42 protein-coding genes (2 of these 42 cut by a window edge) are annotated in these 57,671 nt (G+C 71.7%); 19 read left to right on the top strand and 23 right to left on the bottom strand.

The features are described from left to right. The 4 genes from ACFHW1_RS18600 to ACFHW1_RS18585 all read right to left on the bottom strand — a co-directional run. Positions 1 to 779, bottom strand: partial view of an aminotransferase class III-fold pyridoxal phosphate-dependent enzyme gene (locus ACFHW1_RS18600; RefSeq protein WP_416556668.1) — the 5' portion only. 526 nt of this gene lie to the left of the window's left edge; the window shows 779 of its 1,305 coding nt (coding positions 1-779); the start codon lies at positions 777 to 779; its stop codon lies beyond the left edge, outside the window. Beyond that, positions 776 to 1,729, bottom strand: coding sequence for a transketolase C-terminal domain-containing protein (locus tag ACFHW1_RS18595; RefSeq protein ID WP_416591549.1), 954 nt, complete (start codon positions 1,727 to 1,729; stop codon positions 776 to 778). The genes ACFHW1_RS18600 and ACFHW1_RS18595 overlap by 4 nt, the downstream gene beginning before the upstream one ends. Beyond that, a complete protein-coding gene (locus ACFHW1_RS18590) occupies positions 1,726 to 2,736 on the bottom strand; it encodes a thiamine pyrophosphate-dependent enzyme (protein ID WP_416615837.1) in 1,011 nt (336 codons plus the stop codon). Before ACFHW1_RS18590 ends, ACFHW1_RS18595 begins: the two co-directional genes overlap by 4 nt. 149 nt (positions 2,737 to 2,885) lie before the next feature. Then, positions 2,886 to 4,121, bottom strand: a complete 1,236-nt coding sequence (locus ACFHW1_RS18585; RefSeq protein ID WP_416615835.1) for an MFS transporter — start codon at positions 4,119 to 4,121, stop codon at positions 2,886 to 2,888. A 292-nt stretch (positions 4,122 to 4,413) separates the two neighbouring features. Between ACFHW1_RS18585 and ACFHW1_RS18580 the strand changes: the two genes are divergently transcribed. The 4 genes from ACFHW1_RS18580 to ACFHW1_RS18565 all read left to right on the top strand — a co-directional run bounded on the left by ACFHW1_RS18580 (position 4,414) and on the right by ACFHW1_RS18565 (position 9,070). Next, on the top strand, positions 4,414 to 5,172 hold the full coding sequence (locus tag ACFHW1_RS18580) for a ferritin-like domain-containing protein (protein WP_416556664.1): 759 nt from the start codon (positions 4,414 to 4,416) through the stop codon (positions 5,170 to 5,172). A 213-nt stretch (positions 5,173 to 5,385) separates the two neighbouring features. Beyond that, entirely contained in the window at positions 5,386 to 7,239 is a 1,854-nt protein-coding gene (locus ACFHW1_RS18575; protein WP_416615833.1) for a RiPP maturation radical SAM C-methyltransferase, read from the top strand. A gap of 1 nt (position 7,240) precedes the next feature. Continuing rightward, positions 7,241 to 7,789 (top strand): DUF5825 family protein, encoded by a 549-nt coding sequence (locus ACFHW1_RS18570; protein ID WP_416556662.1) that lies wholly within the window; start codon positions 7,241 to 7,243, stop codon positions 7,787 to 7,789. A gap of 12 nt (positions 7,790 to 7,801) precedes the next feature. Next, the gene (locus tag ACFHW1_RS18565) at positions 7,802 to 9,070 is read left to right on the top strand and encodes a cytochrome P450 (protein ID WP_416556661.1); all 1,269 of its coding nucleotides are present in this window, start codon (positions 7,802 to 7,804) and stop codon (positions 9,068 to 9,070) included. 6 nt (positions 9,071 to 9,076) lie between these two features. Here ACFHW1_RS18565 and ACFHW1_RS18560 read toward each other — a convergent pair whose 3' ends face one another. Continuing rightward, entirely contained in the window at positions 9,077 to 10,576 is a 1,500-nt protein-coding gene (locus ACFHW1_RS18560) for a SulP family inorganic anion transporter (protein WP_416568874.1), read from the bottom strand. Between the two features lie 592 nt (positions 10,577 to 11,168). Here ACFHW1_RS18560 and ACFHW1_RS18555 point away from each other — a divergent pair. The 3 genes from ACFHW1_RS18555 (at position 11,169) to ACFHW1_RS18545 (ending at position 13,458) form a co-directional block, all read left to right on the top strand. Further along, positions 11,169 to 11,867, top strand: a complete 699-nt coding sequence (locus tag ACFHW1_RS18555) for a LysE family translocator (RefSeq protein WP_416556659.1) — start codon at positions 11,169 to 11,171, stop codon at positions 11,865 to 11,867. A gap of 54 nt (positions 11,868 to 11,921) precedes the next feature. Continuing rightward, positions 11,922 to 12,425 carry a carbohydrate-binding domain-containing protein gene (locus tag ACFHW1_RS18550; protein WP_416568873.1) on the top strand — a complete coding sequence of 168 codons (504 nt, stop codon included), beginning with the start codon at positions 11,922 to 11,924 and terminating at the stop codon, positions 12,423 to 12,425. Between the two features lie 94 nt (positions 12,426 to 12,519). Beyond that, positions 12,520 to 13,458, top strand: coding sequence for a beta-ketoacyl-ACP synthase III (locus ACFHW1_RS18545; RefSeq protein ID WP_416556657.1), 939 nt, complete (start codon positions 12,520 to 12,522; stop codon positions 13,456 to 13,458). A gap of 45 nt (positions 13,459 to 13,503) precedes the next feature. On the opposite strand, the gene ACFHW1_RS18540 is transcribed toward ACFHW1_RS18545, so the two are convergent. Genes ACFHW1_RS18540 through ACFHW1_RS18505 form a run of 8 tightly spaced genes read right to left on the bottom strand, consistent with a single transcriptional unit; the run spans position 13,504 to position 34,368 of the window. Beyond that, the gene (locus tag ACFHW1_RS18540) at positions 13,504 to 20,856 is read right to left on the bottom strand and encodes an SDR family NAD(P)-dependent oxidoreductase (protein WP_416615831.1); all 7,353 of its coding nucleotides are present in this window, start codon (positions 20,854 to 20,856) and stop codon (positions 13,504 to 13,506) included. Next, a complete protein-coding gene (locus ACFHW1_RS18535) occupies positions 20,840 to 21,694 on the bottom strand; it encodes an alpha/beta fold hydrolase (protein WP_416568871.1) in 855 nt (284 codons plus the stop codon). The genes ACFHW1_RS18540 and ACFHW1_RS18535 overlap by 17 nt, the downstream gene beginning before the upstream one ends. A 27-nt stretch (positions 21,695 to 21,721) precedes the next feature. Further along, a complete protein-coding gene (locus ACFHW1_RS18530; RefSeq protein WP_416568870.1) occupies positions 21,722 to 23,332 on the bottom strand; it encodes a long-chain-fatty-acid--CoA ligase in 1,611 nt (536 codons plus the stop codon). A 23-nt stretch (positions 23,333 to 23,355) separates the two neighbouring features. Next, positions 23,356 to 24,813: a polyketide synthase gene (locus ACFHW1_RS18525; protein WP_416568869.1), complete on the bottom strand. Its 1,458-nt coding sequence runs from the start codon at positions 24,811 to 24,813 to the stop codon at positions 23,356 to 23,358. A 5-nt stretch (positions 24,814 to 24,818) separates the two neighbouring features. Beyond that, positions 24,819 to 31,625, bottom strand: a complete 6,807-nt coding sequence (locus ACFHW1_RS18520) for an SDR family NAD(P)-dependent oxidoreductase (protein ID WP_416615829.1) — start codon at positions 31,623 to 31,625, stop codon at positions 24,819 to 24,821. Between the two features lie 14 nt (positions 31,626 to 31,639). Continuing rightward, the gene (locus ACFHW1_RS18515) at positions 31,640 to 32,209 is read right to left on the bottom strand and encodes an FcoT family thioesterase (protein WP_416568867.1); all 570 of its coding nucleotides are present in this window, start codon (positions 32,207 to 32,209) and stop codon (positions 31,640 to 31,642) included. A 27-nt stretch (positions 32,210 to 32,236) separates the two neighbouring features. Beyond that, positions 32,237 to 33,436: a cytochrome P450 family protein gene (locus tag ACFHW1_RS18510; protein ID WP_416568866.1), complete on the bottom strand. Its 1,200-nt coding sequence runs from the start codon at positions 33,434 to 33,436 to the stop codon at positions 32,237 to 32,239. Positions 33,437 to 33,495: 59 nt separating this feature from the next. Continuing rightward, positions 33,496 to 34,368, bottom strand: coding sequence for a TauD/TfdA dioxygenase family protein (locus ACFHW1_RS18505; protein ID WP_416568865.1), 873 nt, complete (start codon positions 34,366 to 34,368; stop codon positions 33,496 to 33,498). A gap of 595 nt (positions 34,369 to 34,963) precedes the next feature. Between ACFHW1_RS18505 and ACFHW1_RS18500 the strand changes: the two genes are divergently transcribed. Next, on the top strand, positions 34,964 to 35,746 hold the full coding sequence (locus ACFHW1_RS18500; protein ID WP_416568864.1) for an AfsR/SARP family transcriptional regulator: 783 nt from the start codon (positions 34,964 to 34,966) through the stop codon (positions 35,744 to 35,746). Between the two features lie 35 nt (positions 35,747 to 35,781). Here the strand turns inward: ACFHW1_RS18500 and ACFHW1_RS18495 are convergent, their stop codons facing one another. Further along, entirely contained in the window at positions 35,782 to 36,642 is an 861-nt protein-coding gene (locus ACFHW1_RS18495; RefSeq protein ID WP_416556655.1) for a cytochrome c biogenesis protein CcdA, read from the bottom strand. 22 nt (positions 36,643 to 36,664) lie between these two features. Continuing rightward, positions 36,665 to 37,246: a redoxin domain-containing protein gene (locus tag ACFHW1_RS18490; protein ID WP_416615827.1), complete on the bottom strand. Its 582-nt coding sequence runs from the start codon at positions 37,244 to 37,246 to the stop codon at positions 36,665 to 36,667. A gap of 123 nt (positions 37,247 to 37,369) precedes the next feature. Between ACFHW1_RS18490 and ACFHW1_RS18485 the strand changes: the two genes are divergently transcribed. Beyond that, positions 37,370 to 37,663 (top strand): metal-sensitive transcriptional regulator, encoded by a 294-nt coding sequence (locus ACFHW1_RS18485; RefSeq protein ID WP_278172303.1) that lies wholly within the window; start codon positions 37,370 to 37,372, stop codon positions 37,661 to 37,663. An 87-nt stretch (positions 37,664 to 37,750) separates the two neighbouring features. Further along, a complete protein-coding gene (locus ACFHW1_RS18480) occupies positions 37,751 to 40,042 on the top strand; it encodes a heavy metal translocating P-type ATPase (protein ID WP_416556653.1) in 2,292 nt (763 codons plus the stop codon). Here ACFHW1_RS18480 and ACFHW1_RS18475 read toward each other — a convergent pair. Continuing rightward, positions 40,032 to 40,241 carry a heavy-metal-associated domain-containing protein gene (locus ACFHW1_RS18475; protein ID WP_416556652.1) on the bottom strand — a complete coding sequence of 70 codons (210 nt, stop codon included), beginning with the start codon at positions 40,239 to 40,241 and terminating at the stop codon, positions 40,032 to 40,034. The two genes, ACFHW1_RS18480 and ACFHW1_RS18475, sit on opposite strands and share 11 nt — an antisense overlap. A gap of 194 nt (positions 40,242 to 40,435) precedes the next feature. Between ACFHW1_RS18475 and ACFHW1_RS18470 the strand changes: the two genes are divergently transcribed. The 4 genes from ACFHW1_RS18470 (at position 40,436) to ACFHW1_RS18455 (ending at position 44,900) form a co-directional block, all read left to right on the top strand. After that, positions 40,436 to 40,603 carry a hypothetical protein gene (locus ACFHW1_RS18470; protein WP_416556686.1) on the top strand — a complete coding sequence of 56 codons (168 nt, stop codon included), beginning with the start codon at positions 40,436 to 40,438 and terminating at the stop codon, positions 40,601 to 40,603. A 98-nt stretch (positions 40,604 to 40,701) separates the two neighbouring features. Then, positions 40,702 to 40,902: a phosphatidylethanolamine-binding protein gene (locus ACFHW1_RS18465; protein ID WP_282232710.1), complete on the top strand. Its 201-nt coding sequence runs from the start codon at positions 40,702 to 40,704 to the stop codon at positions 40,900 to 40,902. 50 nt (positions 40,903 to 40,952) lie between these two features. Then, complete coding sequence (locus ACFHW1_RS18460; protein WP_416568863.1) at positions 40,953 to 42,263, top strand: low temperature requirement protein A; 1,311 nt, start codon at positions 40,953 to 40,955, stop codon at positions 42,261 to 42,263. 84 nt (positions 42,264 to 42,347) lie between these two features. Then, on the top strand, positions 42,348 to 44,900 hold the full coding sequence (locus tag ACFHW1_RS18455) for a SpoIIE family protein phosphatase (RefSeq protein ID WP_416556650.1): 2,553 nt from the start codon (positions 42,348 to 42,350) through the stop codon (positions 44,898 to 44,900). Between the two features lie 59 nt (positions 44,901 to 44,959). On the opposite strand, the gene ACFHW1_RS18450 is transcribed toward ACFHW1_RS18455, so the two are convergent. Both ACFHW1_RS18450 and ACFHW1_RS18445 read right to left on the bottom strand, forming a co-directional pair. After that, positions 44,960 to 45,739, bottom strand: a complete 780-nt coding sequence (locus ACFHW1_RS18450; RefSeq protein WP_416556649.1) for a S1 family peptidase — start codon at positions 45,737 to 45,739, stop codon at positions 44,960 to 44,962. A 205-nt stretch (positions 45,740 to 45,944) separates the two neighbouring features. After that, positions 45,945 to 46,490, bottom strand: coding sequence for a peptidase inhibitor family I36 protein (locus ACFHW1_RS18445; RefSeq protein WP_416568861.1), 546 nt, complete (start codon positions 46,488 to 46,490; stop codon positions 45,945 to 45,947). A 387-nt stretch (positions 46,491 to 46,877) separates the two neighbouring features. On the opposite strand from ACFHW1_RS18445, the gene ACFHW1_RS18440 reads away from it, so the two are divergent. Further along, positions 46,878 to 48,539 (top strand): sigma-70 family RNA polymerase sigma factor, encoded by a 1,662-nt coding sequence (locus ACFHW1_RS18440; protein ID WP_416615826.1) that lies wholly within the window; start codon positions 46,878 to 46,880, stop codon positions 48,537 to 48,539. A gap of 65 nt (positions 48,540 to 48,604) precedes the next feature. Further along, positions 48,605 to 50,416 (top strand): glycoside hydrolase family 15 protein, encoded by a 1,812-nt coding sequence (locus ACFHW1_RS18435; protein ID WP_416615824.1) that lies wholly within the window; start codon positions 48,605 to 48,607, stop codon positions 50,414 to 50,416. Here ACFHW1_RS18435 and ACFHW1_RS18430 read toward each other — a convergent pair. Continuing rightward, positions 50,349 to 50,879, bottom strand: a complete 531-nt coding sequence (locus ACFHW1_RS18430) for a glycosyltransferase (protein WP_416615822.1) — start codon at positions 50,877 to 50,879, stop codon at positions 50,349 to 50,351. The two genes, ACFHW1_RS18435 and ACFHW1_RS18430, sit on opposite strands and share 68 nt — an antisense overlap. A 733-nt stretch (positions 50,880 to 51,612) precedes the next feature. On the opposite strand from ACFHW1_RS18430, the gene ACFHW1_RS18425 reads away from it, so the two are divergent. Further along, a complete protein-coding gene (locus ACFHW1_RS18425; RefSeq protein WP_416615820.1) occupies positions 51,613 to 53,217 on the top strand; it encodes a glycoside hydrolase family 3 N-terminal domain-containing protein in 1,605 nt (534 codons plus the stop codon). A gap of 48 nt (positions 53,218 to 53,265) precedes the next feature. On the opposite strand, the gene ACFHW1_RS18420 is transcribed toward ACFHW1_RS18425, so the two are convergent. Then, positions 53,266 to 53,721, bottom strand: coding sequence for a hypothetical protein (locus ACFHW1_RS18420; RefSeq protein WP_281552660.1), 456 nt, complete (start codon positions 53,719 to 53,721; stop codon positions 53,266 to 53,268). Positions 53,722 to 53,899: 178 nt separating this feature from the next. Here ACFHW1_RS18420 and ACFHW1_RS18415 point away from each other — a divergent pair, with 178 nt between their 5' ends. Continuing rightward, a complete protein-coding gene (locus ACFHW1_RS18415; protein ID WP_416556643.1) occupies positions 53,900 to 54,640 on the top strand; it encodes a VIT1/CCC1 transporter family protein in 741 nt (246 codons plus the stop codon). A gap of 40 nt (positions 54,641 to 54,680) precedes the next feature. Here the strand turns inward: ACFHW1_RS18415 and ACFHW1_RS18410 are convergent, their stop codons facing one another. The 3 genes from ACFHW1_RS18410 to ACFHW1_RS18400 form a co-directional block, all read right to left on the bottom strand. Beyond that, positions 54,681 to 56,462 carry a hypothetical protein gene (locus ACFHW1_RS18410; protein ID WP_416615818.1) on the bottom strand — a complete coding sequence of 594 codons (1,782 nt, stop codon included), beginning with the start codon at positions 56,460 to 56,462 and terminating at the stop codon, positions 54,681 to 54,683. After that, on the bottom strand, positions 56,459 to 56,872 hold the full coding sequence (locus tag ACFHW1_RS18405) for a DivIVA domain-containing protein (protein WP_416615816.1): 414 nt from the start codon (positions 56,870 to 56,872) through the stop codon (positions 56,459 to 56,461). Before ACFHW1_RS18405 ends, ACFHW1_RS18410 begins: the two co-directional genes overlap by 4 nt. An 85-nt stretch (positions 56,873 to 56,957) precedes the next feature. After that, entirely contained in the window at positions 56,958 to 57,215 is a 258-nt protein-coding gene (locus ACFHW1_RS18400; RefSeq protein ID WP_282232507.1) for a hypothetical protein, read from the bottom strand. Positions 57,216 to 57,562: 347 nt separating this feature from the next. Here ACFHW1_RS18400 and ACFHW1_RS18395 point away from each other — a divergent pair, with 347 nt between their 5' ends. Then, positions 57,563 to 57,671: the beginning of an XRE family transcriptional regulator gene (locus ACFHW1_RS18395; RefSeq protein ID WP_416556640.1), read on the top strand. 1,148 nt of this gene lie beyond the right edge of the window; 109 of the gene's 1,257 nt are visible here — the first part of the coding sequence; it begins with the start codon at positions 57,563 to 57,565; its stop codon lies off the right edge, out of view.

Raw genomic sequence — 57,671 nt, 5'->3', positions numbered from 1 at the left:
TCGGGCGGGCTGGGCAGCCGCTCGCTGACCGTCATCGCCGCGACCCGGCCGGCGCCGGTGGTCACCTCGTCGGCGACGACATGGATGTCCCGGGCCCGGCAGTAGTCGATCAGCGCCGCCAACTGGTCGACGCTGGCGGCATGCAGATAGTTGCCCATCACCGGTTCGACGATGACGGCGGTCACCTGCGACGCGCCGAGCCGGTCGACGACACCGGCGACGGCGTCGAGCAGTCCGTCGCCCCCGGCGACGTGCACCACACGGTCGTCCAGCGGCGCCGACCACTCGTGCAGGATCTGCTCACCGGTGAGCGCGGTGGCCAACGGCCCGGTGCCGTGATAGCTGCCGTGCACCGCGATGATCCGGTCACGGCCGGTCTCGCCGGTCATTCTGCGGTGGAAACGGGACAGCATGCCGGCCGCCTCGGTCATCTGGCTGCCGGTATTGCCGAACCGGATGTGCCGCAGGGTCGGCGGCAGCGTCGCGGCGAGGGCGGCGGCGTACCGCACGGTGACCCGGGGCGGATGCTCGTAGCGCATGACCGTGCCGGACGGCAGCTCGTCGAGCTGGCGGCGCATCGCCGCCTTGACCGGCTCGCACGAGTAACCGAGGGTGACGTTCCACATCGACGAGCGGGCGTCGAGGTAACGTCGGCCGGCCTGGTCGACGGCGTAGCTGCCGTCGCCGCCGACGAGGAACATGTCCGGGTCGGAGTCGGCGAGGAACTCGCCCATCGGGGTGATGCCGTGCCAGGCGTGGTAGGTGGACCGGTCGATCATCGGGTGACTCCTCGGCGGGCGACGGATACGACGCGTTCCTCGTCCGGCAGCAGGGCGGCGCTCAGTGGCGGGCTCACCGGCGCCGGGACCGGCGCACCGGCGAGCAGGTCGAGCCGGTGCGGCGCGACCGCGCCGGCCCGTACCAGATGCAGGCCGAGCGCGGACATGACGCTGACGCCGGCCGGGGCCTCGTCGACCAGGATCACCTGACCACCGACGGCCCGGACCATGGCGGTGACGCCGTCGAGGTCCAGCGGTGCGGCGGTACGCAGGTCGACCACCTGGGCGTGTAGCCCGTCCCGGTCAAGGACGGCGGCGGCCCGCAGGCAGGTGGCGACGGTGTTGCCGATGCCGACGAGGGTGAGGTCGCGGCCGGGGCGGGCGCGGCCGGCGACGCCGAACGGCAGCGCGGCGTCGGTCGGCTCCGGCTCGGGCAGCGACGCCCAGTCGGCGGCGTACAGCCGGGGCGATTCCAGCACCACCACCGGATCCGGGTGCACCAGCGCGGTGCGCAGCAGCCCGGCGGCGGCGTTCGGTGACCCGGGAACCGCGACGACCAGCCCGGGAATCTGGCTGAGCAGGCCGTGCGCGGCGTGTTCGTGCTGGGCACCGAGCTGCTCGCCGCCCTGGGTCAACCCGCGCACCACCACCGGCACGGTGAACTGCCCGTCGGACATGTACCGCCACTTGGTGGCCTCGTTGACCAGCTGGTCGAAGGCGGTGAACAGGAAGGCCGCGCGGGCGATGCTGACCAGCACCCGGCGGCCGAGCAGCGCCATCCCGACCGCCATGCCGAGCATGGTGTTCTCAGCGATCGGCAGCCGGACCATCCGCTCGGCACCGAACAGCTCGATGAGGTCGGGCTGCTGGTACGTACAGAACATGCTCATCGTGGGCTGGTCGGCCAGGGCGCCGCGGACCGCCCCGACGGACGGGTGCCGGCGGGTCATGCCACCGGCTCCCGCACCGTGACGGCCTCCGGCCAGGTGGCACCGGGCGGCCAGGCCGCGGCGGTGACCGCGGTGACCGCGCTCGCCGGATCCGGTCGGTCGGCGGCCAGCGCGTCGGTGAAGACCTCGGCCAGCTCCGCGGTGACCTGCTCGCGAATCTCGACGGTCCGCTCGTGGATCTCGGCGGAGAGTCCGGCGAGGGCCGCCTCGACGCGGGACAGCGGATCCTGGGCCAGCCAGCGCTCCCGTTCGGCGGCCGGACGGTACTCACCCGGCGGCTGGGGGCCGATCTGGGCATGGAAGTGCCGCAGGTAGGTGTGGGCGACAAGGACCTGCGGGCGGCCGGCCCGGCAGTGGGCCAGGGCCGCCGCCGCAGCCCGGTGCACCGCGGCCACGTCGTTGCCGTCGACCTCGTCGCAGTCCAGCCCCAGGCCGCGGGCGACCTCACCGGGGGTACGGTGCCGCACCAGGTCGCTCGGGGTGTGGTCCTGCCAGCCGTTCTCCTCGCAGACCAGCAGCAGCGGCAACCCGAGCACGGCGGCGACGGTGAGCGTCTCGTAGGCGGCACCGGCGCCGAACGCGCCGTCACCGCAGAACGCGACGACCGCCCGGCCGCTGCCGGCGGTCTTCTCTGCCAGCGCTGCTCCGGCCGCGATCGGCAGCTGTGCGGCCACAATGGAGCTGGCACCGAGCAGGTAGCGGGACCGGTCGGCGATGTGCATCGACCCGGCCTTGCCGCCGCAGACCCCGCCGACCCGGCCGAGGATCTCCCGGGCCAGCCCAGCGGCCGCCACCCCGGCGGCCAGCGCGTGCCCGTGGCACCGGTAGAAGCTCACCACCCACTCGTCGGGCTGCCGGGCGGCCAGCACCCCGACCGCGACAGCTTCCTGCCCGGTGTACGGGTGGACCGATCCGGGCACCTGGCCGGCGGCGGCGCACCGCAGAACCTGCTCCTCGAAAACCCTGATCCGAACCATCTCGCGGTACGCGTCCGACAGGTCCATCATCTGGGCGTTCCCCGTCCCTGCGCCGGCGGAGAACCATGCACCGGCCGCATCGGAAGCAATCATGATCACCTGCTGAATGTCGCTAATTATAGGTGACTGATCGACGCTGGTCGCAATACTGAAATTGGTCGGGTCCGGTCAGGATGTGGTCAGGATGTGGTCAGGTTGTGGGTGGCCACCCGCCGGGAAACGACGGTGACGGTGCCCAGAAAAGCAACGGCAGCGAAGCAGATCAGGGTGGGCAGCACCCCCCAGAGTTGCGCTGCGACACCAGCGAGCAGCGATCCGACCGGCACCGCCAGCACCGCGAGCGCCCGACTCAACGCGAGCACCCGGCCCAGCAGCGGGCCGGGTACCACGGACTGCTGCAGCGACACTGAGGCGATCAGCCAGACCGTGGCGCAGTACCCGAAGATCATCTCGTAGACGATCAGGGTCAGCACCGACGGCGTGACGGCGGCCAGCGGGATCAGCATCAGAGCGGCCCCGGCGAGCGGGGCGAACGCCGGGACCACCCGGGGATGGCCGAGCCGGGCGATCACCCGTCGCGCGGTGGCCACGCCGACGACGGCGGCGACGCTGTTCACCGCGAAGGTCAACCCGAGCACCCACGGCGACAGGTCGAGGACCCGGTAGGCGTACAGCACGTAGAGGCCGCCGATCGCGGACCCGCCGAGGTTCAGCGCGGCGGCGGTGACCGCGATCCGGACCAGCTCCGGACGGCCGCGTAGCGCCGCCACTCCGTAGCGCAACGCCCGTAGTGGATGTTCCGGCACCGGCGGCGTCCCGCCCGGCCGGGGCCGCAGCGCGGCGAAACCGGCGGCGGCCAGCGCCTGCGCCGCAGCGTTCGCCGACATCGCCAGCGCCCCGCCGAGGGTCTGCACCAGCCAGCCGGCCAGCGCCGGCCCGGCGATCTGGCCGGCCGACTGGGCACCGGCCAGCGCGGCGTTCGCCGGCACCAGCCGGTCCGGTTCGACCAGTTGCGGCACGGTGGCCTGCAGGCCGATGGTGACCAGCCCACCGAGGATGCCGGACAGGCCGGCCACGGCGTACAGCAGCGGCAGCGAGAGCACTCCGGCCAGCGCGGCGACCGGTACGGCCAGCACCACGGCGGCGGTTCCGGCGCTGGCGGCCATGAGCAGCCGGCGCCGGTCGACGACCCGGTCGACGACCACCCCGAGCAGCGGTGCGGCGAGCGCCTGGGCGCCGTACTCGAGGGCGAACAGGGTGGCCGCCGCCACCGGCGAGGCGTGCAGCGCCACCACCGCGACGGTCGGCAGGGCCAGCGCGGCGACGTGGGTACCGACGACGCTGGCGGCCTGAGCGGCGACGGCCGGGCGCAGCGGTCGATCCACCGCGATCGACGTGGCGAGACGGCCGGGCATGGGCACCACTCCTCGGCTCGGTCGGTCGGGTCACCTTCCCACAGCCGCGGTCGCCATCGGAAGTCACGGTGATCAAGGTAAATACCCTTCGCCCGTTTCCTGGCCGCGAACCGACCACTGGCCGGCCCGGTAATGCTTGCCGTTCCGGCGCGAGGTCATTTATGCTCATCACATCGTGCGCCGCAGACGGCGCGCATCCTCGCCGAGGCACACGAATCAGCGCACCGAGAATCTCCTGCTTGTCGTAATCCCGTGACCGACGATGGGCGGCAAGCCTGTTGGGGAGTTGCCAATGGCACTCATCGATGCCAATGATCTTGATTGCAACGAGTTGGCGTACCGCGTCTTCGGCATGACCCGCGACAAGACGCCGTGGCGCGCCGCGGACATCATCGCCGACGGGCCGGCTGACCCCAGCTGGGAGCGGGCCGAGCTGGCCTGGCGGATGTCCTCGCGCGGCTACTACGCCGAGCAGGCCGGGCTGGTCGCCGCCGCGACACTGGCCGCGCAGACCGAGGACGCGCCGCTGCGGTTCAGCCTCGCCCTGGCCACCGCCGACGAGGCCCGACACGCGGACGCCTTCTACCAGTACGCGAAGCTGGTCGGCGGCGGTGAGCCGGAGCCGGAAGCGCCCGAGCTGATGGAGCCGCTGGACACGGCGCTGACCCGGCTGCCGTACCTGGGCCGGGCGCTGGTGCACACCATGCTGGAGGGGTTCGCCGCCGACGAGTTCATCCTGCTGCACGAGGTGTTCGCCGGTGACCCGCTCGGCCTGCTCTACCACCACGTACGCCGCGACGAGATCCAGCACGTCGCGATCGGCCTGAACTACCTGGCCCGCGAGTCCGCCACGGGCGAGGGGCGCGAGCTGTGGCGCGAGTACGGGTCGCAGTGGCATGAGATCGGCATGCGACTGACCTACCTGGACAAGATCTCGGTGTCCCTCGCCGATTTGACCGGCCGCGAGCCCGACCGGCTGCGGCACTGGTTTCTCCGCCGGCACCGGGCCCGCCTGAGCGCCGGCGGAGTCGACATGGACGGAGGGAGGTGAAGATCTTGACCATCAAGAAGGTCACCATCAAGACGCCGGCTCACGGCACCTGCAAGTACCTGGTCCCGACTCGGAAGGCCGAGAAGTGACCGCGGCCGGCGAAGCGTGGCTAGGACCGCGTGGAGGGCCGAAGACGTGATCGGCCGGATGGGGCGGTCCCGCCCCATCCGGCGCACCTCGGTACGACGCGCTCACCAACTGGAGGCCCGGCCCATGTCCGTATGTCTGGTCGCCATGCCCTGGCAGGCCATCGAATCACCATCACTGCCGATCGGGTTGCTCAAGGCGGTGACCGTCGCCGCCGGGCGGCCCGCCCCGACGGCGTACCACGGCAGCCTGCGCTGGGCCGAGTTCCTGATGGGAAGCAGCGGCGGCGAGCTGAGCCCGGCCGACTACACCGAGGTCGCCGAGGTGGGCCTGTTCGACGGCCTCGGCGACTGGGTCTTCGCCGGGGTGCTGCACGACGACCCCGAGTTCGGCGTCGAGACGCTGCGCCGCTACGCGGCCGAGTACGGTACCGGCATAGCCGGCCCTACCGCGATGCGCCAGTACGCCGCCGACTTCGTCGAGCTGGCCGCCGCCGAGATCCTCGCCAACAATCCCCGGCTGGTCGGCTTCACCACCACGTTCATGCAGAACGTGCCGAGTCTCGCGGTCGCCCGGCGGATCCGCCAGCTCGACCCGGGCGTACGGATCGCGTTCGGGGGCGGCAACTGCGACGGCGCGATGGGGATCGCCCTGCACCGCAACTTCCCGTTCGTCGACTTCGTGGTACGCGGCGAAGGCGAGGTCGCGTTCCCGATGCTGCTCGACGCGCTCGACGCTGGTGACGACCTTGACGCCCGGCTCTCGCGGATACCCGGGCTGTCCTGGTGCCGGGCCGACGGCACCGCACGGCACAACCCGCAGGGCGCGCTGCTGCCCCCGGCACGCATCCCCACCCCGGACTTCGACGACTGGTTCGACCAGCTCGCCGCATCGCCGGTCGGCGAGTACATCGAACCCAAGCTGGTCCTCGAGGGCGCCCGGGGCTGCTGGTGGGGCGAGAAGCACCACTGCACCTTCTGCGGGCTCAACGGCACCGCGATGACGTTCCGGGCCAAGCCCGCCGAACGCATGATCGCCGAGATGACCGAGCTGGTCGGCCGGCACCAGACCCTCGACGTGATCATGGTCGACAACATCATCGACAACCACTACTACGCCGAGTTCCTGCCCCGCGTCGCCGCGCTCGGCTGGGACCTGCGGCTGCACTACGAGGTCAAGTCCAACCTACGGCCGACCGAGATCGACGCGCTGCGCGCGGCCGGGGTGGCCCACGTACAGCCCGGTATCGAATCGCTGGTCAGCCCGGTGCTCAAGCTGATGGACAAGGGCGTCTCCGGCGTCCACAACGTACGGACTCTGCGCGACTGCGAGTCCGCCGGGCTCACCGTGTCGTGGAACTGGCTGTACGGGTTCCCCGGTGAACGCCGCGTCGACTACGATTCGGTGCTGCGTCAGCTCCCTCGGCTGATGCACCTGCAGCCGCCGGCCGGTTCGTCGCGAATCCTGCTCGAACGCTTCAGCCCGTACTTCGAGAACCCGGTGCTCGGCTTCCCGACCCGCCGGGCCGCCCGGCTCTACCAGCACGTCTACGGCCTGCCCGAGAACGAGCTGGCCGACCTGGTCTACCTGTTCGACACCGAACCCGCCGGCCTGTCCGAGCAGGACGCCGAGCCGTTGAACGAGCTCCTCAAACGCTGGACCGACGGCTATCCGGCCAGCGCGCTGCAGCTGCTCACCGGCCTGGACGCCGACGAAATCGTGATCGTCGACCGGCGGGTCGGCTGGCCGGACCACGAACACCGCATCGCCGACCCCCGGCTGCGCCGCGCCTACGCCGAACTGGAGCACGGCCGTACCGTCCCGGCCCTGGCCGGGCGGCTCGCCGCCGCCGGGCTGCCGGTGGAGACCGACCGGCTGGCGCGGTGGCTGGCCGAACTCGACGACGCCGGGCTGGTCTTCGAGGAGAACGGCCGCTGGATAACCCTGGCGACCACCGCCGAACCGGTCAAGGTGGCTTGAGATGGGTACGGCGACGCTACTCACCGACCGTACCGATCTGGCCGCCTGGTCGCTGCGGACGGTGACCCTGCCGGAGCCGCTGGACTTCGGCCACTCCCCCGAGCAGGACCTGGCCCAGTTGCGTTTCCTGCGCGCGGTGACCAGCCACGCGGTACGGCTGCGCTGGACCCTGCGCGGGCGGCCGTCGTTCCCGCTGGACACCCACGTACACCTGGTCGCGCCGTCGGCCGGCACCGACCAGGCCAGCCGGGCCTACGCCGGCGAATGGGGCCTGGCCTACCGGTACGGCAGCTGCTACTACCGTCGCGGGCCGGGGATGGTGGTGGTCAAGGACGTCCGGCCCGGGGTCCAGGCCAGCCGGATGGTGATCACCGACGGCGCGGACGCGTTCCTGCGGCTGGCCGAGGACCCGTCCGGGGTGCCGGCGCCGGGCGACGTCGACGCGGCCGCCGTCGCCGTCGAAGCCGGGCTGGCCTGCGCCGCCGGCGACGCAGTGCTGATCCTGCCCTACCGGATGCGGCACTGGCCGGTGCCGCACGTGGCAGTGTGAGGCGGTTCGACCGTGACCGCCTCCGCGCCGCACGTCCCGCAGCCGCACGACCCGCCGCTGTACCCGTTCCGTGACTACGACGAGCTGGAGCTGGACCCACGGTTGGCCCGGCTGCGCGCCGAGTGCCCGGTGTCCCGGATCCGGCTGCCGTACGGCGGCGACGCCTGGCTCGCCACCCGGTACGCCGACGTGACGACGGTGCTCGCCGACCCCAGGTTCAGCCGGGCCGCCGCCTGCGGTCCGGACGTGCCCCGGCAGACCGAGGCCCCGCCGGTGGCCACCACCATCCTGGATCTGGACCGACCCGAACATGGCCGGCTGAGACGCATCGCGGCCAGCGCGTTCGCCCAGTGGCGCATCGAGCAACTGCGCCCGAACGTCCGGCAGGTCGCCGCCGAACGGATCGACGCGCTGCTGGCCGGCCCGGCACCGGGCGACCTGTACGCGGCTGTCGCGTTGCCGGTGCCGCTGACCGTGCTGTGCCACGTGCTCGGCGTACCGCTGGCCGACCGCGACCGGTTCCGCGCCTGGACGCACGCGCTGCTGATGCCCGGGCCGATGCCGGCCGATGAGTTCCGGTCGGTCGCCGCCGCACTGGAGGACTACCTGCGGGAGCTGATCGCGCACCGCCGTGAGTCGGCCACCGGCGACCTGCTGAGCATGCTGGTCCGGGCGACCGACGACGGCGACCGGATGACCGAGCAGGAGCTGGTGTCGTTCGGTGTGACCCTGCTCGCCGCCGGGTTCGAGACCACGGCCAGCCAGCTGGCCAGTTCGGCGTACCTGCTGCTGCGCCACCGGCGCCTCTGGGAGTTGCTGGGCCGGGAGCCGGACCGGGTGCCGGCGGTGGTCGACGAGCTGCTCCGGTTCGTGCCGCTCAACGGCGGCAGCGGGCTGCCCCGGGTGGCGACCGAGGACGTCGAGCTGGGTGGGGTGACGGTCCGGGCCGGGGAGGCGGTGTTCGCCTCGACCATCTCCGCCAACCGTGACGACGAGGTGTTCCCGGACGCGGATACCTTCGACCCGGACCGTCACCCGACGGCCCGGCATGTCACCTTCGGCTACGGTCCGCACCGCTGCCTCGGGGCCTGGCTGGCGACGATGGAGATCCAGGAAGTGGTCGGCGCGCTGGTCGCGGCGGCGCCGGGTCTGCGGCTGGCCGACCCGGACGGGGTACGGTGGCGCGCCGGGACCATCGTGCGCGGCCCGCTCGCGCTGCCGGTCGACTGGCCGACGGGCCGGACGTCCACCGGTGCGGCCGGCGGCGTACCGCCAGCCTGACCGATGTCAGTGGCCGACCCTGAGCTGCCCGGCGAGGGTGCCGTGGATTCGGGCGCTGGGCTGGTTCAGCTCGATGATCTCAGCGGTCTTGCCGCGACTGGCGTACTTGGTGGTGATGGCGTCGAGCGCGGCCACCGACGAGGCGTCCCAGATGTGCGCGTGCGTCATGTCGATGATCACCCGGTCCGGGTCGCCGGCGTAGTCGAACTGGTAGACGAGGTCGTTGCTGGAGGCGAAGAAGAGTTCGCCGTGCACCGAGTAGATCCGGGTGGTGCCGTCGGGGTCGAGCACGCTCGTGACCTCCACCATGTGTGCGACCCGGCGGGCGAAGATCACCATGGCGGTCAGGACACCGATGATCACGCCGATCGCGAGGTTGTGGGTGATCAGCACTGCGGCGACGGTGGAAACCATCACCGCGAGTTCCCCCCACGGCATCCGCTTCAGGGTGGCGGGGGCGACGCTGTGCCAGTCGAACGTCGACACCGCGACAATGATCATTACGGCGACCAGGGCGGCCATCGGGATCCGGGCGACGACGTCGCCCAGGGAGACGACCAGGACCAGCAGGAACACCCCGGCCAGGAAGGTCGACAGCCGGGTCCGGGCACCGGCCACCTTGACGTTGATCATCGTCTGGCCGATCATCGCGCAGCCACCCATGCCGCCGAAGAAGCCGGTGACGATGTTCGCCACGCCCTGCCCCCACGACTCGCGGGTCTTGTTCGAGTGGGTGTCGGTGATGTCGTCGACCAGCTTGGCGGTCATCAACGACTCCATCAACCCGACCAGCGCGACCCCGACCGCGTACGGGGCGATCACCTGCAGGGTCGCCCAGGTGTACGGGATCTGCGGCAGGACGAACATCGGCAGGCTGTCCGGCAGAGCGCCCTGGTCACCGACGGTCGGCACAGCGAAGCCGGCGACGACCGTGACGACGGTCAGCACGACGATCGCGACCAGCGGCGCCGGCACCGCCTTCGTCAGCCGGGGCAGCCCGACAATGATCACCAGCGCGACGGCGACCATCGGATAGACCAGCCACGGCACCCCGATCAGGTAGGGCACCTGCGCTGCGAAGATCAGGATCGCCAGGGCGTTGACGAAGCCGACCATTACGCTGCGCGGGACGAACCGCATCAGTCGGGCGACGCCGAGCACGGCGAGCAGCACCTGCAGCACCCCGCCGAGGATCACCGCCGCCAGCAGATAGCCGAGCCCGTGGTCGCGGGCTAACGGGGCGACGATCAACGCGATCGCGCCGGTCGCCGCGGAGATCATCGCCGGCCGGCCACCGCAGACCGCGATGGTCACCGCCATGGTGAACGACGCGAACAACCCGACCCGTGGGTCGACCCCGGCGAGGATGGAGAACGAGATCGCCTCCGGGATCAACGCGAGCGCGACCACCAGGCCAGCGAGGACCTCGGTACGGAACACCTTCGGGGACAACCACGACGGGCGGGACAGACGCGGCCGGAACGCCGCAGGGGAGAACGCAGACATACAGCCTTTTCCGATCAGGGCGCGCGGCCGCGCGCAGGGTCTCGTGTCGGGATTCGCGGACCAGCACCGATCCCGGTGGTCATGGCGACACGATCCGTCACGATCACGATGCCCCGAGAAGATGACCTGGTTGTTTCCTGGCGTCGTCGCCTCGGAAATCATCCCTCGCCGCGCCGGTCGACCAGCACGGGCAGCAGGGTGAATCTACCGTCGCGGACGGGTAGGGATGGACGCGGAGTGGCAATCGTCACCATTGCCGGATGGTGGCGCGGCGGCGGGGCCAGGACGCCGACCCCCACCAGTGGCGTGATTCGTATCGCGACTGTACACGGCCAGTCGGCACGTTGAAGTTCCATTTAGGTCGAATGGGATGGCGCCGCACTCCGGATCCGCTTACCTGACTTTTCCCTCTTTTGGGCATGCACCGGCCGGTGTATGGTCATGTCGGTCTCTCCCCCGGGGCCTGGTGCGACGGGCGGCGCACACCCGGATGTGACTCGTCCCCACGCGCAGATCGACGCATGCCTGACCGCGCCATCAGGAGGCACCCCACGATGCAACTGTCAAAGATGCCTGAGGGGTGCCGCCTTTGTTGAGCGGCAACCTCGTCACGTTCATCGGCGTGGCGGCCGCGATGGTCGTCCTGCCGGGAGCGGACTTCACCATGGTGGTACGCAACGCACTCGACAGCCGCAAACTGGGGCTGGCCACCGCCGGCGGCATCATCAGTGGACTGCTCCTGCACTCGTCACTGGCTGCACTCGGAATCGCGGCGCTGATGATTGCCTCAGCGACCGCCTACCGGGCGATCCAGTTCGTCGGCATGGGCTATCTCTGCTATCTGGGCATCCGGCTGCTCTGCAGTCGACCGAGAACGGACCCGCCGTCCGGCCGGGCGGTCCACGGCGAAAATGACGTACGCCGTCATCGTCGGATCCAAGGTAGCGGCGTCTGGCGGGCGTACCGGCAAGGCCTGGTGACCGATGTGACGAATCCCAAGGTGTTCGTGTTCTTCGCCAGCCTGATTCCGCAGTTCGTTCCTACCGGGGTGCCGGTCGGGCCGCCTACCGCCATGTTGGCTCTGCTGATCGTGCTACTGGCGATGATCTGGTATCCGATACTGGCGGTAACGGTCGACCGGGCCGGCGGCTTCCTCCGGCGACCGGTGGCCGCCCGCACGCTCAACGTACTGACCGGACTCACGCTGCTCGGGCTGAGCCTGCACCTCGCCACCGAACTGACGTTGCTGCTCGACGGCCCGGAGCCTCCCGCGCGCCTGGGATCGAGGTAGTCGGGCTGGAACGCGGTTCGCCGAAACCACCGAAGTTCATCTAGTGATATCGATGTGTTCACGCGCGTGTCCCGGCGCTGCCATCACCAACTCCAGCAACGCACCACTGCAGGTCACCGACGCCGACTAGGTCGTGATCACGCTCGCCACCGACACCACCAGCCGGCTCACCGACGCGACCGACTACGGCTATCCCGACCCGGACACCGACGAGCCGAACGCCGCCCTGTTCAGCCGCGCCATCGAGTCGGGCACGATCACGGTCGACGCTGTCAACGACGGCATCCGGGCAAGGACTTCCTCGACATCACCAGGGGAAGCCTCAATGTCACCGCCGGCGGTGACGGCATCAAGTCCGACGACACCGAGGCGGACCGAGGCCGGCTCACCATCACCAACGGCACCGTACGGGTTGTCGCCGGAGACGACGCCCGAGGTGAGTCGTCGGCAAACCTCGATCCCGGCCATGCTCACGATCGCCACCCAGACGCCGAGTCAACTATTCAATGCAGTCAGGCCATGGCGGATGTCTCGGCTGCGCGGCGGGAGGCACTATAGTCGACTGGCGGCGGATCGGCCTTGCCAGCCCTGCTCCGTAGGGGTTCCGTTGCCGCTCCGGCCGGAAGGCCGGAGTATCCACGGAAGGACTCCGATGACTGGCTCACGCATCCTCTCCGTTGGGCACTACCAGCCCAGCCGGATCCTCACCAACGACGATCTGTCCAACATGGTCGACACCAGCGACGAATGGATCCAGTCCCGGGTCGGGATCCAGACCCGGCACATCGCCGAGCCGGGCGAGACCGTCGACGAGATGGCGGCGCACGCCGCCCGCAAGGCACTCGCCCAGAGCGGCCTGTCCCCTGCCGACATCGACTACGTCTCGGTCGCCACCTGCACCGCCATCGACCGGTCGCCGAACATGGCCGCCCGGGTCGCCGCCCGCCTCGGGCTCGGCCACCCGGCGGTCATCGACGTCAACGTCGCCTGCACCGGGTTCACCTACGCGCTGGCCGCAACCGATCACGCGGTACGTGCCGGCGCGGCTCGCAACGCGATCGTCGTCGGAGTGGAGAAACTGTCCGACTTCGCCGACTGGACCGACCGTACGACGTGTGTGCTGGTCGGCGACGGCGCTGGAGCGGTGGTAGTGACCGCCGCCGACCAGCCCGGGATCGGTCCGGTCGTCTGGGGCTCGGTCCCGGAGATGTCCGACGCGGTACGGATCGAGGGGCGGTCCGGCACCTTCCAGCAGGCCGGCCAAGCGGTCTACCGGTGGGCGACGACGATGCTGCCGACCATCGCCCGGCAGGTCTGCGAACGGGCGGGGGTGGCCCCGGCAGACCTCGCCGCGATCGTGCCGCACCAGGCGAACCTGCGCATCATCAGATCGCTCGCGGAACGGATCGGCGCACCGGACGCGATCGTGGCCGAGGACGTCGTCGAGTCCGGCAACACCTCCGCCGGCAGCATTCCGATCGCAATGTCGAAGCTGGTGATGCGCGGCGACATACCGTCCGGCGCACCGATCCTGCTGTTCGGCTTCGGCGGCGGCCTGTCCTACGGAGGTCAGGTCGTCCGCTGCCCGTGACCGTCGGCTGTCACCGCCGGCACCGGCCACCGTCGACCGCCGCCATCACGGCGCCTCGAGCAACCGGGCCAGCTGCCGGGCCAACGCCCGGACCGTGGTGTTCTCGAAGGTCACGGAGAGCGGCAGCCGCAGCCCGGTGGCCAGGGTCAGCCGGTTGCCGAGCTCGACCGTGGTGAGCGAGTCGAACCCGACATCCCACAGTTCGCGGTCGACGCCGACCGCCTCCGGTGTGCCGTGTCCCAGTACCTCGGCGACATGCTGCTGGACCAGCCCGACGAGATGTTCCTCCCGTTGCCGGGGAGCCAGCCCGGCGAGCGTCGCCCGTACGTCGTCCGGTTGGCCGGCCGCCACCTCCGCCGGGTCCCCGGCCAGCCGCCCGGACCGCTGCCGAGCGGACTGACCGACGGCCGACGGCCCGGTCTCCGGCAGCAGGCGGGCCAGCCCGGTCCGCCGGTGCCCCGGTGGCTGCGGATACCGCCGTACCGGCACCAGCACCGGTTCGGGTCGACGGACTGCCTCATCGAACAGCGCCAGCCCCTGCTCCGCCGACAGGGCCGCCAGCCCGGCGCGTTCCATCCGGCGCAGATCCGTCGGGGACAGCGCGGCACCCATGCCCGAGCCGAGCCCCCACAGCCCCCAGGCAAGTGACAGCGTCCGCCGACCGGCCCGGTGCCAGCGGTACGCGAGCGCGTCCAGGGCCGCGTTCGCGGCGGCGTAGTTGGCCTGACCGGCACCGCCGGTCAGGCCGATCACCGAGGAGAACAGCACGAGATCCGCGTCCGGCGCCCCGTCGGGCAGCAGCTCGGCCAAGCGTACCGCAGCGTCTACCTTGGACCGCAGGACCCGGTCCAGCCGACGCGGGGTGAGCAGGTTGACCGTGCCGTCGTCGACAACGCCGGCGGCGTGCACCACCGCCCGTACCGGCCGGTCCGGCGGCACCTCGGCCAGCAGCCGACGGACCGCCATCGGATCAATCACGTCGCAGGCGACGGCGCGCACCTCGGCACCGGTGGCGGCCAACCGGGCCACCAGCTCGGCGACACCCGGAGCGTCCGGGCCGCGCCGGCTCACCAGCACCAGATGCCGTACGGCGTGCCGGTCCACGAGATGCCCGGCGAGCAGCGAACCGACCGCACCGGTCCCGCCGGTCAACAGCACGGTGCCGGTGGACCAGCGGACCGGGTCGACCGCCCGGTCGACGGCGCCGGCCGGCTGTTCCTCCGTCAGGCGTGGCACCGGTTCCAGCCCGGGCAGCAGCCGGCGACCCGACCGTACCGCCTGCTCCGGCTCGCCGGACGCGACCGCGTCGGCGAGCGCCTCGGCGAGGGCCCCCGGGCTGTCGTCACCGTCGTCCACATCCACCAGGAGGAACCGGTCCGGGTACTCGGCCCGCACGCCGCGCAGTACGCCCCATACGGCGGCCCCGGCCGGGTCCGCGTCGTCGCCCGGCTCGGTGGCGACAGCCCCACGGGTGACCACCACCAGCCGGCTGTCGTCCAGCGACTCGTCCGCGATCCAGCTCTGCACCAGGGCGACGATCCGCTGCGCGCTCGCCCGGACCGAGGCGGCCAGCCGCTCGCCGTCGCCGTCGTCGACGCCGCAGACCAGGACCACCTCGGGTGGGTTCGCGCCGGCCCGCAACTCGTCGTCGAGTTCGTGCAGCGACGCGTGCGCGTGCAACTGCAGCCGGCTCTTCACCGCCCCGGTAAGCCCGAGATAGTCGGCACCGAGCAGGCTCCACCGGCCGCTGACCGCCGGGGCGACGGACGGCGACGCCGACCGCCAGACCGGCCGCAGCAGCACCGGCCGGGCCGGCTCCCCGGGCGCGGCGAGCGTCCCGGCGGCGACCGGGCGGAAGATCACCGACGCCACAGTAAGCACCGGCCGACCGGCTCCGTCGGCGAGCAGCAGCGACCAGGTCAGCGGGGCCAGCCGCCGACCGTACAGGCGCAGCCGACCGGTCGTGGCGGCAAGCTGGCGTACGCCGTGCCAGGCGAACGGCAGCGGCGTGCCGCTGGACGCCTCGGCCGTCAGTACGGCCTGCAGCGCACCGTCCAAGACAGCCGGGTGGACGCCGTATCCGCTGTCTGCTGGATCGTCGTCGAGTTCGCCGGACAGTTCGTCGCCGTCGATCCGGAGCCTCCGGACGACCCGGAAGCGTGGGCCGTAGTCGAAGCCGCGGCCAGCTAGGTCGACGTACATTTGTCCGATGTCGACCGGTTGGCTGCCGGTCGGGGCGGTCGGGGCGGTCGGGGCGGCGTCCGCCGCCGGGTCGCCCAGCAGCGCGCTGGCGTGCCGGGTCCACCGCCCGCCCGGGTCCGCCGCTGGCCGGGAATGCACCGTCAACCGTCGCCGGCCGTCCGCCCCGGCAGCCCGCAGCACCAGACGGACCTCGGCCGCGCCGGGCGCCACCAGCAGCGGCGACTCCAGCACGAGCTCCGCCACCGCCCCGGCGCCGAACCGACCGGCCAGCCGAAGAGCCCACTCGACGAACACCGCGCCGGGCACCAGCACCGCCCCGTCCACCACGTGGTCGGCCAACCACGGCTGCTCGGTCGGACCGAGCCGCGCGGTCGCCACCACGTCACCGGTGTCGGGCAGTTCGACGACGGCACCGAGCAGTGGATGCCCGGTCGGTTCCAGATCGGTGCTGCGGCCCCCGGCTGGCCCGGTCGACGGCTCCAGCCAGTACCGCCGCCCCTGGAACGGGTAGGTCGGCAGGGCCACCGGCCGGCGTACCGGACCATCCGGCGGCACCACCGGCCGCAGGGTGGCGCCGGCACAGTACATCCGGGCCACGGCGATGGCGGGGCCACCCGCCCCGCTGACGTCACCGATCGCCACCGGCAACACCAGCGGCGGCGGGTCCCCGGCGCCGGCCGGGAATCGCCCGGCGGGTGCCGATCCCGCGACGAGCTCCAGGTAGCGGCGGATCCCGTCGTCGGTTAGCCGCTGCAGACCGGCGGCCACGTCGACTGGCCGGTGGCCGTACCGCAGCCAGTGCCCGGCAGTCGTGATCACCTCGGCCGGGACCGGCGCCCCGGTGAGCGGAGAGACCACCGGCAATCGCGGGGCGGCGAAGGTGAGTGAGCCGACGACCTCGGCGTAGTCGGCCGGGACGGCGGCACCCCCCGTCGGGTCCGTCGTCGGTGTCGCGTCGGCCGGCCGGGTCAGGTCGCTCAGTGCCATGGCCAACCGGCAGGCGTCGGACAGCGCCAGCATGCCTGCGGCGTGGGCGGCGGCCACCTCGCCGACCCCTTCGCCGAACAGCACGTCCGGCTGCAGGCCGAGATCGGTCACCAGCTGGTGGGCGGCCAGCGACCCGGCGAACAGGACGGCGTCGGCGACCCGGTGCCGGCCGCCGACCGGACACGGATCCGGGTCCCCGGTCAGGATCGTCAGCAGCGGGCCGGGCAGGTACGGGTCGAGGTGTCCGGCCACCTGGCGCAACGCTTCGGCGAACACCCGGTGCCGGCGAGCGAGCCCGGCCACCGTGGCGCGGATGGACGCGAGCCGGGCTGTCTCATCCGCGGGAAGCGGGCCGGGGAACAGGAACGCGGTGCCACCAGGGACGGCGGTGCCCTGGACCAGCCCAGGCGCCGGCTCGCCGTACCGCAGTGCGGCCAGCGACCGCAGCAACTCCTCCCGGTCGTCCCCGACCACCACCGCCCGACAGGACAGCGATGCCCGGCCGGTGGCCAGCGCGTGTCCGACGTCCGCCGGGTCGTCCCCGGCTCCGGTGCCGGCTCCGGCGACCGATGCGGCGAGCCGGTCGTGCAGGCGACCGGCCAGCTCCGCCAGCGCCTGCGGGGTCCGGGCGGAGAGCGGCCAGAGGACCATACCGGCCAGCGGCGCGGCCGGCGCCGTTGCCGCCCGTGCCGGCCCGGGTTCATCGGTCGGCGCCTCCTGGAGGATCACGTGGGCGTTGGTGCCGCTGATGCCGAACGAGGACACCCCCGCCCTTCGCGGCTGCGCCCCCGGCGGCCACGGCACGGGCTCAGTGAGCAGCCGGACGGTGCCGGCCGACCAGTCCACCAGCGGCGTGGGTTCGTCGAGGTGCGGCGTGACCGGCAGCATCCCGTACCGCATCGCCAGGATCATCTTCAATACGCCGCCGATGCCCGCCGCCGCCTGGCTGTGCCCGACGTTCGCCTTCAGCGAGCCGAGCCGCACCGGCCGGTCCGGATCCCGTCCGGCGTGTACGGCGAGCAGAGCGGTCGCTTCGACGGGGTCACCGAGCCGGGTGCCGGTGCCGTGGGCCTCGACCGCGTCGATGTCGTCCGGCCGTAGCCCGGCGGCGGCCAGCGCGCCGCGGACCACCCGTTCCTGAGCCGGACCGTGCGGGGCGGTCAGACCGTTGCTGGCTCCGTCCTGGTTGACCGCCGACCCGACCAGCAGGGCGAGCACCGGGTGACCGAGCCGCCGGGCCCGGGACAGCGGTTCGAGCAGGACCAGCCCGACGCCTTCGCTCCAGGCGGTGCCGTCGGCACCGGCGGCGAACGCCCGGCACCTCCCGTCCGGCGACAGTCCCCGCTGCTGGCTGAACTCCAGAAACATGCCGGGGGTAGACATCACCGCCACGCCGCCGGCAAGAGCCAGCGGGCATTCGCCGGCCCGCACCGCCCGCGCCGCCTGGTGCAGTGCGACCAGCGACGACGAGCACGCGGTGTCCACCGTGACCGCCGGCCCGTCGAAGCCGAGCACGTAGGACAGTCGACCGGACAGCAGGCTGGCCGAGGTGCCGGTCAGCAGATGGCCGCGCACCTGGTCCGGCGCCTCGTGCAGCCGGGGTCCGTAGTCCCCGGCGGTCGCACCGACGAACACACCGACCCGCTCGCCGCGCAGCATCGTCGGATCGATGCCGGCGCTTTCCAGCGTCTCCCAGCCGACCTCCAGCAGCAGCCGCTGCTGCGGATCCATAGCCAGCGCCTCACGCGGGCTGATGCCGAAGAAGTCGGCGTCGAACCGGTCCGCCCGGGTGAGGAACCCGCCGCGCCGGGTGTAGGTCCGGCCGGGCCGGCCGGGCGTCGGATCGTACAGTCGGTCCACGTCCCAGCCCCGGTCGGTGGGAAAGTCGCCGGTCACGTCGGCCCCGTCGACGAGGATCCGCCACAGCTCGTCCGGCGACTCGGCGTCACCCGGGTAGCGGCAGGCCATCCCGACGATGGCCAACGGCTCGTCGACCGCGGCGGCCGGCACCGGCCGGTCGGGGTTCGGACCGGCGGCGTCCGTGCCGCCGAGCCGGTCGGCGAGGTGTCGGGCCAGCCGCTGCGGCGTCGGATGGTCGTAGATCAGGCTCGATACCAGGGGCAGGCCGGTCTCGGCGGCCAGTCGGTCGCGTAGCTGCTCACCCCCGAGCGAGTCCAGGCCGAGTTCCCGGAACGGCAGTTCGGGGTCGACGCCGGCCGGATCCGGGTGGCCGAGCACGGTGGCGGCGTGCCGCCGTACGGCGGCCAGCGTGGCCGACAGGCCACCCAGGCCGACCGGCAACGGTCGCGGGGCGCACGGCGGATTCGCCGCCGGCCGGGAGGCGGCCGGCGACGTGACCACCGGCCGTTGGGCGGTCGGCGGGTTCACCGCCGGCGGGTTGTTGGCCGGCAGCCAGTGGCGTTCCCGCTGGTACGGGTAGCTCGGCAGGCGGATCCGCCGACCCCGACCAACGGCCGGGGCCTCGGGCCAGTCGACCGGGTCGCCAGCGACGTGGCGGTGGGCGAGCCGCACCGGTTCGGCGTACCCGCCGCTCGGTGCGGTGCCGGGAGCCACCGTGCCGGCTGCCGGGCTGGCGGCCGCGACCGCAGCCAACCCGGCGAGCAGCTCACCACGGTCGGCGGCGACCACCGCGGCCCGTACCGGCAGCACCGTACGGGTGGTCGCCAGCGAGCACGCGACGTCGCGTGGGTCAACCTCCGGATGGCCGACCAGGTAGCGGTGCAGCCGGTCGGCCTGCGCCCGCAGCGCCGCGTCGGACCGGGCGCTGAGCGGGCAGACCACGGCCGGGCCGACGGCCGCTCGTGGCGGCGGCGCAGCTGGCAGCGGCACCCCGGCCAGGACGAGATGGCAGTTGGTGCCACCGATACCGAAGGAGCTGACGCCGGCCAGCGGCAGTCGCTCCGGCACCGGCCACGGCCCGTACTCCGGCTGCACCCGCAGACCGAGGTCGGCCAGCGGCAGCCGGCCGGCGCCCGGGTCGTCCCCGTCATCGGCCCGGCCCGCGCTCGCGCCCGTCGCCGGGCCGGTGCCGGTGCGGCCTGGATGGGCGGGCAGACCACGGTAGCGGATGCTGAGCGCGGTCTTGACCAGCCCGGCGATGCCGGCCGCACCTTCGAGGTGCCCGATGTTGGCCTTCACCGAGCCGACCCGCGCCGGCTGGTCGGCGGGCCTGTCTAGGCCGACCACCGCGCCGAGGGCGGTCGCCTCCACCCGGTCGCCCCGCCGGGTGCCGGTGCCGTGCAGCTCGACGTACTGCACGTCGGCCGGCGACACGCCGGCCCGTCGGTACGCCCGCCGCAGCACCGCCTCCTGGCCGGAGACGGCGGGAACCGCCGGATCCGCGTCGTCGCCGTCGTTGTTGGTCGCTCCGCCGAGCACGACGCAGTAGATGTCGTCGCCGTCCGCCTCGGCCAGCCGCAGCGGCTTGAGCACGACCAGCCCGCCGCCCTCGCCGCGGCGGAACCCGTCGGCGGCGGTGTCGAACGGGACGCTGGCGCCGCTGCGGGACAGCACGCCGAACCGGGCGGCAGCCAGCCAGCCGTCGGGGGCCAGGTTGAGATGCACCCCGCCGGCGAGAGCGAGATCGACATCTCCGGCCCACAGCTGTTCGCAGGCGAGGTGCACGGCGAGCAGTGACGAACACTGGCCGGCGTCGACGGTCAGGCTCGGGCCGGTCAGGCCGAGCAGGCGGGACACCCGGTTGGCGATCAGCCCTCGTTGCAGGCCGGTGAAGGTGTGCCGGTCGACCGCCGCCGGCCCGGCCCGGTGCACCAGGGCCGCGTAGTCGTCGGCGATCGCCCCGACGAACACCCCGGCCCGCCGACCGGCCCACCGCTGCCGTGGCTGGCCGCTGTCCTCCAGCGCCTCCCAGGCCAGCTCCAGCATCAGCCGGTGCTGCGGGTCCAGGGCGGCGGCCTCCCGCGGCGAGATGCCGAAGAACGCCGCGTCGAACCGGTCGACCCCGGTCAGGAAGCCGCCCTGCGGGTCGGTGCCGACGTCGGCCGGCGGCAGCGCGTCCGGCGGCCAGTCGCGGCGGCGTTCCTCGGGTACCCCGCTGAACGCGGTGCCGCCGCGCCGCAGCAGGGCCCAGAATTCGGCGATGCCGTCGGCGCCGGGCAGCCGGCAGGACATTCCGACGACGGCGATCGGCGCAGGCGGCCCGGCGGACGGGTCATTGTGGGGTATCACGGTTTCCTCGACTGGTGAGAAAGTCCAGCACGGTGGAGATCACCGTCTGGTCACGCAGGATGCGCCGGTGGCCGAGCCCTTCGGTGATCACCAGCCGGGCCGTGGGGTAGGCGGCGGCCAGCCGGTGCGCGTGCCGCACGGCGATCTCCCGGTCGACGGAGTCGTGCATCACGAGCAGCGGCACGTCGATCTCCTCCGGCCGGTGCACCGGCGAGAACAGTTGCCAGATGTCGGTCAGCGGCGCGAAGAGCCGCTCGGTCCGCAACTGGAGCTGCCGCGAAATCCCCGGTCGCAGCGACAGCCGTTCGCAGAACGCCAGTCGCAGCGCGTCGAAGTCGCTCATCGCACCGATGGTGACCAGCCGGCCGGTCTTCACCCCGCACCGGACCGCGTAGTAGGCGCACAGGCCGCCGAACGAGTGCGCCACGATCGAGTGGAACGGCCCGTGCTGTCCGTGCAGCCGCTCGATGATCCGCCGGTGGTCCAGGATGGTGACGCCGGTGCCGGCCGAGTCACCGTGCCCCGGCGCGTCGTACGCCAGCACGCTGAGCCCGGCGTCGAGCAGCGGCGGCACGAACGCGGCGAACGACGCGGCCCGCGCCTCGAAGCCGTGCACGAACAGGACGGTCCGCTGCCCGTCACCCCAGTGGTAGGTCCGCACCCGCTGCCTGTCGAGGTCGATCGCGCCGACCGTCGCGGCAGCCAGCACCGGCTGTTCACCCGGCCGCACCGACGCGCGGCGGACCGGCCGGGTGAACAACCGGAACGCGACCCGGCCGGCCAGCGCGGGTGACAGGTACGACAGGCTGTTGAGACCTTTGCTGACCAGTACGGACATCGGCGCTCCCAATAGTGGACCGGGCGGTTAGTTGACCTGCCGGGCCATGTCGCTCCAGAACCGGTCGCGCAGGGCCCGCCGTAGTATCTTCCCGCTGGGATTGCGCGGAAGCACGTCTATCTCCTCGTAGCTTGTCGGGATCTTGAACGAACCGATTTCGCCGCGCAGAAAAAGCATCAGTTCCCGTGGCTTGGCATGCAGTTCCGGCCGGAACACCACGAAGGCGTGCACCGCCTCACCCCACTGCTCGTGCGGCACTCCCACCACCGCCGCTTCCAGCACGGCCGGGTGCCGGGCCAGGGCGCTCTCCACCTCGGCCGGGTAGACGTTCTCCCCGGCGACGATGATGGTGTCCTTGATCCGGTCGCAGATGTAGATGAAGCCGTCCGGGTCGACGTATCCGGCGTCGCCGGTGTGGATCCATCCGTCCACCAGGGTCCGCGCGGTCGCCTCCGGCAACTGCCAGTACTCCACCATCCGAGCCGGGGTACGCAGGCAGATCTCGCCGATTTCACCGGTCGGCAGCGGCCGGCCCGCACCGTCGATCACTTTGACCTCGATGCCCGGGTATGGCCGGCCGGCGGCACGCGGCCGGGGATCGGCGCCGACGTGCGCCTCCGGTGGCAGACACACCGCCGTGTTGCCGGTCTCGGTGAGTCCGTAGATCTGCGCGAAGTCGCAGCCGATCTCGTCGACGCACTGCTTGAGCAGCGTTTCGGAGATCGGCGAGCCGCCGTAGACCACTTTGCGTAGCGAGGCCAGTCGGGACACGTCCAGACCCGGTTCGGACAGCATCATCTGCAGCATCGCGGGCACCACACAGGCGGTGGTGACCCGGTGGCGTTCGATCGCCGTTATCGCGTCCGAGCTGACGAACATCCGCAACGCGACCAGGGTGGCCCCGGCGGCGAACCCCTGAGTCGCCCACCACAGGCCGCCGATGTGGAAACCGGGGATCCCGATCAGGGCCACGTCGTCGTCACGCCAGTCGATCCAGTTCAGGCCGGCACCGGCCAGCGCGTCCCGGACCGCGAAGAAGCTGCGTTGGGCCAGCACGACGCCCTTGGGCAGCCCGGTGGTGCCGCTGGTGTAGAGCTGCGCCACCGGGATCTCCGGACCGCCACCGCCGAGATCCTCGCCAACACCGGCCGTGCTGACGTCGACGGCGGCGGAACCGGTACCGCCGACGGCGAAGGCGCGCAGACCGGCACCGCGCCCGCCCGGCCCGTCGAGCCGTACGGTCAGCGGCGCCGGCTCCAGCTCGGCGGTCACCCGGGCGGCCTGCTCGGCGAACTCGTCCTCGACGAACAGGATCCCGGTCCGGGAGTCGGTGAGGATGTGGCTCACCTCCCCGGGAGCCAGCCGCCAGTTGATCGGAACCAGCACCGTGCCGGACTTCGCCGCAGCGAACAGGATCTCGTAGTAGTGTTCCGACTCCTTGCCCAGGTACGCCAGCCGGGCACCGGGTGGCAGGCCGGCGGCCCGCACCGCGCGGGCAATCCGGCTGCTCGCCTCATCCAGCTCCCGGTAGGTGATCCGGCGGTCCTCGCACCGTACCGCCGGATGGTCCGGCCGGGCGGCGGCGTGGAACGACACGACGTCCTGCAGGGTCTGCAACTGCGGATGGTACGCGGACATGGCTGGCGTTCCTTCCTGTTCGGTCAGGCCCACGTGTACGACTCCGGCCAGTAGGACCGGCCGGTGACCGGTCCGGCGGGCAGCCCAGCCCGGGCCGGTGCCTGCGGCACCGCCTCCATGACCACGTGGGCGTTGGTGCCGGTGAAGCCGAACGAACTCACCCCGGCGAGCCGGCGCTCCCCCGCCGGCCACGGCGTCCGCTTGCGTGGTACGTCGAGATGGAGCCGTTCCCAGGCGATGTCCGGATCCGGGGCGTCGAAGTCCGGCTGGCCGGGCAGTTCGCCGTGGCTGAGCGCGAGCGCCGTCTTGAGCAGGCTCGCCGCGCCGGAAGCCGTCTCCAGGTAGCCGAGGTTGGCCTTGCTGGAGCCGATCAGCAGCGGCGGCGCCCCGGCCCCGTCCCGGCGGTACGCCTGCGCCGTCGCTTCCGCCTCAATCACCCCGCCCACCTTGGCGCCACTGGCCTGCGCCTCGACGTACCCCACCTGGTGCGGGTCCACGTCAGCGTCGCGCAGCGCCAGTTCGATGACGGTGCGCTGGCCGGCCGCAGCCATCGCGGTCATCGTCGGCCGCCGACCGTGCTGGTGGACCGCGCTGCCACGGATCACCGCGTACGGCTGATCGCCGTCGGCGCGGGCGTCCGGTGCCCGTTTGAGCACCAGTACCGCGCAGCCCTCGCCTCGGACGTGCCCGTCGGCGTCGGCGGCGAACGGCCGGCACCGGCCGGTCGGCGAGAGCATCCCGGCCTGATCGAAGACCACCGTGGTGAACGGCGCCAGCTGAAGGTGGCAGACGGCGACCAACGCGACGTCGCACTCATCGCGCCGCAGCGCCGAACTGGCCAGGTGCACGGCGGTCAGCGCCGAGGAGCAGGCGGTGTCGGTGGTCAGCATCGGCCCGGTGAGGCCGAGGCCGACCGCGACGCGGGCGGCGGTGGCGCTCAGCGCCGCGCCGGTGCCCATGTACGGGGACAGCCCGTCCGCTCCGACCCCGTTGCGCAGCAACGAATAGTGGTACTCGACGGTGCTGACCGCGGCGAACACCCCGGTCCGGGTCTGCGCCGACGGTGTCACCCCGGCGTCGCGCAGGGCCTGGTCGGCACAGGTCACCAACAGCCGCTGCTGCGGATCGAGATAGCGTGCCTCGTCGTCGGTGACGCCGAACCGTTCCGGCTCGAACAGGTCGACGTCGGCCACGTACACCCCTCGGGCCAGCAGCTCGGCGTGCGGGGCGAGGTCGGGCGCGGCCAGGTTCCACCTCGGCCGGCCGGTGCTCAACCGGGGCGCACCGGCGCGTTCCGCCGGAACCTGCCGGCCGGCCAGCAGCGCCTGCCACAGCCCCGACGGGTCGTTGATCGCGCCGGGGAACCGGCAGGCGGTGCCGACCACCGCGATGCCCTGCGTCTCGCGGGCCCGCTGCCGGGCGGCCAGCAGCACGAGCTGCTGTCTGGACAGTTGCTGAAGGGAGGCTATGTAGTCACGCACCGCGGTCAGCCCTCCTGCAGGACGGCGAGTTGCGCGGCGACGTCGTCGTCGCTGAGCGCGGCCACGCCGTCGTCTGGGCGCTGCGGGTCGACCGCCGAACCATCACCGGCCTGCGGTCCGCCGGCAAGCAGACCGTCCAGGTACGCGACGAGCTGGTCCACCGATGGATGGTCGAAGACCATGCCGGTGGGCAGCGCGACGCCGAGCAGTGACTCCAGCACGTTCTTCAGCTCGACAGCGGCCAGTGAGTCCAGTCCGAGCTCGGCGAACCGGGTGTCCGGGCCGATGTCGTCCGCGTCGTCGAAATGCAGTGCGGTGGCAAGCCGGCTACGGACCAGCAGGCTGAGCGCGGCGATCCGTTCCGAGCGGGGCAGCCCGACAACCTGGTCGACCTGGAAGCCGGTGTCGGCCTCGGTGGCGCCCCGGGCGACCCGCTCGTACAGCGGGTTCGGCAGCGGCCGGCTGCCGGCCAGCCGGTCGAAGTCGAACTCGCCGACCATCACCGGCGTGGTCGGCGCGGTCAGCAGGCGGGCCAGCGCCCCGGTGCCCTGCGCCGGGCGGAGGAATCGCATGCCCTGCGCCTCGATGCCGCGGGCCAGTCGCGCGTCCAGCCCGGCCGCCATGCCGACCTCGCCCCACGGCCCCCAGTTGATGCTCGTCCCCGGTCGGCCCTGACGGCCGCGCAGGTCCATCAGGGCGTCGATGAACGCGTTGCCGGCGGCGTAGTTGGCCTGGGCTGCGCTGCCGAGCACCGAGGCGACGGACGAGTAGCCGATGAAAAAGTCCAGCTCCGGTTCGGCCTCGAAGGTGTGGTGCAGCAGCCAGCTGCCGTACACCTTGGGGCCGAACACGGTGGCCACGTCGGACCAGGTCATCCGGGCCACCGGCCGGTCGACGAGGACACCGGCGGCGTGCAGGATCCCGCCGACCGGGTGCCGCGCTGCGCGCAGTGCGGCGGCCAGCCGGGTCACGTCGGCCGGGTCGGCCAGGTCGCACCGGTGCGCGGTCAGCCTCGCCCGCCCGCCGAGCCGTTCGGCGAGCTCGGCCAGTTCGGCGTCGGGCACCTCGCGGCGGCCGACCAGCGCCAGGTGCCGGGCACCGAGCGCGATCAGCTTGCGGGCGGTGAGCAGGCCGAGCGCGCCGAACCCGCCGGTGATCAGGTACGTGCGGTCCGGCCGGACCGGGCCGTGCGCCGGGGCCGGCGGTCGTGGCCCGGGCAGGACGAGCACCAGTTTGCCGACGTTGCCGCCCCGGCTGAGCAGGCTGAACGCCTCCTCGACCTCGTCCAGCTCGTACCGGGTGGTGGGCAGCGGTCGCAGTTCGCCCCGGGCCAGCTGGTCGGCGAGGTCGGTGAGGATGCCGTGGTTGATCTGGCGCAGCCGCTCCGGGGCGAACTCGCTCAGGTCGAAGTGGTGGTACGCCACGTCGGGCCGTACCGCCCGGACCTGTTCGGCGGTCCACGCACCGAGCTTGCCGAGCTCGACGAACCGCCCGCCCGCGGCGAGGACCCGGATGCCCTCCGGGATGTACTCCTTGTTCAGGCTGTTCAGCACGATGTCGACGCCGGCCCCGCCGGTGGCGGCCAGCACCTCGTCAGCGAAGTCGAGGGTGCGGGAATTGAAAACGGCCACCGCACCCTGGCCGTGCAACAGGTCGTGCTTGTGCGGGCTGGCCGTCGCGTACACCTGCGCACCGGCGAGCCGGGCAAGCTGCATCGCGGCCTGCCCGACACCGCCGGCCGCGGCGTGGATCAGCACCCGGTCACCGGCTTTCATCCCGGCTAGTTCGTGCAGCGCGTAGTGCGCGGTGACGTACGCGGTCGGGATCCCCGCCGCTTCGGCGTAGTCCAGGTTGTCCGGCTTGCCGACGGCCAGCTCCGACGACACGGTGACCCGGCGACGCAGGCAGCCGAGGTGACTGATCATCACCGCGTCGCCGACCGCGAACCGTGCCTGCGGTCCGGCCGCGACGACGGTGCCGGCGCCTTCGAAGCCGAGCGGCAGCGGCTGGTACGGCGTACCGGTGGTGTCGGCGTGCTGGCGGAGCAGACCGAGTGCGTTCAGCACGTCCTTGAAGTTGAGGCCGGCGGCGTGCATCCGTACCTGGATCTCGTCGCCGACCGGGGCGGGGTCGTCGGTGGGCACCATCCGCAGACCGGCGAGCCCCTCGGACTCCCGGGCGGCGAGTTCGGTGTTTCCGTCGCCGGGCATATCTGCCGGTACCGGCAGGATCCGGCGAACGTGCCGTCCGCCGGCCCGGTACGCGACCTGATACTCGTCGGATCCGGCGAGCAGTTCGTCGAGCAGGGCCGGTCCGGCCGGGGCGTCCGGCGGCAGGTCCAGCAGGGTCACCCGGTACGCGGGGTGTTCTGTCCACAGCGACAGCCCGAACCCCCACACGGTGGCGGCGGGCAACTGCCGGTCGGTCACCGGGTCGTCGGGCAGTTGCTGCGCGCCGCTGGTCACCAGCCACAACCGCTGGTCACGTCCGAAGCCGGCCCGGTCCAGCCCGGCCAGCAGGTGCAGCAGGCCGGACAGGTTGTGTTCGGTTTCCCGGCGCAACCGGTCGAGGTCCAGCGGGCCGTCCTCGGCCTGCCAGAACCAGCAGACGTCGGTCGGCTGCTCGGCGAGTATCGCGACGGCCCGGTCGGCGTCCGGGGCCACGGTGACCGTCACCCCGGCCGGCACAGTACGGCCGTCTCCCGGCGCGGCGCCGACGGCAGGTGCGACGCCCTCGTCTGGTCCGGCGGCGCCGACGAGCAGGATCCGCCGGTCGACCTCGGTCGGCCGGCGGGGCAACGACCGCTTCAGCCACCGGGCCTGGTGGAACAGGCCGCGCGCGTCGTCGCGGGTCCGGGTGACGCGACGAAACGCCAGTCCACGGACGACGAACACCGGCTGGTCGCCGTCGAACATGGCCAGGTCGGCGGTGAACTCGCCGTCGCGGGCCTGCTCCACGCCGGTACGGCGGACCAGCCCGCGCAGCCGCTCGCCCTTGGGTTTGCGCAGCAGCCGCAGCGACCGAAACCGCACCGGCAGGTACGTCTGTCCGTCGTCGATCAGCGGACCGAGCGACTGGATCACGTTGTCGAGTACGGCCGGCGGCAAATGGTCCAGCGCACCCGTGTCCCAGCCCTGGATGGCCGAGACCGCGGTCGCCTCGTCCAGCCGACCGATCGACTCGATCCGCTGGAACGACGGGCCGTACTCCAGGCCCAGCTCGGCGTACTCGGCGTAGAGGTCGGCGCCGGGCCGGTCGGCCGCCGGGTAGCCGGCGGCGGCGTGCACCTCGGCCATCCGCGAGCCGGCCTCGACCAGTTCGTCGGATGGCGGGCCGGCGGCGGCGATGGTGGCGGTGGCGTGGCAGCGTCGTAGGCCGTGGTCGGCAGCGCTCGGCTCGGTGCTGACGATCTCCACCGTGGCACCGCCGGTCGGCTCGCCGCGCAGCCGCAGCCGCAGTTCGACCGGGCGTTCGTGGTCGAGCAGCAGCGGCTCGCGGATGTCGACGTCGAGCAACGGCCGGCTGGTCTCGCCGTACACCGCGTCCTGCGCGGCCAGCAGCATCTCCACGTACCCGGCGGCCGGGAACACCGGCTGACCGAGGATCACATGGTCGGCCAGGTACGCCGGCTGGTCCGGTCCGATCCGGGTGGCGAACTCGCGGATTCCGGCGGCCCGCTGATCCGGGGTCGACACCTCGGGGCCGAGCAGCGGCGGATGGGCCCGGGCCGGCTCCGTTGGGCTCGCCGCCCGCAGGTGCCGTTCACCGGTGATCGGCAGCCAGTAGCGGCGCCGGTCGAAGCCGTACGTCGGCAGGTCGGTCCGCTGACCGGGCGCGCCCCGGCGGACCTGCGCCCAGGCGACCGGCAGGCCGGCGGCGTATCCGGCGGCCACCGCGCCGAGCAGCGTCTCACCGGTGTCGTCTGCGGCGCGCATACTGGGCAGCCAGACGTGGTCGGCGGCCCGGCGCACCCCGCGTCGGCCCAGGCCGATCAGGGTCGGTGCTGGTCCGACCTCAACGAAGGTGTGCGTCCCGCGCTGCTCGATGGCCCGGATTCCGGCGGCGAACCGGACCGGTTCGGCGATGTGCCGGACCCAGTAGTCGGCCGTGGTCAGGGCGGCGTGGTCGGCCACCTCGCCGGTCAGGTTGGAGATCAGCGGCAGCGACAGCGGACCGAACCGGATGTCGGCGATGGCGTCGCGGAACTCCTCGGCCACCTCTGCCATCAGCGGCGAGTGGAACGCGTGCGACACCGGCAGCGCGCGGACCGAGATGCCCCGCTCGGCCAGGGCGGCGGTGAGCTTGGTGAGGGATTCCCGACCACCGGACACCACGCACTGGTCGGGTGCGTTGAAGGCGGCGAAGCCAAGATCCGGATGACTGGTCAGCAGGTCGGCGACCTCTTCGGCCGGCCGGGACACCGACACCATGCCGCCGGGCGCGGTGACCGCCTGCATCAGCCGGGCCCGGACCGCCACCAGCCGGACCGCGTCCGGCAGGCTGAACAGGCCGGCCACGGTGGCTGCGACGATCTCGCCGACGCTGTGCCCGATCAGGATGTCCGGCTGCACGCCCCAGGAGCGCCAGAGTCCGGCGGCGGCGTATTCCAGGGCGAACAGCGCCGGTTGGGTGTAGCGGGTCTCGTGCAGCTCGGCCGGATCCTTGCCGTGCCCGGCGATGACCTCCAGGATGGACCGGTCGAGGTACGGCGCGAACAGCTCGTCGCACTCGTGCAGCAGCCCGGCGAAGAGCGGGAACCGCGCGGCCAGCGCGGTTCCCATGCCGACGTACTGGGAACCCTGGCCGGTGAACAGGAACGCGACGTTCCCCGGGCGTGGCTGGTCCCGGCCACCGTCGGCACCGCCGGCGGCAGACAGCCACTGGTCGATCCGGCCAGCCAGATCCGGCCGGTCGTGTACCACGGCGGCCAGCCTGACCGGGAAGTGTGCCCGGCCGGTGGTCGCGGTGTGGCAGATGTCGGCGAGCAGCTGCTCCGGGTGGGCGGCGAGGTGGTCGCGGTAGCGTTCCAGCTGGTTGCGCAGCGCCCGGTCGCTGCGGGCGGAGATCGCGAAGACCTGCGGCGGGCCGGCCGCCAGCTCCGGTTCGGTGGCCGCAACGGGTGGTGCCTGCTCCAGCACGGCCGAGGCGATCGTGCCGGCGAAACCGAACGAGTTGACCACCCCTCGGCGGGCGCCGGCCGGCCACTGCCGCAACCCGTCCGGCACGGTGACCGGGGCGTCCTGCCACGGAATGTGTCGGGACGGCCGGTCCAGGTGCAGGTGCGGGTAGATCTCGTCGTGATGCAGCTGCAGCGCGGTCTTGATCACGCCGGCGATCCCGGCGGCGGCCTCGGCGTGCCCGATGTTGGTCTTCAACGAGCCCACCACCAGCGGATCGGCCCGCAGCCCGTCGGCGAACACGGCACGGATCGCGCCCATCTCGATCGGGTCGCCCAACGAGGTGCCGGTGCCGTGCGCCTCGATGTAGCCGATGTCCGCCGGTTCGACCATGGCGGCGGCCAGCGCGGACCGGATGACCATCTCCTGCGCGGACCCGTTGGGCACGGTCAGGCCGCCGCTCTCGCCGTCCTGGCGCACCGCCGACCCGCGTACCAGCGCCAGCACCCGGTCGCCGTCGCGGCGCGCGTCGGACAGCCGTTTGAGGACCACCATCCCGCAAGCCTCGCTACGGCTGTAGCCGTCGGCACCGTCGTCGAACGTCTTGCACAAGCCGTCCGGGGAGAGCATGCCGGCCTGGGTGAAGACGATGTGGTTGCGTGGATGGTGGATCGAGTTCACCCCGCCGACCAGAGCGATGCCGCATTCGCGGCGGCGCAGCCCGGTCACCGCCAGGTGCAGGGCGACCAGCGACGCCGAGCAGGCGGTGTCGACCGCCAGGCTCGGTCCGCGCCAGCCGAGGAAGTACGACAGCCGTCCGGGTACGACGCTGTGCGCGGTGCCGGTTCCGACGTACCCGTCGAGTTCCTCGTACCGCAGCGCCTCGACCTCCAACGTGTAGTCGACGCAGCTGACACCGACGTACACGCCGCCGTCACCGCCGCGCAGCCCGGTCGGGTCGATGCCGGCGTGCTCCAGTGCCTCCCACCCCGTCTCCAGCACCAGCCGCTGCTGCGGGTCCATGTACTGGGCCTCTTTGGGGGAGATGTTGAAGAACCGGGGATCGAACTGGTCGTACCCTGACACGAAGCCGCCGGCCCGGGTCCGGACCTTGCCGGGTCCGCCTTCGGCGGAGCTGTACGCGTCGACGTCCCAGCGGTCCGCCGGGATGGGAACCGTGCCGGAGCCGCCGCGGCGTAGGAATTCGGCGAACCCGGCCGGGGTGTCGTTGTCGCCGGGCATCCGCAGCCCGATGCCGACGATCGCGATCGGCTCGTACTTCTCCAGCAGCAGCTCGCGTAGCAGCGCCTGCTGGTCGGTTGCCGACCGGAAATCAGTCTGCACAGCGGCCGCCGGTCGATCCGGCGGCGCGCCGGCACCGGCGGGACCGTCGGGGTCGGCGAACAGCTCCGGCAGGTCGACGACCAGGTTGTCCAACAGGTCCGCCACGGTGGGATGGCTGAACAGCGAGACGGCCTCCACCGCCCGGCCGAGACGCCGTTCCAGACGCTGCTTGATCTCGGTGACGCCGAGCGAGGTCAGGCCCAGCTCGAAGTAGTTGGCGTCGACCGGCAACTCGTCGTCGGCGGACATCAGCAGGGTGGTACGGAATTCGGCGAGCACCTCGGCGCGCAGCACCGCCCAACGGTCGAAGGGCGGTACGGCACGCAGCCGCTCGACCAGGTCTGCAGCCACGGGGTTCCTCCGCGTCATTGTCCGGTCGGGGGTGGATTGGCGATGGCGACCCGGACTTCGCCGGAACAGGTGCCGCCGCGCTCGTCCCAGTAACGGCACCGGGTGTGCAGCACCAGCAGCGGATCCCGTAGGTCGCTCCCGCCCCATTCGGCGATCTCGACGATCTCCAGCTCGCCGGAGAACCGCCGCCCACGCATCGCCCGCCGGAACGTGCTCTGGAAGTTGGTGATGAGGAAGTCGGCGAGCTGCCGCTGCCAGTAGTCGTCCATGGTCCAGTGTGTGAACGGGCGGACAGCCTTGTCCCGCACCGCCTTGGCGACCGTGTAGTAGAGCATCTGGTTGTAGCAGATGTTGAACTCGACCGAGTTGAAGTGGCCGGTGTCGTCGATGTAGCACGACTCCGGGATCTCGAACCCGCAGTTGGCCGTCAGCAGCCCGCCGTCGACCGGCTCACCGTGCACGGTGAGCTCGGCCGACAGCAGGTACTTGCAGTTCGGCCGGTACGGCCGCAGCACCAGCGCGAGCAACTCCGGATCGTTCGGGTACGCGGCCGCGGCGGCGGGTACGCGGTGACTGGTCTGCACGTGGTCTCCGGTCGTGGCGAATGTGGATCAGACGGTGACCGGCAGCGACCGGGGCACCCGGATCAACCAGGAGGGACGCCACTCGATCTGCTCCGTCGGCGCCGCGCAGGTCAGGTTCGGGAAGCGCCGGACCAGCTCGCCGAGGGCGATGCGCAGTTCGTGCCGGGCGAGTTCCTTGCCCGGGCAGTGGTGCGGGCCGCGGCCGAATCCGAGCTGCTGAATCTGCTCGCGGTCGAGGACGATCTCGTCGGGATCGTCGTAGCGCAGCGGGTCCCGGTTGGCCGCGCCCAGCGAGATGATCACGGTATCGCCGGCGGGGATGTTGGTGCCGGCGATGGTCACGTCCTCGAGAGCGAACCGGCGGATACCGCTGTGGGTCGACCCGTCGAAACGCATCAGTTCCTCGACGCCGTTGACGATCAGCCCGGGGTCGTTGCGCAGCTCCTCGGCCTTGTCCGGGTAGTTGATCAAGGCGAGGGTGGAGGCGCCGATCTGCCCCACGGTGGTGTCGTATCCGCCGAGCAGCAGGAAGAACGTCATCCCGGTCATCTCCTGCTCGGTGAGCGGCTCACCCTCGGTGTCCTTTGCGTTGAGCCAGTAGGAGATGAGATCGTCGGCGGGCTCCCGCTTCTTGAGCTCGATCAGTTCCAGCACGAACTGGAGCAACTGGCCGGCGGCGGCTCGGCCGGCGGCGGGATCGTCGCCGAGCATGGCGTCGCTCCACTCCCGGAAGTTGGCCCGGTTCCGCTCCGGTACCCCGAGGATGTCGCTGGTCATGGTGATCGGCAGTGGGGCGGCGAGGCCGGACATGATGTCCCCGCCGCCGTTGCGCTCGAACTCGTCCAGCAGGTCGTCGACGACCTGCTGGATACGCGGCACCATCGCCTCGACCCGTTTGGGGGTGAAGGCGAAGTTCATGAAGCGTCGGAGCCGGGTGTGGATGTCCCCGTCCTCCATGTGCAGGTTGCCGAACCGGACGACCTCGGGTAGCAGATCGTTCTCGTACTCCGGTCCGGCGTGCCGGCGATTACGCACCAGCCGGCGGTCCTTGAGCGCCTCACTGGCCTCCTCGTAGCGGGTGATCAGCCAGATCTTGCTGTTGTCCGGCAGGCAGACCCGGTGGACCGGACCCTCGCTGTGCAGTCCCCGGTAGACGGGGTACGGATCGGTGTGGAAGTCGGAGTCGAACGGTGTCGGCAGGTTGTGCACCGGACAGCGGGAAACCATGGCGGCCTTTCGTTCGGGAAAGCCGGTCGTTCGGGACAGCCGGCGGGGCAGTGGTGGGATCAGCGGGCGACGCCGTCGTGGAACGGGTGGTCGTCGTGCACCGTGACCCGGTACGACACGGTCGGTTCCGGGGTGGTGGTGTGCAGTGCCCGGTGGATCAGCGACCGGTTGTCCCAGATCAGCAGGTCGCCCCGCTCGGGGATCTGCAGGTGGATGTTCGGGTGGCTGAAGTTCGGATCGAGCTGGCCGGTCTCCTCGAACACCCGCTGCAGCAACGTGCCGTCGTCACCTTCGATCGCGTAGGTGAATCCCTCACTGTTGTAGAGGACGTCCTCGCCGGTGACCGGGTGCCGGAAGACCGTGGGGTGACTGACGCCCGGGGTCTTCGCCTCGACCTCCTCGATCACCTCGCCGAGCGGCCGGTACACGTCGGAGGGCCGGATCTTGAAGAACCGCCGGACGCTGTGCCGGGACCGGGTGCCGGACAGCGCCTGCCGCAGGTCCTCCGGCAGGCGGGCGTACGCCTCACCCATGTCGATGTAGTAGGTGCCGCGGTTCCTGGTCGGGATGACCTGCGGGTAGATCAGCGTGATGCCGAACGGCTTGGGCATGAACTGGTAGTCGGCGTGCCAGAACTTCCCGGTCTTCGGCACCCCGATCTGCTTGTCTCCCTCGCTGACGTTCGAGGAGACGAAGATTTCCCGCTCCTCGGGGTGGTGGTACATCGGCTCGTAGTAGGTCTCTGGCTGGCCGAGCCGGCGGCCGAGCGCGACGAACTCGCTCGGCGACAGGCTCTGGTTCTTCAGCACGACAATTTTTTTCTCGTAGACGAGCCTCTTGATGGTCGCGACGTCGTCGGCTGACGATTTGGAGACCTCGAAACCGGTGACCGTGACACCTATCCGCCCGCCACTGGGTTCGGACACGAGCATGGACAGCCTCCTACGGCTTGCGTTAACATGGCCAGGCCCTCGCATTCTGCGGCCATCGTATCCCGGGCCACTAAAACCGCGATTAAGAGATGATTAATAATCATCAATTATCTATCGGCTCACGCAGCACGTTTCATCAGGTAGGACGCGGGCACGGACCGGAGCGACCTCGACCCGCACGGCCCGCCGGCCAGGAGACGGCAGAGAGCCCACCCTGGCTCACGCTGGCGCGACCGGGCCACCCCAGGCCAGCTGGCATGCAGCACCATCGCGACAGCCGATCGACGCGGGTCGGAGACCCGCTGGACACCGGTCGGACCGGCCACGCAACGCGGTGATGTCAGACAATGGACAGAATGGCGAAGTATGGACACGTTGACCGAGAATTAACACCTTTGCGCATCGCTGGACATCGGTCAAGATAGATGTTGTACATCGACCTGCTGTGGTGGCGGTGGTAGCCTGGGGCGGGCACATACGGGGGCCCGAGGGCTCGGCGACCCAATCACAACAACGATTCGGAACAGCAGACCTCAGTGCGTCAGTTTTCCACCGTGGCGCCGCCCTGATTCATTTCTTCGCGAAGGCAGCTGTCATGAAACTCTGCATTCTCGGACCGCTGCGACTGGAGACATCTGACGGAGTCGTGATGACCCCGCAGGCGTTGAAGGTCCGCTCTCTACTAGCGTACCTGGCCGTACACTCCGGCCGGACTGTGTCCACCGACCAGCTGATCGACACCATCTGGGCCGGCGACCCGCCACGCACCGCGCTCACCGCACTGCACGTCTACGTCTGCCGGTTGCGTCAGCACCTCAAGGCGGCCGGGTTGGCGTCCGACGATCTCGCCACCCGTCCACCCGGCTACCTGCTCAACCTGAACCAGTACGCCTTCGACCTGCGAACGTTCGACGAGCTGACTACCCGGGCCCAGCAGGCGGAGTCGATCGGCGACCTGCCCGGCAGCGCCACCCTGCTCGGCGAGGCGCTCGCCCTGTGGCAGGGCCCGCCCCTCGCCGACCTGCGGGACCTGCCGGTGCTTGCCGCGACCGCGCACGTGATCACCGAGCGGCGGGTCGCCACCCAGGAACGCTACTTCGAGACCGCGCTCATACTGCGCCGGCACGGGTACGTCGTCGCCGACCTCTACCGGTCCGTCGGTGAATACCCGATGTCCGAACGGCTGCACTACCTGCTCATGCTCGCCCTGTACCGGAGTGGCCGGACTGCCGAGTCACTGATGGTCTACAACCGGCTGCGGGCCAACCTCGTCGAAGGTCTCGGCCTGGAGCCGAACCTGCTGGTGCAACGACTCCACCGGGCGATCCTGGACCGCCGGGAATGGCTCGACGACCCGTCGTACCTGCACGCGTCCTGACAGGGATCCGCACGCGTTCTGACTCCGGCGGACGGCTACCTGCGGCCCCGACGACGGGACCGGGCCAGCCGGAGCAGGCCGGCACCGGCCAGTAGCACGATCAGGACCGTGGCCAGGACGGCCGCCCCCGCCTGGTCGAGCGTGGCGGCCAGCCACCGCTGGACCTGGCCGGCACCGTCGATCAGCGGGTCCCCGCCCGACCCGCCGCGCAGCAGCCGGATCTCGTACCAGCCGTACCAGGCGACGTAACCGCCGGCGGCCACCAGCAACGCGCCGCCGACGCGGGACAGCAGCGGAGCCGCGCGGCGTACCCGCCGCAGCAGCCCGTCGCGGGCCAGCGCGACGGTGACGGCCGCGACCGCGACGGTCAGCCCCATACCGGCGGCGTACGCCACGAACAGGGCCACTCCGGAGGCGACCGAACCGGCGCGGAAGCTGGCCGCCACGATCGCCAGAAATGGAGCGATCGTGCAGGACAGCGACGCGGCGGCGTATGCCATCCCGAACGCCACCATGGACAGTAGTGACCGGCTGGTGGCCGGGGCACGGGACGGCATCATGCCGATGCCGGGCAGCTGCCGGCCGGCCAGCAGCACCCCGCCGAGCCCGATCAGCAGCAGCCCGATGCCGATGGTCAGCCACGGCAGGTGGCGCTGCACCGCCCCGGCTGCCGGCGCCACGACCAGGCCGAACACCCCGAAGACGACGACGAACCCGGTGGTCATCGCCGCCGTCGTGGTCAGTGCCCGACCGACGGCGGCCCCCCGACCGGTGGCGGCCGCGTCGTCGCCACTCACCAGGAAGGAGAGGTACGCGGGCAGCAGCGCGAACCCGCATGGGTTGACCGCGGCGAGGGTGCCTGCCGCCAGGGCGAGTGCGAGGGGTGCGTCGGTCATCGGATTGGGTGGCGGAGGTCGGCTAGCCGGCGATCAGCCGGTCGAGCATGCCGGGTAGCGCGTCGACGTCGACATGCCCCTTGTCGACGACTTCGCCATCGGCGTCGAGGACGACGAAGGTGCTCTGCGCGGTGATCTCGAAGTGCCGCCACACCGCGCCCTGCTCGTCGGCCAGTTGCGGAAAGCCGGACAGCTCGGCCAGCTCGACGAAGTCGTGCATGGCCGGCACCCCGTCGAGCCCGGCCACGCCGACCACGCCTGCGGTGTCGGCGTAGTCGGCGGCCAACGAGTTGACTCGGGCGGCCTGGCCGAGACAAGTGGGACACCACGGTGCCCAGAACCACAGCACCGCCGGTTTCCCGGCCAGGCTGCGCCCGTCGAAGGTGTCACCGGCCAGGGTGTCTGCGGTGAAGGCATAGCTGGCGCTGACACCGCCACCGTCGGTACCGGCACCATTGTCGGTGTCTGCGCCGGTTTCGGGGTCAGTGTCCCCGGCTGGTGTGCTGGTACCGGTCCCGCCGGACGGCGGCGTGCCGTCCCCGTCAGCCGAAGTGCCGCAGCCGGCCAACGCCACCGAGCCGGCGACGACGAGGCTGATGATCATCGACCGCATCCGCATCATGTCTGCTCCGTCCCGCCATCCGCCGTCCGACGATTGTCCGGTAACCGTACCTGCCCGCCGGCTCATTTTCCGCAAATACCCCCTGGGGGTTGCTAGCCTACGAGGATGACCAGCCAGACCACCCGCGGCTACACCGCGTCCAAGGACCAGCTCCAGGCTCGGCTGCGCCGCATCGAGGGACAGGTGCGCGGCATCGAGCGGATGGTCGACGACGACCGGTACTGCATCGACGTGCTGACCCAGATCTCCGCCATCCAGGCAGCTCTGGACAAGGTCGCCCTCGGCCTGTTGGACGGGCACGCCCGGCACTGTATGCAGGAGGGCTCCGCCGAGGGCCGGGCGGACGAAATGGCCGCCGAGATGATGGCGGCGGTCGGTCGGCTGATGAAGCGAGGTTGACCTCGTCACACCCGCTGCCCAACCCGTGACGATCTACCCCCTAGGGGTATGTTAGGTCCCGCCATCACCGCAGGCGAGGAGGACGGCATGAGCAGCACCAGAGCGGGCCGGGCCACGACGGCGACCCGGATCGAGCTGAGCATCAGTGGGATGACCTGCTCGTCCTGTGCGGCAAGGATCGAGAAGAAGCTCAACCGGATCGACGGGGTGACCGCGACGGTGAACTTCGCCACCGAGAAGGCCAGCGTCACCGTCGAGAGTCCGACCGTGACCGCCGGTGAGCTGGTCGACGTCGTACGCCGTACCGGCTACACCGCCCGGCTGCCCGCTCCGCCGCCGACGGATCGGGACGCCGACGGCTCGGCGGGCACCGACCGGCCAGCCGTCTCCGACGACCTCCGTTCGCTGCGTACCCGGCTCTGGGTCGCACTGGCGCTCAGCGTGCCGGTGGTGGCCCTGGCGATGGTGCCCGCCTGGCAGTTCACCTACTGGCAGTGGGTCAGCCTGGCGCTGACCGTCCCGGTGGTGCTCTACGGCGGCCTGCCGTTCCACCGGGCCGCCTGGACGAATCTGCGGCACGGCGCGGCGACCATGGACACCCTGGTGTCGATGGGGACCCTCGCCGCCCTCGGCTGGTCGCTGTGGGCGCTGTTCTTCGGCACCGCCGGCACCCCCGGCATGACCCACCCGTTCAGCCTGTCCGTCGACCGGGGCATGGCCGCCGCCAACATCTATCTTGAGGTCGCCGCCGGGGTGACCGTTTTCATCCTGCTCGGCCGCTACTTCGAGAGCCGGGCCAAGCGCCGGGCCGGCGCGGCGCTGCGGGCCCTGCTCGAACTGGGTGCCCGGGATGTCGCCGTGCTGCGCGACGGCGCGGAGAGCCGGATTCCGGTCGACCAGCTCGCGGTGGGTGACCGGTTCGTCGTCCGGCCCGGCGAGAAGATCGCCACCGACGGTGTGGTGACCGAGGGCTCCTCGGCGGTCGACGCCAGCATGGTCACCGGCGAGTCCGTGCCGGTCGAGGTCGCTCCCGGTGACCCGGTGGTCGGCGCCACCGTCAACGCCGGCGGCCGCCTGGTGGTGACGGCCACCCGGGTCGGCGCCGAGACCCAGCTCGCCCAGATGGCCCGGCTGGTGGAGCAGGCGCAGGCCGGCAAGGCGGCGGCGCAGCGGCTGGCCGACCGGATCTCCGGCGTCTTCGTGCCGATCGTCATCGCGCTCGCCGTCGGCACCCTCGGCTACTGGCTCGCCACCGGGGGCGGGGCCACCGTGGCGTTCACCGCCGCAGTCGCCGTACTGATCATCGCCTGCCCCTGCGCGCTCGGCCTGGCCACCCCGACGGCGCTGCTGGTCGGCACCGGGCGCGGCGCCCAGCTCGGCGTGCTGATCAGAGGCCCGGAGGTGCTGGAGTCCACCCGCCGGGTGGACACCGTGCTGCTGGACAAGACCGGCACGGTCACCACCGGCACCATGACGCTGGTCGACGTGCTGGTCGACGGCACCGACCCAGATCCCGACGAACTGCTCCGGCTGGCCGGTGCGGTCGAGGCCGGATCGGAGCATCCGATCGGCCGGGCGGTCGCCGGGGCCGCCGCCGAACGGGTCGGGCCGCTACCGCCGGTGACCGACTTCGCCGGCCGGCACGGACTGGGCGTACGGGGCACCGTCGACGGACGTACCGTGCTGGTCGGTCGGCCGGCGCTGCTGACCGACGAGGGCCTGACCGTGGACGCGGCGCTGGCCGGCAGGATGACCGGCGCCGAGGCCGCCGGCCGGACCGTGGTCATGGTCGGCTGGGACGGTCGGGCCCGGGGCGTGCTGGCCGTCGCCGACCGGGTCAAGCCGACCAGCCGGCCGGCGATCGCCGCGCTGCGTCGGCTCGGGCTCACCCCGGTCCTGCTCACCGGGGACAACGTCACCGTCGCCCGGGCGGTCGCCGCCGAGGTCGGGGTCGACGAGGTGATTGCCGGGGTGTTGCCCGCCGAGAAGGTGGACGCGGTCAAACGGCTGCAGGCCGACGGTCGGGTGGTCGCGATGGTCGGTGACGGGGTGAACGACGCCGCCGCCCTGGCCCAGGCCGATCTCGGCCTGGCGATGGGGACCGGCACCGACGCCGCCATCGAGGCCGCCGATCTCACCCTGGTACGGGGCGACCTGACCGCCGCCGTTGACGCCGTCCGGCTGTCCCGCCGCACCCTGCGGACGATCCAGGGCAACCTGTTCTGGGCGTTCGCCTACAACGTCGCGGCGCTGCCGTTGGCGGCGGCGGGCCTGCTCAACCCGATGATCGCGGGTGCGGCGATGGCGATGTCGTCGGCGTTCGTGGTCGCCAACAGTCTGCGGCTGCGCCGGTTCCGGCCGGTCGTGCTCAGCCGGTGACCAGCTCGTAGCCGGCCTCCTCGACAGCGGCGGCCATCGCCTGGTCGCTGACCGGCTGTTCGCTGGTGACGGTGACCCGGCCGGTGGCCAGGTCGACGTCCACCTCGGTAACCCCGGCGATCCCGCCGATCTCGGTGGACACCGAACCGACGCAGTGGCTGCAGGTCATCCCCTGCACGGTGTAGGTGCTGACCGCCATCTGTCTCTCCCTCGCGACTGGTTCCGATCCGACTCGACCGCGAGCTTACCCCTACCGGGAATGCGTATGTTGGCGGATCCGGCACCACCGTCGGCCGGCGACCGGCCAGCGCCCCATAGCCAAAGACCGATCCAGCGGGTAGAAACAGTTCATTCCCCGGCGACTGCATCGCCCTGGTCAACTTCTGGCGGACGTTGTCCAACCTGCCGCTGCGCAGCAACCCGACCGGGCAGGACGAGTGCCGGTCGACGGCGAACTTCGGCGGTGTCCCAGGCGGTGTCGACGCGGCGGGCGGACGTCAGCCGGCCGACACGACCCGGGTCGGCACGCCGGTCTACCTGATCGAGTTCCCGGTCCCGTAGCTGATACCCGGTCCTGCGGCGGGTACCCGGTGCCGAAGCGGGTACCCGCCCGATCAAACGGCCACACCGAGTCGGACAGGTCACCGCGAGGAGGCACGATGTCGGGGAAACGACCAGGCAGCAAGGGGTACGACAACCAGCGCGCCCGGCTACGCAAGGACTTGGAGAACTCGGGTACGGCGAACGACGCGGGTGCCGACGAGCTCGCCAACGAGATTCTGCAGGAGCAGGCTGACCGCCAAGGCGTGCTGCGTACCGAACGGGGTCTCGGCCCGAAAGGGGAACGCCGATCGTCATGAAATAGGTCCAAAAATGCCATGGGATTCGGTCAGTTCCGCATCATGGTGGGGTGAGTGACGGAGGGCGGTCCCGGGTCCAGCCGGCGGCGCCCGGTGCCAAAGTCACCCGGTTGGAGCTCTTCTTTGACCTGGTCTTCGTCTTCGCCTTCATCCACCTGAACACACTTGTGGCAGAGGACCTCGACGCCTTGGTCCTGTTGGGCTTCATTCTGCTGCTCGCCGCGCTCTGGCTGGCCTGGTCACGGTTCGCCGTCCTCGGCAACAACCTGCGGGCCGACCAGGGCATCATGCCGGTCATCGGTTTTGCGATCATGGCGGCGGTCTTCGTCTCCGTCGCGACCTTGCCCGGCACCGACGACAAGGTCGCGGAGACGCCGCCATCGGCTCCGCTTTCCATCCCCGGGCAACTCGTATTCCCAGCCTGCTATTTCATAATCTGGACGTTGGAGATGGTGGCGCTGCGGCATGCCGCGCGGAACCATCCTTCGTTGCGTGAGATGTGGTGGCGCAGCGCACCAGCGCTGCTCCTCAGTTGCGGGTTGCTGGTGGTGGCCGCGCTCCTGCCGCGACAGTTCACCGGGAATGCCCGGATAACCGCCTTTGTCACATTGTGGGGACTTGCCGTCGCTATCGCCTACGCGGTGGTGATCCGGACCAGGGCCCTCGCCGTCGTCTCGGCCGGGCATTGGGCGGAACGGCACGCCCAGATCGTGCTGATCGCTCTCGGCGAGTCGGTCATCTCGATCGGGATCGGCGCCGAACTTCTGGCAGGAACACCGTTGAGGCTGCCCCTGGTCGCCGGCGTGGTGCTCGGCATCGCGTTGATCTGCGCCCTCTGGTGGTGGTACTTCGACTCCCGCTCTATCGCGGCCGAACATGTGCTGCACCGCACCCACGGCATCACCCGGCTCCGACTAGCCCGCGACGCGTACACCCTGCTGCACTTCCCGATGGTCCTCGGGGTCATTCTGCTGTCCCTGGGCATCAAACAGGTCCTCGCCTACCTGGCCAGCGACACCGGCGACCAGGACCGGGCGGTGCTCGATCCGGTCCACCTGTGGGTGCTGTACGGCGGTGTCGTGCTCTACCTGCTGGCCCTGCTCGCATTCCAGGCGCGGACGGTCCGATCCGTGGATCCGCTCGGCGTGTTGCCCGTCCTGGTCGTCACCGCGCTGCTGCCGATGGCTCCGTTCATGCCGCCGCTCGCCGCGCTCGCCCTGCTCAGCCTGATCGCCGTCGCCGCGGCCGCGGTGGACAACCTACGCGGCGGCAGCCACCGCCGGTCGCTACGCGGCAGCCAGCTCGCCCAACAGCAGGCGTTGGAGAGCGAGGAGACCAACTGGCGCCGACGGCACCAGTGAGCCGTACGGCGCCCGACGCTGTCATTATCGTCTGATGCGCAACCAGGTAGATCTCCTGGTGCGTGGCCGGGGAGGATGACAGCTTTGACACAGGTCGCCGGCGAGCCGGCACGCTGGCGACACCGGACCGGGCGGCTGGGCCGGTCGGCGCTGATCGCGCTCTGCGTCGCCGCCGCGTACGCGCTCGGCTCCGGCTGCGCCTGGCTGCTGTTCCACGCTTCGGCCGTCGGCGCGGTGTTCTTTCCGCCGGCCGGGGTGACCCTCGGCGCGCTGGTGCTGACCCGCCGCCGACACTGGCCGTGGATCCTCGGTGCCGTCGGTCTCACCGAGTTCGGCATCGACCTGTGGCAGGGGATCGGCCCGCCGGTCGCACTCGGCTTCGCGCTGACCAACATCGTCGAACCGCTGGTCGGTGCCGCCGGGCTGCGATGGCTGCGACCGGGCCGGATCGATCTGACCCGGTACCGCGACGCGGCGGCGTTCCTGCTCTACCCGGTGGGCTTCGGCCCGTTGGTCGGCGCGGTGATCGGGGCCACGACCAGCGCGGTCGGCACCGGTGGCGCCTGGTGGCCGGCGATGGGCCGGTTCTGGGCCGGCGACGGGCTCGCGGTGCTCACCCTCGGCGCCGCGCTGGTCGGTCTCGATGCGGTCCGTGGCCGGGTCCGACCGTGGCGGATGGTCCGGGGCGGTACGGCTTTGGCCGGCACCGGAGCGCTGACCGTCATCGGTTTCTGGCCCCGCGAGGTGCCGCTGTCCTATTTGCCGGTGCCGGTACTGCTCGCGGTCGGCTTCCGGGGCCGGGTGGCGACCATCGGGGCCGCCGGGTTCGTGATGGCGTTCGCCGCGAACCTGCTCAGCGCCGCCGGGCACGGGCCGTGGTCGGTGCTGGCGAATCAGCCCCGGCTGGAGGCGGCGTCGCTGCAGGTCTACCTGGCGGTGGTGGTACTCGGCGCCTGGGCGCTGGCGATCGCGGTGGCGGAGCGGGACCGGGCGCAGGCCGAGTCACGTCGTGAAGTGGTTGCTCGCCGACGGCTGCAGGCGCTGCAGGACGTCACCGCCGGGCTGGCCACCGCCGCCACGTCGGACCAGGTGATCCGGGTGCTGGTCGACCGGGGCGTCGGTCTGGTCGCCGACCACGGCGCGGTGGCGCTCACCGATCAGGCCGGCGGCTCGGTCCGCAGCTGGCCGACGGCGACCCTCGCCGAACAGATCGCCGGAGGCTTCGCCACGCTCCCCCTCGACGAGCCGGGCCGATTGCCGGTCGTTGACGTGATCCGGACCAGCCGGCCGGTCCAGCTGCCGACCCGGGCGGCGCTGGACGCGCGCTACCCCGCACTCGCCGATGCCCACGCACGGACCGGCACCCGCAGCCTGCTGGCGGTGCCGGTCAAGGTCGGTGACCGGTGCCTCGGTGCGCTGGCGTTCGCGTTCCGCCGGGATGACGCGATCACCCCGGAGGTGGTTTCGATCGCCCGTACCCTCGCCGAACTCGCTGGTCAGGCCGTCGACCGGGCAGCGATGTACGAATCCGAGCACGCTGCCGCGCACCAGTTGCAACGGGCGTTGCTGCCGCAGATCTCGCCGGACCTGCCGGGCGTCACGGCCGCCGTGTGCTACCGGCCGGCGGAGCACGGCCGCGACGTCGGCGGCGACTGGTACGACGTGTTCGAACTGCCCGGCAACCGGGTGGGTATCGCGGTAGGGGATGTCGTCGGCCACGGGTTGTCGTCGGCGATCACCATGGGCCGGCTGCAGCAGTCGCTGCGCTCGGTGGCGCAGACCGGTGCGTCACCGGTGGAGGTGCTGGAGGCACTGGACACTGCCTGCCAGACGATCGACGGGGCCGATTTCGCGACCGTCGGGTACGCCGAGTACAGCCCCACCGACCGGATACTCAGCTACGCCTGCGCCGGTCACCTGCCGCCGCTGCTGGTGGCCGGCGGGACCAGCCGCTACCTGACCGACGCCCGGTCGCTACCGCTCCGGCTGACCGCGCAGCCACGGACCCAGGCCCAGACCGCGGTCCCCGACTCGGCGATGCTGGTCTGGTATTCCGACGGCCTAGTCGAGCGGCGCGGCCAGGTGATCGACGCCGGGTTGGACCGGCTCGGCCGGGCCGCTGCCGGGTTGTCCGGCACCGAGCCGCAGGTCTGGTGCGACCGGCTGTTGGACGCGATGACCGACGGCCAGATAATCACCGACGACACGGTGGTGGCCTGCGTCCACCTGGACGGGCTGCCCACCGGCACGGACGGCTCCCCGGTGCTGCGGCTGACCCTGTCCTCCCCCGCTGACCTGTCCGCCGCGCGCCGGGCGCTGCGGGACTGGTCCGCCGGCAACGACCTGACGCCGGATCAGGTCGACGCGCTGTTGGCCACCTGCAACGAGGCCCTGATCAACTCGTTGGAGCACGCCTACCACGGGCGTCCGGGTGGCCCGGTCGCGTTGCGGGTGATGCTGCTGGACCGGCAGCAGGTCCGGGTCGAGGTCACCGACCGGGGGCATTGGCGGGGACACTCGCACGACGGGTCCGACCGGGGGCGCGGGCTCGACCTGATCAACCGGATGGCCCGCCGGCTGGTGCTCGACCTTTCCGGCGCCGGTACCCGGGTCACCATCACCCTGCCGGGGCGGTAGCCGGTGCCGTCCCGGCTGGTCGACCACCGGGGCGGGTGGTCGACCTGCCGGGACGGTGGTCAGCCCCGGATCGCCTGGCGAATCCAGTCGGCGATGTTGTCGACCCGCGACGTCGTCTCGACGTCGGAGTGCGGGCAGTCCGGGCCGAAGCTCTCCACCGACACCAGCGCCGGACCGCGGCGACCCCGCTCGACGAAATACGGGGCACCGGAGTCGTACGGGCAGGCGCTGGTGTCCGGGTGCGGGTACCGGCCGGTCACGCCGATGGTCGAGTCGGCGACCTCGGTGACGGCGAACAGCCCGGTGCGCAGCACGGTCGACGGCACCGGGTCGACCGAGTTGTCGGCGCCGTATCCGGTTAGCCGGACGATTGCGCCGACCTGCGGCGGCCGGTGGGCCAGGGCGATCGGCTTGATGCCGCGTACCGGCTGGTCCAGCTTTGCCAGCGCCAGGTCGTTGGTGGACGACTGGCGTACCGCGATCACGGTGGCGACCTGGCCGCCGTCGCCGGTGAGGTCCGCCCGGCCGACGGTCGCGGTGGTCAGGTCGGCGACCGGGCGGTCGACCCGTACCCCGTCGAAGGTCCGGAAGCAGTGCCCGGCGGTGACCACCCACTGCGGGTGGATCAGGGCCCCGGAGCAGGCGCTGTTGCGGCGGCCACCGTCGGCCGTCGGGATGCCGGTCATCGTCAGCTTCACCGAGAACTGGTACTTGCCGTCGGGGACGATCGTGCCGTTGGCGACGGCACCGGCCGGCCCGGCGGTGGCCAGGCCGAGGCCGGCCGTCACGGCCAGCGCGAGCGCCGCCGTGGCCAGGCGGGAGGCGAGGGTACGGGACACAGTTGGTTCCTTGTCGGATGGCCGCACCGGACGACCGGGTCGCAGGCTGGGCGGTACCGGTGCCGGCGGGCAGCGGACGTTGGACGTTGGACGTCTCGACGCTAGGTCGACCCGCTGACCATCGGACATGGACTTTTCCCTACATCTACCCGCCCGGCCCCGGTGGCGGTACCGGCTCACCGGCAGTCCGTCACCGCACGGAACCTCAGCTGCACGCGCGGTAGACGTAGTCGGCCCGGTTGCGGTGCGGCGACACGTCGGGCACGGTCCGGCGGGCCGTGTCGACCACAAAGAGTTTGGTGTCGGTCGAGCCGGTCTCGTCGAGGAAGGTGGTGCTGCCGTAGTTGAGGTTGTAGTGCACGGACTCGGTCCGGTTGCGCCACCCCCAGCGGCCGAGGTCCTGCCATCCGCAGTCGCTGAGCCGGCCCCGAGGATAGGTGTAGTTGGTGCCGTCGTAGAAGCAGAACCAGCCGCCGGGGCAGTCCGGACCGGCGAGCGGCCCGGCTTCGGCGGTGCGGACCACACTGACGATGAACATCCCGCCGGAGTAGGCGATGTCGGTCTCGTCGATCTGGGTGCCGCCGGGGTGGGCCGCCAGGTAGGCGTCCATCTGCGACTGAACGGCGGTGGGACCGGCCGCGGCGACGCCGGGCTGCAGGCCGGTGGCCAGCACGGCGACGGCCAGCACGGCGGGCACCAACCGCCGGCTCAGGTGTGGGGTCCGGCGACGGATCCGAGTGCGTGGCGTCATGGCGGGCTCCAGTTGCTCCGGGTGGCGTCCAGAAGTGGGTTGGGCGTACCGACAAGGTCGCCGTCACCCTCAGTGCCCAGTTAGGAACTTCTCAACAACACGACACCGCCGACGGTAGCCAATCGACCGACGAGATCGCCATATCTACGTCGATGGATAGGTGGACACGATCGCGCCTCTCCGACCCGGGCTGAGCTGCAACTTTCGGCCAGCAACTGCCACCTCGCAAAGCGCGACTTTCTCGTGTTCCACATCCTGGAACAATTGACCATGATCAACAAAAATCAACAGGCACGATCTGGCACGCTGACGCCTCTTATAAGACGGATGCCGGAACCGGCAGCTCCGATTGCGACGACGTCACCGTAACGAGCACCGAGGAGCATTGTGGATGCAGAAGATGCGGCAGAGCTCGATGCCTGGCTCGGGGAACAGGTGAGTCAGCATCATGCGCTGCTGTGGACGGTACTGTTTCAGCGCCTCGAGGAGACCGGAGTCGCCGAAGATCTTCTGCAGGAGACGTTCGTCAGGGCATGGCTGCACCGTGCGGACGGTCACCAGATTCAGCATCCGAGGGCGTGGCTCTACCGGGTGGCCCGACGACTGGCCGAGAAACGCCTGGGCAAGGACCGTCGCAGCCAGCAGGCCCGGCGTACCACCACGCTGACCCTGGTGGTCAGCAACGATGGTGACCTGGGCGCCGGCGTCCTGCGGCAGGACGTGGCCCGGCTCGTGCGACGGCTCAGCGTCAAGGACCGGGAGTGCCTGCTGCTGACCAGCTACGGCGTCAGCACGGCCGACATCGCCGCCATGTTGCGGATGAGCCCGGCAGCGGTACGGCGATCGCTGCACCGGACCCACCGCGCGTTGCACAAGCTACGGGACAAGGGTGCAGGGCCGGCGTACCCGGAGCACGCCGGCCGGGCATGGGAAGGGCTGACCATGAACCAGGAGCCGGGCGAGGACCAGTTCCGCCGCGACAAGCTGGTGCAGCTGGCCGTCCGGGCGCTGCTGCCCAGACAGGGACGGATTCCGCCGCCACCCGAAATCGACGTCACGAACCTGATAGCCCTCGCGCATCAGCGCCGGTCGGCGCAGGAATCGACCCGCTGGCTGTGGCGGCCCAGGCTGTGGCGGCTCAGGCTGTGGCGGCTCAGGCTGTGGCGGGTCGCGGTCCCTGCGGTCGTTCTGGTGGTGCTGCTAATCGTCGGGGTCGAAGTCGTCCGCTCGTACAGCGTGCCCGGTCCGGCCGGACCGGGCACCACCGACCCGGTCCTCGCCGACCCGGAACAGCCGCTGCCGCTGACCGCCGGCGCGGGCACCGCCCCGGCCCGCCACCAGCTGGCGGCGATCGCCCGGCACGTCCACTCACTCGACCAACCAGCAGTCGACCAACCAGCACTGGATCAACCGGTTCCCGACCAGCCGGCCACCGCCGACCGCTACACCTATGTCCACCTGCGGGCCTGGTGGCGCGACGATCCCGCCACCGGGCAGGACGGCGGAGCGTACGACCGGCGACTGTGGTGGGCCGCCGACCGGTCCGGGCAGGAGACCCGGGTCGACCCGGCGGAACCGGACCGGCCCGCCGAGGTGGTCGAGTACCCGCCCGGCGCGCTCGGTGTCGCCGTACCCGATCCCGCCGCCGACCGGACGGTGCTGGCCGGCCAGCTCGCCGAGGAACAGCCGATGCACGAAGGCCCGCAGGCCGCGCTGCGGGCTGTCGTCGGCCTCTACCGGTTCCACGACCTGTCCCCGGCCCAGCGGGCCGCCGCCCTGGCCGTCCTCGCCGACGCCGAGCTGGTCACCCACGGTCCGGTGCTGGACCGCGCCGGCCGGTCCGGCGTCGCGGTCAGCGCGACCGGCGGGATGGACGGCCGGCCGGTGCGGGACACCGCCGTGATCGACACCGCCACCGGTCGGCTGCTCAGCTACGAGCGGGTGGCCCTACCCGCCGACGACCGCGCGGCGGCCGGCACCGTCACCCACTACCTGGTGTTCCTGCGCTCCGGCCGGGTCGGTCGACTCGGCGCCGAACCGGCCGACTGAACCGTCACCGGGTACCCGCCCCGGACGGCCGGCATGAACCTGCGGCGGGCGGGTACCCGGTGACGATGCCCGACATCGCCAGCTACGGGCTCCTGAGTGACTGCCAGGGAGCGGCGTTACTGTCCGCGGACGGCTCCGTCGACTGGTGGTGCCCGGCCCGATTCGACGCGCCGAGCGTCTTCGCCCGGCTGCTCGACCCCGGCGCCGGACACTGGTCCATCACCCCGGTCGGCGGGCACCGCACCGCCCGCCGATACCTGGCGGACACGATGGTGCTGCAGACCGACTTTCGGACCGCCAACGGCGAGCTGCGGCTCACCGACGCGCTGGCCCTCGGCCCCGGCGAACGCGGCCACCGCATCGGCGACACCTCACCGCACGTACTGCTGCGCCGGGTCGACGTCCTCTCCGGCACCGTGCAGATCGACGTCGACCTGGTGGTCCGGCCCGAGTACGGCCGGGTCGTCCCGGTGGTCACCGGCGACGACGGGCGGATCGAGCTGGTCGGCGGCAGTGACCGGCTGGTCCTGACCGGCGACCCGCTGCCGGCCGAGCTGTCCGCCGGGGTGGACCGGATCGCCGGCCGGCTCACCCGCACCGCCGGGCAGACCGTACGGTTCGCGCTGCGGCACCTGCTGGCCGACGACACCGCGCCGCCGGCCGACGACCAGCGGTACACCGTGGACGACACCGTCGCCGGCTGGCGGTCCTGGGCCGACGAGCACCACAGCTACCAGGGGCTCTACCAGGAACAGGTACGGCGCAGCGCGCTGGTGCTGCAGGCGCTGACCTATCAGCCGACCGGTGCGGTGGTGGCCGCGCCGACCACCTCGCTGCCCGAGGAGGTCGGCGGCGGCGCGAACTGGGACTACCGGTACGCCTGGCTGCGCGACGGGGCGTTCACCATGCAGGCGCTGTGGGTGGCCGCCTGCCCGGACGAGGCGCACCGGTTCTTCGACTGGATCGCCGACTCGGTCGGTGAGCTGCCCACCGAGCAACCGGTGCCGATCATGTTCGGGGTCGGCGGCGAGCGGGACCTGACCGAGCACGATCTGGAGCACCTGCGCGGCTACCAGGGCTCGACGCCGGTCCGGGTCGGCAACGACGCCTGGCGGCAGCGGCAGCTCGACGTACTCGGCGAGGTGATGCACGGTGCCTGGATCCTGCGCGACCAGCTCGGCGAGCTGGCGACGGGCACCGTACACCTGCTCCGGGGCCTTGCCGAGCGGGCCTGCCGCACCTGGTCCCAGCCGGACTCCGGGATCTGGGAGGGCAGGGAGGGCGAACGCCACTACCTCACCTCGAAGCTGATGTGCTGGGTGGCGCTGGACCGGGCCGTCGGGCTGGCGACGGCGCTGCACGCCGAGCGTGACGTCGACCGTTGGCGCCGGACCCGGGAACAGATCCGCAGGGCGATCCTCGACCAGGGATGGAGCGACCGGCGCCAGGCGTTCACCGGTGCGTTCGGCTCCGACCATCTCGACGCCGGCGTCCTGATCATGCCGATCATGGGTTTCCTGCCCGGCACCGACCACAGGGTGGTCGCCACGATCGACGCCATCGAGGCGGACCTGACCCACGACGGCCTGGTCCAGCGGTGGACCGGCGGCGACGAAGGAGCCTTTCTGATCTGCTCCTACTGGCTGGCCGAGGCCCTCGCACTGGCCGGCCGGCACGACCGGGCCCGCCAGGTCTTCGACGCGGCCACCGCGTGTGCGAACGATCTCAATCTGCTCGCCGAGGAGGTGGACCGCCGCGACGGTGGCCTGATCGGCAACTTTCCGCAAGGGCTGTCGCACATCGGCCTGATCAACGCGGCGTGGACGCTGTCCCAGACCGGGGAGGCGTCGCGACCACCGGACCCACCCGGCGGGTGACCGGGCGGTCGTCGTCCGTCGGCGGCAACGCGGCAACTGCCGTCAGGTCCAGGCCGGCGAGGCTCGCCCGGTACCGCCGGTCGTCGAGAACCCGCCACACCGCGGCGGCGATCCGGTCGGCGCAGCCGACATCCAACAGCCGGTACGCGGCGTCCCGCCCGGTGCGGGCACCCGCGTCGAGGTTGATCCCGATGCCGAGCCGGGCCGCCTGCCGGGCGACCAGCGGTTGATCGCCGAAGAACGGCACGACGACCATCGGCACCCCGGCGATGATCGCCTCGTGGAAGCTGTTGCTGCCGCCGTGGGTGACGAACACGTCGGCCCGGCTGAGCACCCGCTGCTGGTCGACGGCGTGCCGGATCGCCCAGTTCGCCGGGTACCGGTCCAGGATCCGGCGGCCCCGGGTCGGAAGACCACCGTAAGGTCGGCCGAGGACCAGTGCCGGGCCAGGCCGTCGACGCACCGGCGCAGCGCGCCGACCAGTTCCGGCTCGGCGTACCAGAGGTTGTCCAGCACCTCGGTGCCGAAGGACAGGTAGACGACCGGCCGGGCCGGGTCGGTGCCCCGGCGCTGCCGGCCTGCGCCCCGGCCGTCCTGGCTGGCCGGCCGGTTCCGGGACGGCCAGCCGTCGGAGAGGTACCCGGCGAAGCGGTAGCCGACCGTCGCGCGGTTGTCCCGGAAGTCGGGCGGCGTGACCGCACGGTATGACCAGAGGATGTTCTGCTCGGCCGGCAGGTGCAGACAGTTCGAGACGAGTTCCACCGTGGCCGGGTCGAGCGTGACGCCGTACCGCCGGTCCAGAGCGTCCAGCGCCGCCGTGTTCGCCGACGCCGTCAGGCAGTGCCGGAACTCGCGGCAACCCGGCAGAGCGACGGTCGACCCGGCCAGGTCACCCAGCCGGGGCACGGTGGTCTGCCGGTCGACGAGCACCAGGCGGAAGCTGTCCTCGGCCCGGTGCCGGCGGATCAGCCGCTTGAGAATGTTGAGGTGTCCCTCGTTGGGGATGCTGAACACGAGCACCCGTCGTCGCGGCATCCCGCACCTTTCCCGTCGGCCGGCCCGACAAACCACCCCGGATACCGGCCGAACCGCCTACCAGACGGCGCGCACCCGGTTACCGTCGGCCCGGTGACCACCCAGCAACCGTCACCCGACCACGACCGCCGCAGCGGCAGGCGGACGACCTGTTGGGCCGGATGACCCTGGCGGAAAAAGCCGGCCTGCTGCTCCACCCGATGATCGGCATCGGTCCGGGCGGCACCCTCGCGCCGGCCGACCTGGCCCGCTGGCACAACCAGCTGCAGGACCTGGCATCGTCGACCCGGCTCGGCGTACCGGTGACCGTCTCCACCGATCCCCGGCACGCCCGGTCCGCCAACCCCAACACGGCGGCGCTGGCCGGAGCCTTCTCCACCTGGCCGGAACCGCTGGGGCTGGCCGCCACCGGCGACCCGGAGCTGGTGCGCCGGCACGCCGACACCGTACGGCGGGAGTACCTGGCGGTCGGCATCCGGGCCGCGCTGCACCCGCAGGCGGACGTCGCCACGGACCCGCGCTGGCCACGGGTGCTGGGCACCTTCGGCGAGGACCCGGAGCTGGTCAGCCGGCTGACGGTGGCGTACCTGTCCGGGTTGCAGGGTCCGACGCTCGGACCGGACAGCGTCGCCGCGCTGGTCAAGCATTTCCCCGGCGGCGGCCCGGTCCGCATCGGCGAGGACCCCCATTTCCGGTACGGCGCCGAGCAGGCCTACCCGGGTGGTCGTCTCGCCGCCCACCTGGCGCCGTTCGTGGCGGCCGTCCGGGCCGGTGCCGCGCAGGTGATGCTCGGCTACGGGCTGCCGGTCGGCACCGAACTGCCGCCGGTGGCGTTCGCCTTCAACCACGAGGTGGTGACCGGGCTGCTGCGTGAGCAACTCGGCTTCACCGGGGTGATCTGCGCCGACTGGGGCGTACTGACCGATGCCTGTTTCCGGGGCGAACGCCGACCGGCCCGCGCCTGGGGCGTCGAACATCTCGAACCGGCGCAGCGACTGCGTGCCGCGCTGCACGCCGGGGTGGACCAGTTCGGCGGCGAGGCCCGCCCGGACCTGGTGGTCGACCTGGTCCGCAGCGGCCAGGTCACCGAGGACCGGATCGACGAGTCGGCCCGCCGCATCCTGCACGACAAGCTGCGGCTCGGCCTGTTCGGGCACCGCTACGTCGACCCGGAGCACGCCTCGCAGCTGGTCGGTGGCCCGCCGGCCCGCGCCGCCGGGCTGGCCGCCCAACGGGCCTGCGTGACGCTGCTGCGTCAGGCCCCGCCGGACAGCCCGGCCCGGTTGCCGCTCGCCCCCGGCCTGCGGGTGTACGCCGAGGGCCCGCTGCGTGCCGCGCTGCGGGGCAGGTGGACGGTGGTGTCGGAGCCGGGTCAGGCGGACGTGGCGGTGCTGCGGCTGGCCGCACCGTACGAGCGGCGGCCCGGCCCGGTGGAGGCGTACTTCCACGCCGGGCCGCTGGAGTTCCCGGCGGGTGCGCTGGACCGGGTGCTGGCGGTCGCGGCGGCGGTGCCGACCGTCGTGGACGTCTACCTGGACCGGCCGGCGGTGCTCACCCCGCTCGCCGACCGGGTCGGCACGCTGCTGGTCAGCTTCGGCGTCGAGGACACCGCGCTGGTCGACGTACTCGCCGGGGAGCCGGCACCGACCGGCCGGCTACCGGTCGATCTGCCGGCCAGTCAACGGGCCGTACTCACCGGGCAGCCGGACGCCCCGTTCGACGACCCGGACCCGTTGTTCCGGTACGGCCACGGGCTGACGTTCTGACCGGGAAGTTCAGGGGTGGCCGGGCAGGTCAGGGGGTTGCCGGGCAGGTCAGTCGCGGGCCCGGAGGCGGTGCAGCACGGCGGCGGCGACCAGGCCGTACGCCAGGTGCGGCACGATGTCCGACGCCCAGTCGGCAGCGCTCCACTGCCGCGGGTCGGTGACCTTGAGCAGGGTCATCGGCGCGTCCGAGCCGGCCATCGCCAGCATGGCGAGCAGGCCGGTTGCCGCCCAGACCGGTGCCCGGCGGGGGCCGGCCACGGCGTACAGCGCGCCGGCGCCGAGGCCGGTCGCGTAGCCGAGCAGCGGCCCGAGCCCGTCCCGGCGGTTGCTGGCGGTCTCGTCGTCGCCGAGGTCGACGTGCAGTGTCTCGGCGAGCCGACCGACGCTGCGCTGCGGGGTGCTGCTCGCCGGCCGGGCCCGGCCGGCCATGTCGAGGTAGGTGACCATGTTGAGGGCGCTGGTGCCGGCGGCACCGGCCAGCAGCCCACTCCAGATTCGCCGCATTTCGTCGGCGTACCCAATGCTCGGGCGAGCTAACTCGGTGCTGGTATCCCAGGCGGTCGGCCCAGTCACTGTGGTGACAGCAGGATCCTCTGCACCGTGCCTCCACGGGTAGCGCAGGCTTGGCTTCGTTGCCGTGGCAGGACGCCCCGCCGTACGGTGGCGGAGGCAGGTGATCTGAATGAAAGCCGAAGGTACGGGAGCCGGCCGGCCCAGCGCGATTCACGTGGGTGAACCGCACGGCAACGGGATCTCCACCCGGTTGAACTGGCTGCGGGCCGGGGTGCTCGGCGCCAACGACGGCATCGTGTCGACGGCCGGTCTCGTCGTGGGGGTGGCCGGCGCGACCATCGCCACCGGCCCCGTCCTGACAGCGGGCGTCGCGGGGGTGGCGGCGGGCGCCGTCTCCATGGCCCTGGGTGAGTACGTGTCGGTGAGCAGCCAGCGTGACAGCGAACGGGCGCTGCTGGCGAAGGAGCGCACCGAGCTCGAACGGTTCCCCGAGCAGGAGTTGGACGAGCTGACCGCGCTCTACGTCGCGAAGGGTCTGACCGTCGGAACCGCCCGGCTGGTAGCGGAGGAACTGACGGCGAAGGACGCCTTCGCCGCGCACGCCGACATCGAGTTGCGGATCGACCCGGATTCGCTGACCAACCCCTGGCACGCAGCCGCCGCCTCGGCGGTCGCTTTCACCCTCGGGTCACTGCTGCCGCTGATCGCGATCCTGCTGCCACCACCCGACGCGCGGGTGGCCGTGACGTTCGCCGTCGTGCTGCTCACACTCGCGGTGACGGGTGCGGTGAGCGCGAAACTGGGCTCTGCCAACGCGGGGCGGGCGGTGGTCAGACTCGTTGCCGGTGGTGCCCTGGCCATGGCCGTCACCTTCGCCATCGGGCAGTTCGTCGGCGCGACGGTGCTCTGAGCCGACCTTCGACCACGCCGCCGACGAACTATTGCTGCGATCAACCTTTCCTCGGGTGGTCTGTGGTGCGGGTGTGGGTGCCGTCGGGGTGGAGGCGGACAGTGACGGGCCGGCCGGGCCGGGTGGCGGCGTGGCGGCGTACCTGGGTGATGCAGGTTGTGGTGTCGGGGAGGGTGCCGGCCGCTGCGGGCTGTTGCGGCACGGGGATCGGCGTGGTCGGGTCGGTGGGGATGGTGGCGCGCAGTGCGCCGTGCAGGTAGCGGTAGCACAGCGCGACGGCTTCGGGCAGGGCGGCGCTGGTGGGGACGGGGTCGACGGCCAAGCGTGTGGCCGGGTCGACGACCCGGACCGACCAGGAGTGGCCCTGGGACAGTTCGGGTCGGCCGATGGTGTTGCGGTGGTCGATGACGGTGATGTCGAGGGCGAGGCCGAGGCCGCGAACCAGGGCGGCGAGTTCGTCGAGGGTGGGGCCGGGCCAACCGTTGGCGAGGACCATGATCCGGGCGCCGTCGTGGGTGGCGCCGACTTCACCGAGGTACGCGCCGACTGGGTCGCCGCCGCCGTGGGGGACCTGGCTGACACCGTTGCGCAGGTGCTGGTCGATGCTGTGTTCGCCGTCGATGTCGGTCAGGTCGGTCGGCTCGACGCCGAACTGCGCCGCGAGCGTCCCGATCTGGTAGTGGTCGGGTAGTTGCCAGACGGTGGTGCCGGACGGCCGGTCGGCGGGCACCGGTGTGGGTGGCGGTTGGTTGGTGTCGTCGGGTCGCCAGTTGCGGTGCACGGTCCGGCCACGCAGGTCGGTGACGGTGAGCACCGCGCCGCGTCGCACCTGGCGGGTGCCGTAGCAGTCCAGGCAGTACGGCGGGTCGGGCCGGTCGGCGCACCGGGTGCAGGGGTGGGCGGGGATCGCCTCGCCCCAGTGTTTCGGTGCCGGCGGTTCCCAGCCGCGGACGAATGTGCCGGGGGTGTCGGCGGGTCGCAGGCTGGTGTGCCACCAGTGCCGGTTACGCCAGATGGCCTGCGCGCCGCCGTGCTGTTCAGCGTCGGCGATCATGCGGCGTTCGACCTGGTCGAGGTCGTGGCCGCCGGGGTGCCCGTCCAACCCGACCGGCACCGCACGCCCGGTGAGGGCAGCCTCGGTGAGGTAGTGGGCGGGCAGCAGCGGGTTGGCGACGGTCAGACCGGTCACCGCCCGTTCGGCGGGGATGGTGGCGAGCGCGGTCGGCAGATCGGCGATCCACCGGTGCTGGTAGTCGGGCACCGCACCGCCGGCGTGCTCGAACCGGACGTCCCAGCTCAGCCCACGCCCGATGGAGCTGGGCCGGACTTCGAGGACCAGGTCGACGTGCAACTGGTCGGCGAGCGCACACAGCCGACCGAGCAGCCGGCCCGGGTCGCCCGGTGGCGGCGGCTCGACGCTGCGGCCGATCAGCACCAGCCACGGCACGGCGGGCCGCTCGGCCAGCGCCACCGCCTCCCACCGCAGCCGATCCCGCTCGGGTACGCCGGGCTGCCACTGCCGGGGCAGCGTCAACCCCGACGACGGCAGCCGACCCGGCTCGTCGGGGAAATCCGGGTCACGCAACGTCGCGGCGGCCACCCCGGCACGCTGGGCGAGGTCGGTGACGATCGGCGCGTACGGCAACCACCACGTCCCACCCGGCGTCGGCAAAGGCGTGAACGAGCCCGGCACCAGGCTGGTCGACGCCACCTGCCCGGTGTCAAGGTTCGCCACGGTGAACACCCGTTGCGCCCGCCGCCGGTCCACGCCGACCCCGACCACGTGCAGAGAGCCGGCCGGCACCTTGTCGACGCCGTTCACGCCGCCACCCCCGCCCCGAACCGGTGCGACTGCTCGAACTGCTGCGACTGCCAGTCCCGCAACGCCTGCTTGATCCGGGCGTTCTCCTCGCGGGTGGAGCCAAGTTCGGCGCGCAGCGCGGTCAACTCGTCGGCGACCAGATGCAGAAACGCCCGCACCTCCACCGGGTCGCAGCCACGCCGGACACGGTCGCCGAACGCGCGCTCCCGGACCAGGCCAGGGCTGATCGACGGCCGCACCGCCCGCCCGTACAAGTGACCGGCAGCGTTCGGAGCAGGCCGCACCGGCCGGCGCGGCCCAGCCGCAGTCTCGGTCGGCCGCCGGTCGTGGCGGGCGATCTCAGCGAGCAACCGCCGGTTACGCCGGCTCCGCACCGGAGCCCGGCGGAACAGGTCAAAGAACCTACGCACAGCAGGAACCACCTTTCACACAATCGAAACCTTCAGAGGTACGGGTAAAGGGCGCGCGGCTCACGTAGCGCTGCCGCTGCCCTGGTCAGCGGTGCCGGTGCGGGCGGGGCGCCCAGCGGAGACCGTCACGCTGGACGAAGATCTCCCGCCGTTCACGGGCTTCACCGTCGGCTGCCAACACATAGCCGGTGAGCCAGACCCAGCCGTCGTACGTCCAGCGCTTGTCTACTGTCGTCACCCGAAACCGGAAACCGCGCCCGGCCGCGAACTGCACACTCGCCCGACCATCGATGATCAACTCGTCGCCGGGGCGGGGATCGGCCGGTGACCGGTCGGCCGGCACGCTACCGATCAGCCGCCGGCACCGTCGTCCGACCGCAGTCGGGACACCACCGCGACTTGACCTTGAAACTGAACAACCCCACGAAGAACCCGAGCAGGATTCCGGAAGTCAGAGCACCAAGCGCCACCATGATCAACCCTTCCCATTGGCCGGGGCGGCCAATGGGCCGCCGCCGTGTTTAGCACCAACTCACCTGGCACCAAGCCAGATCTTCCGCGCCTTCTGGTTGACAATCAGATGTCCATAGAGCAACGATCCCACTCGATCTTGATAGGCGGCAGGTGTCACGGCGGTGACAGGGCAGAGTCCCCTGCCATATCACCCCTGGGTAGTGGATACTCGAAGCCATGAGGGATGAGCTTGAGGAAGACTCCCGGCCGGCGTGGGCGCAGCGGCTTCGCTCGGAGCGAACTGCCCGGGGGTGGTCCCAGAGTGACGCGGTACGGGCGCTCAGGG

The organism is Micromonospora sp. LOL_014, assembly GCF_048060245.1.
Classification (GTDB): Bacteria; Actinomycetota; Actinomycetes; order Mycobacteriales; family Micromonosporaceae; genus Micromonospora_E.
Note: the sequence above shows the minus strand (reverse complement) of the source record. Positions and strands in the feature narration are given on the sequence as shown.

What these genes read in the sequence shown, in the direction of transcription:
- ACFHW1_RS18510 (WP_416568866.1), bottom strand. Translation starts at nt 33,436, where the DNA reads ATGGTTTCCCGCTGTCCGGTGCACAACCTGCCGACACCGTTCGACTCC.
- ACFHW1_RS18465 (WP_282232710.1), top strand. Translation starts at nt 40,702, where the DNA reads ATGTCGGGGAAACGACCAGGCAGCAAGGGGTACGACAACCAGCGCGCC.
- ACFHW1_RS18575 (WP_416615833.1), top strand. Translation starts at nt 5,386, where the DNA reads ATGTCCGTATGTCTGGTCGCCATGCCCTGGCAGGCCATCGAATCACCA.
- ACFHW1_RS18590 (WP_416615837.1), bottom strand. Translation starts at nt 2,736, where the DNA reads ATGATGGACCTGTCGGACGCGTACCGCGAGATGGTTCGGATCAGGGTT.
- ACFHW1_RS18495 (WP_416556655.1), bottom strand. Translation starts at nt 36,642, where the DNA reads ATGACCGACGCACCCCTCGCACTCGCCCTGGCGGCAGGCACCCTCGCC.
- ACFHW1_RS18560 (WP_416568874.1), bottom strand. Translation starts at nt 10,576, where the DNA reads ATGTCTGCGTTCTCCCCTGCGGCGTTCCGGCCGCGTCTGTCCCGCCCG.
- ACFHW1_RS18420 (WP_281552660.1), bottom strand. Translation starts at nt 53,721, where the DNA reads ATGCGGCGAATCTGGAGTGGGCTGCTGGCCGGTGCCGCCGGCACCAGC.
- ACFHW1_RS18545 (WP_416556657.1), top strand. Translation starts at nt 12,520, where the DNA reads ATGACTGGCTCACGCATCCTCTCCGTTGGGCACTACCAGCCCAGCCGG.
- ACFHW1_RS18595 (WP_416591549.1), bottom strand. Translation starts at nt 1,729, where the DNA reads ATGACCCGCCGGCACCCGTCCGTCGGGGCGGTCCGCGGCGCCCTGGCC.
- ACFHW1_RS18480 (WP_416556653.1), top strand. Translation starts at nt 37,751, where the DNA reads ATGAGCAGCACCAGAGCGGGCCGGGCCACGACGGCGACCCGGATCGAG.
- ACFHW1_RS18425 (WP_416615820.1), top strand. Translation starts at nt 51,613, where the DNA reads ATGACCCTGGCGGAAAAAGCCGGCCTGCTGCTCCACCCGATGATCGGC.
- ACFHW1_RS18580 (WP_416556664.1), top strand. Translation starts at nt 4,414, where the DNA reads ATGGCACTCATCGATGCCAATGATCTTGATTGCAACGAGTTGGCGTAC.
- ACFHW1_RS18475 (WP_416556652.1), bottom strand. Translation starts at nt 40,241, where the DNA reads ATGGCGGTCAGCACCTACACCGTGCAGGGGATGACCTGCAGCCACTGC.
- ACFHW1_RS18535 (WP_416568871.1), bottom strand. Translation starts at nt 21,694, where the DNA reads ATGTCCGTACTGGTCAGCAAAGGTCTCAACAGCCTGTCGTACCTGTCA.
- ACFHW1_RS18490 (WP_416615827.1), bottom strand. Translation starts at nt 37,246, where the DNA reads ATGATCATCAGCCTCGTCGTCGCCGGCTCGGTGGCGTTGGCCGGCTGC.
- ACFHW1_RS18415 (WP_416556643.1), top strand. Translation starts at nt 53,900, where the DNA reads ATGAAAGCCGAAGGTACGGGAGCCGGCCGGCCCAGCGCGATTCACGTG.
- ACFHW1_RS18585 (WP_416615835.1), bottom strand. Translation starts at nt 4,121, where the DNA reads ATGCCCGGCCGTCTCGCCACGTCGATCGCGGTGGATCGACCGCTGCGC.
- ACFHW1_RS18530 (WP_416568870.1), bottom strand. Translation starts at nt 23,332, where the DNA reads ATGTCCGCGTACCATCCGCAGTTGCAGACCCTGCAGGACGTCGTGTCG.
- ACFHW1_RS18435 (WP_416615824.1), top strand. Translation starts at nt 48,605, where the DNA reads ATGCCCGACATCGCCAGCTACGGGCTCCTGAGTGACTGCCAGGGAGCG.
- ACFHW1_RS18485 (WP_278172303.1), top strand. Translation starts at nt 37,370, where the DNA reads ATGACCAGCCAGACCACCCGCGGCTACACCGCGTCCAAGGACCAGCTC.
- ACFHW1_RS18445 (WP_416568861.1), bottom strand. Translation starts at nt 46,490, where the DNA reads ATGACGCCACGCACTCGGATCCGTCGCCGGACCCCACACCTGAGCCGG.
- ACFHW1_RS18500 (WP_416568864.1), top strand. Translation starts at nt 34,964, where the DNA reads ATGAAACTCTGCATTCTCGGACCGCTGCGACTGGAGACATCTGACGGA.
- ACFHW1_RS18505 (WP_416568865.1), bottom strand. Translation starts at nt 34,368, where the DNA reads ATGCTCGTGTCCGAACCCAGTGGCGGGCGGATAGGTGTCACGGTCACC.
- ACFHW1_RS18570 (WP_416556662.1), top strand. Translation starts at nt 7,241, where the DNA reads ATGGGTACGGCGACGCTACTCACCGACCGTACCGATCTGGCCGCCTGG.